Annotated in this window: 50 protein-coding genes and 1 pseudogene (1 of these 51 only partly in view); 19 read left to right on the forward strand and 32 right to left on the reverse strand. The window is 56.9% G+C overall.

Going from position 1 to position 57,671, the window contains the following annotated elements:
* The first annotated feature begins 33 nt into the window (after window positions 1-33).
* The 5 genes from pepN to FN806_RS05955 all read left to right on the forward strand — a co-directional run bounded on the left by pepN (window position 34) and on the right by FN806_RS05955 (window position 6,653).
* Window positions 34-2,643, forward strand: coding sequence for an aminopeptidase N (gene pepN / locus FN806_RS05935; RefSeq protein WP_142634962.1), 2,610 nt, complete (start codon window positions 34-36; stop codon window positions 2,641-2,643).
* On the forward strand, window positions 2,640-3,068 hold the full coding sequence (locus FN806_RS05940; RefSeq protein ID WP_142634964.1) for a hypothetical protein: 429 nt from the start codon (window positions 2,640-2,642) through the stop codon (window positions 3,066-3,068). Before pepN ends, FN806_RS05940 begins: the two co-directional genes overlap by 4 nt.
* A 177-nt stretch (window positions 3,069-3,245) precedes the next feature.
* Window positions 3,246-4,457, forward strand: coding sequence for a hypothetical protein (locus FN806_RS05945; protein WP_246097153.1), 1,212 nt, complete (start codon window positions 3,246-3,248; stop codon window positions 4,455-4,457).
* 70 nt (window positions 4,458-4,527) lie between these two features.
* Window positions 4,528-6,039 carry an Asp-tRNA(Asn)/Glu-tRNA(Gln) amidotransferase subunit GatB gene (gatB, locus tag FN806_RS05950; RefSeq protein WP_142634969.1) on the forward strand — a complete coding sequence of 504 codons (1,512 nt, stop codon included), beginning with the start codon at window positions 4,528-4,530 and terminating at the stop codon, window positions 6,037-6,039.
* Window positions 6,040-6,221: 182 nt separating this feature from the next.
* Entirely contained in the window at window positions 6,222-6,653 is a 432-nt protein-coding gene (locus tag FN806_RS05955; protein WP_142634971.1) for a DUF4177 domain-containing protein, read from the forward strand.
* Between the two features lie 55 nt (window positions 6,654-6,708).
* Here the strand turns inward: FN806_RS05955 and FN806_RS05960 are convergent, their stop codons facing one another.
* Complete coding sequence (locus FN806_RS05960) at window positions 6,709-7,842, reverse strand: glycosyltransferase family 4 protein (RefSeq protein WP_142634973.1); 1,134 nt, start codon at window positions 7,840-7,842, stop codon at window positions 6,709-6,711.
* 211 nt (window positions 7,843-8,053) lie between these two features.
* Window positions 8,054-8,308: a BolA family protein gene (locus FN806_RS05965; protein ID WP_142634975.1), complete on the reverse strand. Its 255-nt coding sequence runs from the start codon at window positions 8,306-8,308 to the stop codon at window positions 8,054-8,056.
* A gap of 107 nt (window positions 8,309-8,415) precedes the next feature.
* Between FN806_RS05965 and FN806_RS05970 the strand changes: the two genes are divergently transcribed.
* Window positions 8,416-9,042 (forward strand): J domain-containing protein, encoded by a 627-nt coding sequence (locus FN806_RS05970; protein ID WP_142634977.1) that lies wholly within the window; start codon window positions 8,416-8,418, stop codon window positions 9,040-9,042.
* Between the two features lie 5 nt (window positions 9,043-9,047).
* Here FN806_RS05970 and FN806_RS05975 read toward each other — a convergent pair whose 3' ends face one another.
* On the reverse strand, window positions 9,048-9,950 hold the full coding sequence (locus FN806_RS05975) for a Hint domain-containing protein (RefSeq protein ID WP_142634979.1): 903 nt from the start codon (window positions 9,948-9,950) through the stop codon (window positions 9,048-9,050).
* A gap of 618 nt (window positions 9,951-10,568) precedes the next feature.
* Here FN806_RS05975 and cobS point away from each other — a divergent pair.
* Window positions 10,569-11,552, forward strand: coding sequence for a cobaltochelatase subunit CobS (cobS, locus tag FN806_RS05980; RefSeq protein WP_142634981.1), 984 nt, complete (start codon window positions 10,569-10,571; stop codon window positions 11,550-11,552).
* A 93-nt stretch (window positions 11,553-11,645) separates the two neighbouring features.
* Here the strand turns inward: cobS and FN806_RS05985 are convergent, their stop codons facing one another.
* A complete protein-coding gene (locus FN806_RS05985) occupies window positions 11,646-12,650 on the reverse strand; it encodes a hypothetical protein (RefSeq protein ID WP_142634983.1) in 1,005 nt (334 codons plus the stop codon).
* Window positions 12,651-12,928: 278 nt separating this feature from the next.
* Between FN806_RS05985 and cobT the strand changes: the two genes are divergently transcribed.
* The 3 genes from cobT to FN806_RS06000 all read left to right on the forward strand — a co-directional run bounded on the left by cobT (window position 12,929) and on the right by FN806_RS06000 (window position 17,048).
* Complete coding sequence (cobT, locus tag FN806_RS05990; protein ID WP_142634986.1) at window positions 12,929-14,806, forward strand: cobaltochelatase subunit CobT; 1,878 nt, start codon at window positions 12,929-12,931, stop codon at window positions 14,804-14,806.
* A 53-nt stretch (window positions 14,807-14,859) separates the two neighbouring features.
* On the forward strand, window positions 14,860-16,641 hold the full coding sequence (locus FN806_RS05995) for an aminopeptidase P family protein (RefSeq protein WP_142634988.1): 1,782 nt from the start codon (window positions 14,860-14,862) through the stop codon (window positions 16,639-16,641).
* Window positions 16,642-16,706: 65 nt separating this feature from the next.
* Window positions 16,707-17,048: a DUF427 domain-containing protein gene (locus tag FN806_RS06000; protein ID WP_142634990.1), complete on the forward strand. Its 342-nt coding sequence runs from the start codon at window positions 16,707-16,709 to the stop codon at window positions 17,046-17,048.
* A 340-nt stretch (window positions 17,049-17,388) separates the two neighbouring features.
* Here FN806_RS06000 and FN806_RS06005 read toward each other — a convergent pair whose 3' ends face one another.
* The 7 genes from FN806_RS06005 to FN806_RS06035 form a co-directional block, all read right to left on the reverse strand.
* Window positions 17,389-17,670 carry a hypothetical protein gene (locus FN806_RS06005; RefSeq protein ID WP_142634991.1) on the reverse strand — a complete coding sequence of 94 codons (282 nt, stop codon included), beginning with the start codon at window positions 17,668-17,670 and terminating at the stop codon, window positions 17,389-17,391.
* A gap of 119 nt (window positions 17,671-17,789) precedes the next feature.
* Window positions 17,790-18,002, reverse strand: a complete 213-nt coding sequence (locus tag FN806_RS06010) for a hypothetical protein (protein ID WP_142634993.1) — start codon at window positions 18,000-18,002, stop codon at window positions 17,790-17,792.
* Between the two features lie 48 nt (window positions 18,003-18,050).
* Window positions 18,051-19,172, reverse strand: coding sequence for an alanine/ornithine racemase family PLP-dependent enzyme (locus FN806_RS06015; RefSeq protein WP_142634995.1), 1,122 nt, complete (start codon window positions 19,170-19,172; stop codon window positions 18,051-18,053).
* A complete protein-coding gene (locus tag FN806_RS06020) occupies window positions 19,169-20,368 on the reverse strand; it encodes an N-acetyltransferase DgcN family protein (RefSeq protein ID WP_142634997.1) in 1,200 nt (399 codons plus the stop codon). Before FN806_RS06020 ends, FN806_RS06015 begins: the two co-directional genes overlap by 4 nt.
* Window positions 20,369-20,451: 83 nt before the next feature.
* Entirely contained in the window at window positions 20,452-21,165 is a 714-nt protein-coding gene (locus FN806_RS06025; RefSeq protein WP_142634999.1) for a hypothetical protein, read from the reverse strand.
* Window positions 21,166-21,280: 115 nt separating this feature from the next.
* A complete protein-coding gene (locus FN806_RS06030) occupies window positions 21,281-21,634 on the reverse strand; it encodes a hypothetical protein (RefSeq protein WP_142635000.1) in 354 nt (117 codons plus the stop codon).
* Between the two features lie 772 nt (window positions 21,635-22,406).
* Window positions 22,407-23,048 carry a cysteine hydrolase family protein gene (locus FN806_RS06035; protein WP_142635002.1) on the reverse strand — a complete coding sequence of 214 codons (642 nt, stop codon included), beginning with the start codon at window positions 23,046-23,048 and terminating at the stop codon, window positions 22,407-22,409.
* A 145-nt stretch (window positions 23,049-23,193) separates the two neighbouring features.
* On the opposite strand from FN806_RS06035, the gene FN806_RS06040 reads away from it, so the two are divergent.
* From FN806_RS06040 to FN806_RS06075, 8 genes and pseudogenes are all read left to right on the forward strand, one after another.
* A complete protein-coding gene (locus tag FN806_RS06040) occupies window positions 23,194-24,042 on the forward strand; it encodes a MurR/RpiR family transcriptional regulator (RefSeq protein WP_142635004.1) in 849 nt (282 codons plus the stop codon).
* Window positions 24,039-25,343, forward strand: a complete 1,305-nt coding sequence (locus FN806_RS06045) for a glutamine synthetase family protein (protein ID WP_142635006.1) — start codon at window positions 24,039-24,041, stop codon at window positions 25,341-25,343. Before FN806_RS06040 ends, FN806_RS06045 begins: the two co-directional genes overlap by 4 nt.
* A pseudogene (locus FN806_RS06050) lies at window positions 25,343-26,112 on the forward strand (Rossmann-fold NAD(P)-binding domain-containing protein). The gene FN806_RS06045 and the pseudogene FN806_RS06050 overlap by 1 nt, the downstream one beginning before the upstream one ends.
* Window positions 26,109-26,879, forward strand: coding sequence for an N-formylglutamate amidohydrolase (locus FN806_RS06055; protein WP_185956628.1), 771 nt, complete (start codon window positions 26,109-26,111; stop codon window positions 26,877-26,879). Before FN806_RS06050 ends, FN806_RS06055 begins: the two are co-directional and overlap by 4 nt.
* Window positions 26,876-28,756: a branched-chain amino acid ABC transporter ATP-binding protein/permease gene (locus tag FN806_RS06060; protein WP_142635011.1), complete on the forward strand. Its 1,881-nt coding sequence runs from the start codon at window positions 26,876-26,878 to the stop codon at window positions 28,754-28,756. The genes FN806_RS06055 and FN806_RS06060 overlap by 4 nt, the downstream gene beginning before the upstream one ends.
* Window positions 28,753-29,904 (forward strand): ABC transporter substrate-binding protein, encoded by a 1,152-nt coding sequence (locus FN806_RS06065; protein ID WP_142635012.1) that lies wholly within the window; start codon window positions 28,753-28,755, stop codon window positions 29,902-29,904. Before FN806_RS06060 ends, FN806_RS06065 begins: the two co-directional genes overlap by 4 nt.
* A gap of 12 nt (window positions 29,905-29,916) precedes the next feature.
* The gene (locus tag FN806_RS06070) at window positions 29,917-30,630 is read left to right on the forward strand and encodes an ABC transporter ATP-binding protein (RefSeq protein ID WP_142635014.1); all 714 of its coding nucleotides are present in this window, start codon (window positions 29,917-29,919) and stop codon (window positions 30,628-30,630) included.
* A gap of 3 nt (window positions 30,631-30,633) precedes the next feature.
* Window positions 30,634-31,521: a branched-chain amino acid ABC transporter permease gene (locus FN806_RS06075; RefSeq protein ID WP_142635016.1), complete on the forward strand. Its 888-nt coding sequence runs from the start codon at window positions 30,634-30,636 to the stop codon at window positions 31,519-31,521.
* Between the two features lie 524 nt (window positions 31,522-32,045).
* On the opposite strand, the gene FN806_RS06080 is transcribed toward FN806_RS06075, so the two are convergent.
* The 15 genes from FN806_RS06080 to ftsW all read right to left on the reverse strand — a co-directional run bounded on the left by FN806_RS06080 (window position 32,046) and on the right by ftsW (window position 48,521).
* Window positions 32,046-33,731 carry a chloride channel protein gene (locus tag FN806_RS06080; protein WP_142635018.1) on the reverse strand — a complete coding sequence of 562 codons (1,686 nt, stop codon included), beginning with the start codon at window positions 33,729-33,731 and terminating at the stop codon, window positions 32,046-32,048.
* 81 nt (window positions 33,732-33,812) lie between these two features.
* The gene (gene recN, locus FN806_RS06085; RefSeq protein ID WP_142635020.1) at window positions 33,813-35,462 is read right to left on the reverse strand and encodes a DNA repair protein RecN; all 1,650 of its coding nucleotides are present in this window, start codon (window positions 35,460-35,462) and stop codon (window positions 33,813-33,815) included.
* A 35-nt stretch (window positions 35,463-35,497) separates the two neighbouring features.
* On the reverse strand, window positions 35,498-36,340 hold the full coding sequence (locus tag FN806_RS06090; RefSeq protein WP_142635022.1) for an outer membrane protein assembly factor BamD: 843 nt from the start codon (window positions 36,338-36,340) through the stop codon (window positions 35,498-35,500).
* Window positions 36,341-36,466: 126 nt separating this feature from the next.
* Window positions 36,467-37,387, reverse strand: coding sequence for a UDP-3-O-acyl-N-acetylglucosamine deacetylase (gene lpxC / locus FN806_RS06095; protein WP_185956629.1), 921 nt, complete (start codon window positions 37,385-37,387; stop codon window positions 36,467-36,469).
* 212 nt (window positions 37,388-37,599) lie between these two features.
* Entirely contained in the window at window positions 37,600-39,207 is a 1,608-nt protein-coding gene (gene ftsZ / locus FN806_RS06100) for a cell division protein FtsZ (protein ID WP_142635025.1), read from the reverse strand.
* Between the two features lie 348 nt (window positions 39,208-39,555).
* A complete protein-coding gene (locus FN806_RS06105) occupies window positions 39,556-39,969 on the reverse strand; it encodes a hypothetical protein (protein WP_246097154.1) in 414 nt (137 codons plus the stop codon).
* Complete coding sequence (gene ftsA / locus FN806_RS06110; protein WP_142635187.1) at window positions 39,956-41,290, reverse strand: cell division protein FtsA; 1,335 nt, start codon at window positions 41,288-41,290, stop codon at window positions 39,956-39,958. The genes FN806_RS06105 and ftsA overlap by 14 nt, the downstream gene beginning before the upstream one ends.
* 8 nt (window positions 41,291-41,298) lie before the next feature.
* On the reverse strand, window positions 41,299-42,294 hold the full coding sequence (locus FN806_RS06115; protein WP_142635027.1) for a cell division protein FtsQ/DivIB: 996 nt from the start codon (window positions 42,292-42,294) through the stop codon (window positions 41,299-41,301).
* On the reverse strand, window positions 42,282-43,202 hold the full coding sequence (locus FN806_RS06120; protein ID WP_142635029.1) for a D-alanine--D-alanine ligase: 921 nt from the start codon (window positions 43,200-43,202) through the stop codon (window positions 42,282-42,284). Before FN806_RS06120 ends, FN806_RS06115 begins: the two co-directional genes overlap by 13 nt.
* A 104-nt stretch (window positions 43,203-43,306) precedes the next feature.
* Window positions 43,307-44,233, reverse strand: coding sequence for a UDP-N-acetylmuramate dehydrogenase (gene murB / locus FN806_RS06125; protein ID WP_142635030.1), 927 nt, complete (start codon window positions 44,231-44,233; stop codon window positions 43,307-43,309).
* A 45-nt stretch (window positions 44,234-44,278) separates the two neighbouring features.
* The gene (locus FN806_RS06130; protein WP_142635031.1) at window positions 44,279-44,533 is read right to left on the reverse strand and encodes a DUF2484 family protein; all 255 of its coding nucleotides are present in this window, start codon (window positions 44,531-44,533) and stop codon (window positions 44,279-44,281) included.
* Window positions 44,530-44,778 (reverse strand): DUF2484 family protein, encoded by a 249-nt coding sequence (locus tag FN806_RS06135; protein ID WP_142635033.1) that lies wholly within the window; start codon window positions 44,776-44,778, stop codon window positions 44,530-44,532. The genes FN806_RS06130 and FN806_RS06135 overlap by 4 nt, the downstream gene beginning before the upstream one ends.
* Before the next feature lie 88 nt (window positions 44,779-44,866).
* Window positions 44,867-46,264: a UDP-N-acetylmuramate--L-alanine ligase gene (gene murC / locus FN806_RS06140; protein WP_142635035.1), complete on the reverse strand. Its 1,398-nt coding sequence runs from the start codon at window positions 46,262-46,264 to the stop codon at window positions 44,867-44,869.
* The gene (locus FN806_RS06145) at window positions 46,261-47,358 is read right to left on the reverse strand and encodes a UDP-N-acetylglucosamine--N-acetylmuramyl-(pentapeptide) pyrophosphoryl-undecaprenol N-acetylglucosamine transferase (RefSeq protein ID WP_142635037.1); all 1,098 of its coding nucleotides are present in this window, start codon (window positions 47,356-47,358) and stop codon (window positions 46,261-46,263) included. The genes murC and FN806_RS06145 overlap by 4 nt, the downstream gene beginning before the upstream one ends.
* Window positions 47,358-48,521 (reverse strand): putative lipid II flippase FtsW, encoded by a 1,164-nt coding sequence (gene ftsW / locus FN806_RS06150; RefSeq protein WP_142635039.1) that lies wholly within the window; start codon window positions 48,519-48,521, stop codon window positions 47,358-47,360. Before ftsW ends, FN806_RS06145 begins: the two co-directional genes overlap by 1 nt.
* A gap of 483 nt (window positions 48,522-49,004) precedes the next feature.
* On the opposite strand from ftsW, the gene FN806_RS06155 reads away from it, so the two are divergent.
* Window positions 49,005-50,186, forward strand: coding sequence for a BaiN/RdsA family NAD(P)/FAD-dependent oxidoreductase (locus FN806_RS06155; protein WP_142635040.1), 1,182 nt, complete (start codon window positions 49,005-49,007; stop codon window positions 50,184-50,186).
* A 22-nt stretch (window positions 50,187-50,208) separates the two neighbouring features.
* On the opposite strand, the gene FN806_RS06160 is transcribed toward FN806_RS06155, so the two are convergent.
* The 6 genes from FN806_RS06160 to FN806_RS06185 form a co-directional block, all read right to left on the reverse strand.
* Window positions 50,209-50,583: a glycine zipper family protein gene (locus FN806_RS06160; protein WP_246097157.1), complete on the reverse strand. Its 375-nt coding sequence runs from the start codon at window positions 50,581-50,583 to the stop codon at window positions 50,209-50,211.
* A 111-nt stretch (window positions 50,584-50,694) separates the two neighbouring features.
* Entirely contained in the window at window positions 50,695-52,089 is a 1,395-nt protein-coding gene (gene murD, locus FN806_RS06165) for a UDP-N-acetylmuramoyl-L-alanine--D-glutamate ligase (protein WP_142635043.1), read from the reverse strand.
* A gap of 147 nt (window positions 52,090-52,236) precedes the next feature.
* Window positions 52,237-53,319: a phospho-N-acetylmuramoyl-pentapeptide-transferase gene (mraY, locus tag FN806_RS06170; protein ID WP_142635045.1), complete on the reverse strand. Its 1,083-nt coding sequence runs from the start codon at window positions 53,317-53,319 to the stop codon at window positions 52,237-52,239.
* Between the two features lie 24 nt (window positions 53,320-53,343).
* Window positions 53,344-54,738 carry a UDP-N-acetylmuramoyl-tripeptide--D-alanyl-D-alanine ligase gene (locus tag FN806_RS06175; RefSeq protein ID WP_142635047.1) on the reverse strand — a complete coding sequence of 465 codons (1,395 nt, stop codon included), beginning with the start codon at window positions 54,736-54,738 and terminating at the stop codon, window positions 53,344-53,346.
* Window positions 54,735-56,216 carry a UDP-N-acetylmuramoyl-L-alanyl-D-glutamate--2,6-diaminopimelate ligase gene (locus tag FN806_RS06180; RefSeq protein WP_142635049.1) on the reverse strand — a complete coding sequence of 494 codons (1,482 nt, stop codon included), beginning with the start codon at window positions 56,214-56,216 and terminating at the stop codon, window positions 54,735-54,737. The genes FN806_RS06175 and FN806_RS06180 overlap by 4 nt, the downstream gene beginning before the upstream one ends.
* A gap of 21 nt (window positions 56,217-56,237) precedes the next feature.
* A protein-coding gene (locus FN806_RS06185; protein ID WP_142635051.1) for a peptidoglycan D,D-transpeptidase FtsI family protein crosses the window boundary here: on the reverse strand, window positions 56,238-57,671 show its 3' portion. Its footprint extends 354 nt past the window's final position; only the last 1,434 of its 1,788 coding nucleotides appear in the window; its start codon lies off the right edge, out of view; the stop codon is at window positions 56,238-56,240.

The following is a 57,671-nucleotide window of genomic DNA, read 5'->3' on the forward strand; positions in this document are numbered from 1 at the left end:
TCGCGCCTGATACCAACCCATTCGAGGCCACCGATGCGCGACGCAGCCCCCACGACGATCTATCTGAAAGACTACACTCCGTTTGGTTATCTGGTGGACAGCGTACATCTGACCTTTGATCTGGCCCCAAATGCGACCCGAGTGACTTCGCGCATCGCCTTCCGGCCCAATCCTGATGCCTTAGACCGTCAGTTTTTCCTGCATGGTGAGCAACTGAAACTGATCCGTGCTACTGTTGACGGGGTTGAGATCACTCCAGACGTTACAGAGACCGGCCTGACAGCGGTTGTCCCCGACGCGGCATTTGTCTGGGAAGCCGAGGTCGAAATCGACCCAGGCAACAACACTGCACTTGAGGGGCTCTACATTTCGAACGGCATGTATTGCACCCAATGCGAGGCCGAGGGGTTTCGCAAGATCACCTTCTATCCCGACCGGCCCGACGTGATGTCGATCTTCACCGTACGCATTAATGGCGCGTTGCCGGTTCTGCTGTCGAACGGCAACCCGACCGGCAAGGGGGATGGCTGGGCCGAATGGAATGACCCCTGGCCCAAACCCGCCTATCTGTTCGCCCTTGTCGCAGGCGACCTGATTACACATCCCGGTCAGTTCACAACCAAATCGGGCCGCGAGGTTGAACTGAACCTGTGGGTGCGCCCGGGCGATGAGGGAAAATGCGCCTTCGGTATGGAGGCGCTGAAGAAGTCGATGAAATGGGACGAGGACGTCTATGGCCGCGAATACGACCTGGATGTCTTTAACATCGTCGCCGTCGATGATTTCAACATGGGGGCGATGGAAAACAAGGGTCTGAACATTTTCAACTCGTCCGCCGTGCTGGCCAGCCCTGAGACATCCACCGATATGAATTTCGAACGGATCGAGGCGATCATCGCGCATGAGTATTTCCACAACTGGACTGGCAACCGCATCACCTGCCGCGACTGGTTTCAGCTGTGCTTGAAAGAGGGTCTGACGGTGTACCGCGATGCGCAGTTCACCTCGGACATGCGCTCGGCCCCGGTCAAACGTATCCACGATGCCATCGACCTGCGGGCGCGCCAGTTCGCCGAGGATAACGGCCCGCTTTCACATCCGGTGAGGCCAGAGAGCTTTCAGGAGATCAACAACTTCTACACCGCGACGGTCTACGAAAAAGGCGCCGAGGTGATCGGCATGCTGAAACGTCTGGTAGGTGACGAGGCCTATGCGCAGGCGCTGGAGCTGTATTTTGATCGGCACGATGGTCAGGCCTGCACCATCGAGGACTGGATCAAGGTGTTTGAAGACACCACAGATCGCGACCTGACCCAGTTCAAACGCTGGTACAGCCAGTCTGGCACCCCGCGCGTATCGGTGACCGAAGATTGGACTGATGGCATCTACACCTTGACGCTGAAACAGCGCACCGACCCGACCCCCGGACAGTCAGATAAACTGCCGCAGGTTATCCCCGTTGCGGTCGGGCTGATCGGCGCGAACGGGGATGAAACCATGCCCACAACCATTCTGGAGTTCACGCAGGAAATCCAAAGCTTTGCTTTCGAATACACAGTAGAAGGCTGGCGCTTGCAGGGTTGCGAAGGACCGGAACGCGTGTCCGGTGCCAATCCGCCCAAACCCACGGCCTCAATCCTGCGCGATTTCTCGGCCCCCGTGATTCTGGAACATGACCAGAGCAGCGCTGAGCGAGCTTTTTTGCTGGCTCATGACAGCGACCCGTTCAACCGCTGGCAAGCAGGGCGATCTTTAGCCGAAGACACGCTGATCAAGATGATCTTGACGGATGCGGCACCGGAAACGGATTACCTCGATGGCATCCTCGCCGTATTGCGCGACAGCGATCTTGACCCGTCTTATCGTGCCTTGATGCTGGGGTTGCCGTCCCAATCTGAACTTGCTGCGATGATGCATGAACAGGGTGTCACGCCCGACCCGGTGGCCATTTGGACCGCTGTTGAAACGCTGCGGCAGGTAACGGCCCAGCACGTTCAGGATCTGCTGCCCCGCCTGCACAGCGAAACCAGCATCGAAGCCGCCTTTAGCCCGGACGCAGAACAAGCCGGCCAGCGGGCTCTGGGTGGGGCCGCACTGGCGTTGACCTCACGGCTGGACGGGGGTGCAAAAGCGGCCGAGGATTATCAGCGCGCCGATAACATGACCCTTCAGCTTTCGGCTTTGTCCTGCCTGTTGCGTGCGGGCAAAGGGGAACAGGAACTGAACGCGTTTTATGACCGGTGGCAAGATGACCGGCTGGTGATGGACAAATGGTTCGGCCTGCAGGTGGCGATGTCAGCCCCGGCAGAGACTGCAGATATCGTAAGCCACCTGACCGGGCATCCGGATTTCAACTGGAAGAACCCGAACCGTTTCCGGGCTGTTCTAGGGGCATTGGCGACGAATCACGCCGGTTTCCACCGTGCTGATGGAGCTGGTTATTCTCTGCTGGCGGACTGGCTGATCAAACTGGATCCGGTCAATCCGCAGACCACGGCGCGGATGTGTTCGGCATTCCAGACGTGGAAGCGGTATGACGCAGATCGCCAGGCCCTTATCCGCAACCAGCTGACCCGCATCGCCGAAACGCCAGACCTTTCACGGGACACGACCGAAATGGTGACGCGCATCCTGAACGCATGACCCCCTATTCCTATACACGGCATAACAGGTCACCGCAGGTCATCGCCATTCTGCTGTCGGTCTATTCCGCGCTGGCGGTGTTGTTCATCGCCTTTGATGCCGTCTGGTGGCTGATTGGCCTGCTGGCCCTGTTCACCCTGCCCGCATTATGGGACTTTGCACAAAACACCCGTTCGGGGCTCCGGCTGGATCAGGATGGGCTGCGGTGGTTCTCGGGGCGGCGCGAGGCTGGCGTAAGATTGAGCGAAATCGACCATGTGCGTCTGGATACACGCTGGGATTTCTCGGTGCGCATGTCGCTGGTGCTGACCTCGGAAAAGCGGATTCGCCTGCCCGATGAGTCGACCCCTCCGCATAAGGAACTCGAGTCCCGCCTGAAAGAGGCTGGTCTAAAGGTTGAACGGCATCATTTCGGCCCATTTTGAAACGATCCCGAGCCTCAGGGCGCATTGACCGGAACAAAGCGACAATAAGACGGTTGTAGCTTGAATTTGAGCCAAATAGAGGCCAGTCTTTAAAGCTAGGTTACGATTTTTTTTGTTTCGAGTGTAAGCATGTTCCGGTTTCTGATGGCCCAAAAGGCCCGCGTTCCACATCCATCCTTGAAAATTGCGTCAGATTTCGACGCCGCCGATGCAGTGCTGGCCGCTGCTCTGCCAGATCAGGGTTCGGTAAATATCCCCGTCGCAAATGTCTCGGCCGATGAACTGATCGGTCAGGACGTCATCGAACTTGGCCGCGATCTGGCCCGTCAGGATCGGTGGGCAGACCTTTCTGCAAAGATGCGTGCCGCCGATGACGCACGCGAAACTGCGCCCGATGGGATGCCAATCGCGGATTTGCTGGCATTCGGCGCTCGGTCCGATGTGGTGCTGGCGGTCGAACACGCTCTGTCCGATTATCGGGCATTGTCAGACTATGATCTTCTTGGCGGAATTTCTGAGCTAGAGGATGAAATGCGGGCGCATGAGGATGATCCGATGATCGCCCTTGTTGTGGCTATGGCGCATATTGACCTGGCCTGGGCGTGGCGTGGCACTGCGACAAACGCAGTTCTTCCCCCCTTACACCGGTCTCGCTGCACCGCCCATTTCGACCGCGCGGCCGATATCCTGCCAAAATGCCGCGAAGCCGCGCCCAACAATGCGCTGGTTGCGGCTGTTGGCTGTGCTCTGCTGGCAGGTCAGCGCAAGTCCAATCTGCGCGTGGCTGATCAGTATGAACAGTTGATTACGTTGGACCCGCATAACCAACGCCATATGCGTGCAATGGGCACTCATCTGCTGCCACGCTGGTTCGGCAGCTATGAAGAGCTTGAGGTTCAGGCCCTGCGCAATGCAGCCCGTACCCATGACCTTTGGGGCGCCGGTGGCTACACGTGGGTCCAGTTTGATGCCATCGCCCTGGACGACGAAGCCTGCGCACGGCTGGATATCGAATATTTCCTGCAGGGTTTGCACGATATTCTGCGCAACCGCCCCGATCAGCAGATGGTCAATATGCTGGCTGCCTATTGTGCGATAACCATCCAGAACGGCCTTGGGGGGAATGAAAAGGCCGACGCGGTGCGCGCTCAGATCCACGACGCGGCCAACTGGCTGATCCGTGATCACCTGACCGAACTGCATCCGCTGATCTGGGCCCATGCGGCACAAGGGTTCAATAACTCGGTCCGCATCAACTCGCCCGAACGGTTTGCAGCCCGCGGGCACCGCGATGCGTTGCGGGCAATCGGTGACCTGTTTCGCGAGGAACTGCGCAGCGGCATGGATGTGACCTTTACTCCGACAGGGTTGCACCTGTCCGGACACTGATTCCCCCTTGCCCCTTTGGCGCGCCGGGCCTAATACGCAGGCTTAGACTTCTGCGGAAATGAGGCGCGCCATGCTCGACCTGACATACGAAATGCCTAAGCCCAAAACCATTGCCGGGGCCAAGCACGATTGGGAACTGGTAATCGGGATGGAGGTGCATGCGCAGGTCTCGTCCAATGCCAAGCTGTTCTCTGGCGCGTCGACCCAATTCGGGGCCGAGCCGAACTCGAACGTGGCCTTTGTGGACGCGGCAATGCCGGGGATGCTGCCGGTGATCAACGAATATTGCGTCGAACAGGCCGTGCGCACTGGGTTGGGCCTGAAAGCCGATATCAACCTGAAATCGGCTTTTGACCGCAAGAATTATTTCTACCCCGACCTTCCGCAGGGTTATCAGATTTCCCAGCTTTATCAGCCTATTGTCGGCGAAGGTGAAGTTTTGGTCGAGATGGGCGACGGCACCGCGCGCATGGTGCGGATCGAACGCATCCACATGGAACAGGACGCGGGCAAGTCGATCCACGACATGGACCCGCATATGTCCTTCGTCGACCTGAACCGAACCGGTGTTTGCCTGATGGAGATCGTCAGCCGCCCCGACATTCGCGGCCCGGAAGAGGCCGCCGCCTATATCGCCAAGTTGCGTCAGATCCTGCGCTATCTGGGCACCTGTGATGGCAACATGCAGAACGGCAATTTGCGGGCAGACGTGAACGTCTCGATCTGTTTGCCGGGGGCCTATGAAAAGTATCAGGAAACACAGGATTTCTCGCATCTGGGCACCCGTTGTGAGATCAAGAACATGAACTCGATGCGCTTCATCCAGCAAGCCATTGAGGTCGAGGCCCGCCGCCAGATCGCCATCGTCGAAGGTGGTGGCAAGGTCGATCAGGAAACCCGCCTGTATGACCCGGACAAGGGCGAAACCCGCTCGATGCGGTCCAAGGAAGAAGCGCATGATTATCGCTATTTCCCTGACCCTGACCTGCTGCCGCTAGAGATCGAGCAGGCCTGGGTTGACGACATCGCCGCCAACCTGCCCGAGCTGCCTGACGATAAAAAAGCGCGTTTTATCAGCACGTTCGGACTGACGGACTATGACGCATCGGTGCTGACTGCTGATGTTGAATCGGCTGCCTATTTCGAAGAGGTCGCGCAGGGTCGCAATGGCAAACTGGCTGCAAACTGGGTCATTAACGAACTGTTTGGCCGCCTGAAAAAGGAAGATCACGAGATCACCGACTCGCCGGTTTCACCTGCACAGCTTGGCGGCATCATCGACCTGATTTCCTCGGACGCGATCTCGGGCAAGATCGCCAAGGACCTGTTCGAAATCGTCTATACCGAAGGCGGAGATCCGGCGCAGATCGTCGAAGACCGCGGCATGAAGCAGGTGACGGACACGGGCGCGATCGAGGCCGCTTTGGACGAGATCATAGACGCCAATCCGGCACAGGTCGAGAAGGCCAAGGTAAACCCGAAACTGGCCGGCTGGTTCGTTGGTCAGGTGATGAAGGCGACTGGTGGCAAGGCAAATCCCAAGGCCGTCAACGAGCTGATTGCCAAGAAACTGGGATCGTAGATCTTTCGGTTTTGCTGATTTCGGCGGCGGGACTTTAGCCTTTGCGCAAAGTCCCGCCGCTTGTCATTTGTGGCACCAGGCCCGCACCAGCAGATGTGCCGGAATTCGCCCGCCGCGCTATGATGACTTTCCCATTGTGATCAACCTGCTAGATTACTCGGAACTTACAGGTAGGAATTCCGATGCCCCGCTACGAATACAAAGTTGTCCCTTCCCCCCAAAAGTCTGCCAAGACCAAGGGTGAAAAGTCAGCCGAGGGACGTTTCGCTGCTTCTATTGAACAAGCGCTAAACCAGATGGGGCAGGATGGCTGGGAATATCAACGCGCCGAGTTGTTGCCCAGCGAGGAACGCTCCGGCCTGACTGGCAGCACCGTGAACTGGCGCAATGTGCTGATATTTCGCCGTGAAATTGATGTGCCTGTTGCCCCGACACCTAGCCCGACCGAAACGAAGGATGGCGTTGCTCTTGCTCAACCTGTTCCTGGACCCGATACCGTTCAGGCCCCGGCCCCCATTGCGGAACAGGCCAAAGAGCCGCCTTTGTCGCTGAAAGGTGCTGAAACAGAAAAATCGGAAGACGAAACTGCAGAGATTGAAGGTCAAAAAACCTGATTGCCCTAACCGGGTCTGTAAAAAAAAATGGCTGTCAGGAGTTGCGTTTTGAATCTCAGCTCGTGACGTCGCGAATTAGCGTGTCCCATTGGGCAAAGACCTGATCTGGGGACAGATCGGCCTTTAGCGTAGGTGACACCTTGGACATCTGCGCCCTGAGGTCGGGTTCATGGATCAGCTTCAGCACTGCCTGTTCCAAACCACTGACATCGTTGACGGGAACCAGATATCCGTTCCGTCCGTTTTGAATAAACTCTGACGGACCGTAATCGCAATCGAAAGACACGACCGGTATCCCGCTGACCGCCGCCTCAGCGACGACATTGTGAAACCCTTCGAACCGCGAGGTCGCTACCAGAATGTCCGCGCGCTGCGCCCATTCCCCGACCTCGATCGTATTGCCCGGCAGCCGAGCAACCGACTGTAGCCCCAGATCATCGCGCAGTTTCTGCAGATTTTCCCGCTCGCTGCCCTCACCATAGATAATCAGCCTGGTATCTGGAGCTTGGGAATGAATGCGCTGCATCGCCTGCAGCAGCATGTCGAACCCCTTTTGCCGAACGAGGCGGCCAACCGCGACCAATTGCACACCCCGCCTCGTGCCAGAGGATTCAACTCGCTCAAAGGGGAGGATCGGGTTCGGAATAACCATCCCCTTCTTACGCAAAGTGAAGGGAAGATCCGCCAATCCGCGATGTGTCAGCCCGACAACCTTTGCTGCCTTTATCCCCGCAATCCCCTGAAGCGGTGCCCAAAGGGGATGTGCGTCCTGTCGCAGCGGATTATTGCGTTCAGAAATGATAACGGGAATCCCGGTTCCAACGCTGGCCAGAAGAGTCTGAACATTCACCTTGGTCAGGAATGAGATTACAACGTCCGGTCGAAATTTCTTTATGACAGAGCGGATATGCGCAATACGTGACGCCTGTCCCGTCACCTTTTCTGCAACGCTGAGTTCAACATTGAGATGCATCGGGAAATAGGGACCATCGGTCGGCATCTGAAAACCGGTAACGTGAACAGCACAACCGCGCCGGGCAAAATGCCCTGAAAGCATGGCTATTACTTTCTCTGCCCCCCCAGGCCCAAATCCAGCCTGCACAAAAAGAACTCTCAAAACCAAATACCTGAAAAACATCCCGTCAATTGAGGGTAGATTAGGGCCCGCGTTCGAGCAACTGTTATGCATGGAATGTTTTCACATTCAGACTGAATTTCCTGATTTGTTGCCATCACTGCAAGAAACCGGTCGAAATCACCAAAACACCGAAAAATTACCGGCCGGCTTTCACCTATCCAACCCGCGACCCTGTGCCAATCTCTGAACGATCACGGCAAAACCCGCGAATTGTCTTCGCTGCAGGAGTGCGACCGTTCCGGGCCGCGTTACAAAAGCCTGCCTAAACACCGATATCCAATGCCAAAGCATGGATCCGCGGCACGATATCTCCAAGCGCTTTGTGCACTGCGCGGTGGCGGGCAACGCGAGATTGCCCCTCGAATGCAGCCGCGCGGATTCGGATGTTGAAATGGCTTTCACCACCTTCTTGGAATCCGGCATGCCCGCGGTGGCTTTCGCTGTCGTCAACGATTTCAAGCTCATGTGGATCAAACGCCGATTGCAGGCGGCTTCGCATTTCTTCGGTCACGGTCATTTTTACGCTCAGCGGCAAAAATATTACCGCCCCCCTCTTCTACTTTCGGCTGCTTAGACTAAACTGCTGCCTCCGAGTCGAGAAGATGCGTTCTTAAGGATCATAGCATGACGAAATCAGACCCATTTGGATTCGATATGTCCGTCTCCAGCGCGAAGAAAAAAAACCCGCGTGGACGGCGTGGTATGTCTGGCGCGTCTGAAACTTCGGTGCGAATCTGTGACCATGAGGGCTGTGAAGAGCCTGGTAAATTTCGGGCCCCGAAAGCACCGGATGTTTTGGATGATTTCTTCTGGTTCTGCCAGCAGCATGTGCGCGAGTATAACCAGAAATGGAATTTCTTCGACGGCACGACCGAGGCCGAAATGAATGCTCAACAGTCTAAGGACAAAGTCTGGGAGCGTGAAACCAAACCCATGGGCGATCCCGAGGCACGTGCCTGGGCCCGTTTGGGAATCGAAGACCCGCACCAGGTGCTGGGCGCGAACAGTACCCAGAACAAAGGGCGCACTACAGGCGGAGGCGGCCGCCGCCTGCCCCCAACCGAACGTCGCGCTATCGAGATTCTGGAAGCCAATGACAGCTGGTCCAAGGCCGAAATCCGAAAGACCTATAAAAAGCTGATCAAGGTGTTGCACCCCGATATGAACGGCGGCGACCGTTCTCAGGAAGAGCAGTTGCAAGAGGTTGTCTGGGCGTGGGATCAGATCAAGGACAGCCGGAATTTTAGGTAGTGGGTTCAGTGCGCGAACGTATCGCGTAACGCAGCAGCTTCGGGGCGTTTTAGGCAACGTACGCGCGTTTGCTCAAAAGCGGGTGCCGCGTTTCGCAGTTCGGGAAATAGCTCACGGAGTTCCTCGGCATCTTCCCGATCGAAGGACATCACCGCCATTTCACCTAAAAACAAACTTTCAGTTGGCAAACCATTCGACAACAGTATCGCGTGGCGACAGCAAGCAATATGGTAGTATGTAACGGGATCATAAGTATTTACTTGGCGAATTGTATGATCGTTAACGAGATGAACTGCCGCGGCGAAAACTTTTGGCTCTCCAAACAGCAACTCTGCGCGCCAACCCTCCACGACAATCCTATGTTGTGGAGAAACGTACAAATCTCGGTCAGGCAGTCCTTTTCCGAATGCACCTTTCTGAATGCAAACCGGACGTAACTGGGGGTTTCGCTTCAAAGCTTCTGCCTGCAGGGTCTTCTCTCCGATCCACTCGATGCGTAGCAGTTCACCACTGGAAGCACGCACTTTGTCACCAACAGCGAGTTCCTCAACAGCGCGACAGCCACTTTCAGTTTCAATCAATGTCCCTTTCACGAAACACGGCACCGTTCCAGCGGGCAACCTAACGGTTACCCCAATCGAGGCATTGTTGCCATTTCCAGGCCCGCTGGAGGCTCTGACGATCAAACTCAGAGTTGTATTTGGGGGAACAATAACCCCCGGCTGCAGGTCCACTGTTAGTAAACCAGCACTGGAAATCGTAACCGAGTAATCTGAAGGGGAAAGAAGTCCGTCATCTGTTACAGATACAAACCAAGACGCTGGCTTGCTGGAGTTGTAGTCCACAGAAAATGTGTCCGTGTTCGGAGGAAAGAAAATCCTCGTTGGACCGGTAATTACTAAAGCCATGGCAACCTTTTACTTATTACTTAAACTAAGTCCAAAATAGTGTACCACCTCCACAACACATTTCAATATCTGCACGTGACGAGCCGCAAGTTGTGACGATTTCTTGTGGCATTTGCCCGAGGTCACTTTCCCGTTCGCCGAAAGTGTTGCCCTGCCTAGTTTCTACACGTCCTTAGGATGACGCTGAATCCAGAAACTGCCATCTCGACGTCTGGTATTGCCAACTGACAGTTCTGGCTCGCGACTAGCAAAGAAATCTGCTGTGTACTTGAGCAACTTGCAAAAAGCCCCATGAGACCATTTTTCATATGTCTGATAAGGTCATTTTCAACATTTGGATTATTGAATACTTACCTGCATACAGCATTTCCGACACATGGATCGGCATGTGCGTCCGAACAGGCCGCAGTGCCTTTGTTGACAAACGCGGCTTGACCTGCACCTGGTACGCGTCGCGACCAAGGATCGCCCGCGCGTCAATAGGGCCAGTTTGAAAGAAAAACCTGCTCACCTTTCCAAGGGGGCCGCTTTCCCTTGCCCTTATCTGCAATATGTTGCACCACACACGGGTTCAGAAGCCCGCGCGGGGGCCGCGGTATCAGGATAAGGACGACAGGCATGGATTGGCCGATTGACGCAAACGCAAAACCAACAGAAGAGATTTCGGTCCGAGATGTGTTCGGCATCGATTCTGGCATGCAGGTCAAACGCTTTTACGAACAGACAGAACGGGTTCCCGAGATCGACCCGACATATAAGTTCGACCCAGATACGACGCTGGCAATCCTCGCAGGGTTTACCCATAACCGCCGCGTGATGATTCAGGGTTATCACGGCACCGGTAAATCGACCCATATCGAGCAGGTCGCTGCGCGACTGAACTGGCCGGCCGTGCGCGTCAATCTGGACAGCCATATCAGCCGGATCGACCTCATCGGCAAGGATGCGATCAAGCTGCGTGATGGCAAACAGGTCACGGATTTCCACGAAGGAATTCTGCCCTGGGCTCTGCGTAACCCTGTTGCTATCGTCTTTGACGAATACGATGCCGGGCGCGCAGACGTGATGTTTGTGATCCAGCGCGTTCTGGAAACCAATGGCAGCCTGACCCTGCTGGACCAGAACGAGATTCTGACCCCGCACAAGTATTTCCGCCTGTTTGCCACCGCCAATACTGTTGGCCTGGGTGACACAACCGGCCTGTATCACGGCACACAACAGATCAACCAAGCCCAGATGGACCGTTGGTCTCTGGTCGCGACGCTGAACTACCTTAGCCATGACGCAGAAACGATGATCGTTCTGTCCAAAGCGCCGCACTACAACACGGCCGAGGGCCGCAAGATCGTCGCTCAGATGGTCACCGTTGCCGATCTGACTCGGACTGCATTCATGAACGGTGATCTTTCGACCGTGATGAGCCCCCGAACGGTAATCAACTGGGCGCAAAACGCCGAGATTTTCCGCAATGTCGGCTATGCTTTCCGCCTATCCTTTCTGAACAAATGCGACGAGCTGGAGCGCCAGACAGTAGCCGAGTTCTATCAGCGGTGTTTTGACGAGGAACTCCCGGAAAGCGCTGCAAGCACCAGCTTGGGATAACAAAATATACGGAATTTCCGGGGGCTTGTGCGTGGCACAGGCTTTCGGAAGCTCTTGCAGGGCCACATCATCAAAAGCTACGAAAGTTAGCTTTTATGCATTATTGGCCAAATGTGCCTGTGCAACTTCTTGAGCCGCATCTGGAGCCAACAATCCATCGTCGTCAAGTTTCCAGATTCCAATGTGATTGTCACAGAATTCGCGAAGATGACCGCGTTTACTGACGTCTTCCGCCAATTTGGTTAAACTATCCGCCGCCTCTGTGAAGTTATGCATGGCATAATCATCAAAGTCCTGGGTTTTCCACGGCCGATCATCGCCGAAATGAAACGTCAGACTGACATTCTTGAGCATCAGCATTCGTTTCGAGTGCGCAGCGAGGTTGAATAGCATTGGTTGTATGACCCCAGACATCCCGAGGCAGGAATCTGTGCGGACAAATTGGTCGAAAACTTCTTTGGAAAAAACAAAGCAGTCGAAACCCGGATGCTGCATACCAACCTCGCCCATAGACAGGGGGTCATGGGAAAACCCATGCGCATCGCCAAATGTCCGACGATTGATCGTGATGGCATCGAAACCACCCGCAATAAGCTGACGTACCGCGCCATAAAAATAGGGCTGAAGACAAATATCTGCATTAGTGTAGATTACAAAATCTCCGGGTTTAGCAACGGATGCACCCTTTTCCAGAACATCAAACAAAAGTGGCAAAGGCCGAGGAATTCGAAACGTTCCGACATCCAGAACCGTGCGTTCCAGTTTTGTCGCAACTTGCATGCCGTAATGGGCCTGAATCAGATCTTCGTCCCCATGCACCGGAACCTGCACCAATGTTGTTTCACCTTCACCAGCCAACGGATCTGATTTGGCAGTCACCATGCTATCCAACGTAGCGCGCTGGACATCATTCATCGCTCCGTCGACAGAAAAGAAATTGACGATATGCACCAGGTTGATTGGGTCAGGATCTTTGTATTTGGGATCGAAAACGTGAACTATCTCACTCAGCGGCGTTGAGGGTGACTGACAGAAAACATTCTCGGCTAGCCAGCCCGAGGGCTGTAATTCTATGGTCTGTCTTTTGATCCCGAACAATTTTCGAAATTGTCTTCTGAGTCCCATTAAACCGTCCCAAACAAATAACTATATCACGCGTTCGTGTACCGTTCGTTTTGCATTGTACTGACGGAAAAGTCACCCCCAGTTAGAATCACAGGCCACGCAGAAGCCGGGCGTTGCCTCTTTTCTACAGGTCTGGCGTTTTTGCAATTCGGGCGTGCCGCTGATTACCCGGAAAACAAGGCCGACCCTATGGTCAAGACCTATGATTGGCTCTAGGTTGCCCGAGTAGAACAAGACCGGACCTGCCACCGATGAGCAAACCCAAAGACAACCCCGCTGATCCGTTCAAGAAAGCTCTGGCCGAAGCCACCAAAGTGATGGCCGACGATCCGGAACTTACGGTGAGCTATACGGTCGACCCGTCGGGCCTGTCGGGTGAGTCGATGCGGTTGCCTCAGGTCTCGCGGCGCATGACGCGGGAAGAGGTTCTGTTGGCGCGCGGGACCGCGGATGCTTTGGCTTTGCAGCGACGCTATCACGATGATGCTACTCATAATCGCTATGCGCCTCCAGGTGACATGGCCCGCGATCTGTACGAGGCGATGGAGGTTGCCCGGTGCGAAGCGATGGGTGCGCGGGACATGCCAGGCACTGCGTCCAACATCGACGTCAAGATCGGGCACGAAGCGATCCGGCGTGGGTATGATCAATGCAAACAGCCAGCTGACGCGCCTCTTTCGGTGGCCGCCGGCTATCTGATCCGGCATCTGGCCACTGGTCGCGACCTGCCGCCTGCGGCTGACAATGTCATGAACCTGTGGCGCGGGTTTATCGAAGATCAGGCAGGGGGCGTACTGGAGAACCTTGACGAGGTGCTTTCGGACCAGGCCGAATTCGCCAAGTTTGCACGCCAGATGATCAAGGATCTGGGCTATGGCGATCAGCTGGGCGATGACCCGGATGAGCTGGACGAAGATCAGGAAGATCAGGCCGAAGACGACGCCGAAGAACAACCCGACCCCGACAGCACTGGTCAGGATGATCAGGACGAACAGGACGCGGATGCGACCCCTGAGCAGTCACAGGAAGAACAGCAGGATCAGTCTCAGGCCCAAGTCTCCATGGATGAGATGGCCGAGGATGAAATGGGAGAAGAGGCCGAGATGCCCGAGGGCGAGGCCCCGCTGGAGCCGCCTGCCCCTCCGCCTGCATCCGATGCTGATCCCGACTATAAGGTCTACCTGAGCACCCATGACGAAGAGATCGCCGCCGAGGATCTGGCGGAGCCCGCTGAGCTGGAACGCCTTCGGGCCTATCTGGATCAACAGCTAGAACCGCTGAAAGGTGCCGTCAGCCGTTTGGCCAACAAATTGCAGCGCCGGTTGCAGGCGCAACAGAACCGCAGCTGGGAGTTCGACCGCGAAGAAGGCATTCTGGACGCGGGCCGTCTGGCGCGTGTTGTTGCAAGCCCAACCACACCGCTGAGCTTTAAGGTCGAGAAGGATACTGAGTTCCGCGATACGGTGGTGACGCTGCTGTTGGATAATTCGGGCTCGATGCGCGGGCGACCTATTTCGATCGCGGCGATCTGCGCGGATGTTCTGGCACGCACGCTGGAACGCTGCAACGTCAAGGTCGAGATTCTGGGCTTTACCACGCGAGCGTGGAAAGGCGGGCTGGCGCGCGAGGCCTGGCTGAACGATGGCCGCCCACAGCAGCCCGGTCGTCTGAACGATCTGCGCCATATCATCTACAAAGGCGCGGATGCCCCGTGGCGACGCGCCCGACCCAATCTGGGGCTGATGATGAAAGAAGGTCTGCTGAAGGAAAATATCGACGGCGAGGCGCTGGAATGGGCGCATCGCCGGATGACGGCACGGCGCGAGCAGCGCAAGATTTTGATGGTAATCTCGGACGGGGCGCCGGTCGATGATTCAACGCTCAGCGTGAACCCAGCAAACTATCTGGAAAAGCACCTGCGCGATGTGATCGGGATGGTCGAAAAGCGCAAGATGGTGGAATTGCTTGCCATCGGCATCGGCCATGACGTGACCCGGTATTACGACCGCGCCGTGACCATCACGGATGTCGAGCAACTGGCCGGAGCCATGACCGAGCAACTGGCCGCTCTGTTTGACAGTGATCCGCGCGCACGAGCGCGGGTGATGGGAATGAAGAGAGTAGGCTGAATCGCCTTTTCCATAACATGGCGTCGCGCGCTCCAAACTGATAGAGGTATGACATGTTTCAGTCCTTCGCCGTGACCGCACGGCCGGAACAGGGCCCGCCTCGGCTGGCCGATCTGCGGACCGAATTGGCACGCGACGGGTTGGACGGTTTCTTGGTCCCGCGCGCAGATGTGCATCAAGGCGAGTATGTGGCCCCGCGCGACGAACGGCTTGCCTGGCTGACCGGGTTCACAGGTTCGGCCGGGTTCTGCGTGGTTTTGGCAGATAAGGCCGGCGTCTTCATTGACGGACGTTATCGTACGCAGGTCAAAGCGCAGGTCGCCGCCGATTACACACCTGTTCCATGGCCCGAGGTCAGCCTTGCCGCGTGGCTAACGGAACAACTCCCGCAGGGTGGTCGGGTTGGCTTTGATCCGTGGCTACATTCGGCGGGTCAGATCGCGAAAACGCAGACCGACCTTGAAGGCCGAGATATTACACTGGTGCGCAGCGACAATCTGGTGGACCGGGTTTGGTGGGATCAACCCGATCCACCAATGAACCCGGTAAAGCTGCACCCGATCGAATTCGCGGGCGAAAGCGCAGACAGCAAAATCGCGCGTCTGGCGCAGTCCCTGCAGGACACGGGCTGTGGCGCAGCGGTGATTACCCTGCCCGACTCGATCATGTGGTTGTTGAACATTCGGGGCTCCGATATCGGGTACAACCCGGTGGCGCATGGGTTTGCTATACTGCATGCGGATGGCCGCGTGGATCTGTTCATGGCGCACCAAAAGCTGAACGTGGCGATGGCCGATTCAGTCACAGTTCATGCGCCGGACACGTTTTTGACGGCTGTCGCAGCGCTTGACGGTAAGGTTCAGGTTGATCTTGGTACGCTGCCACAGGCAGTGGCCGATGTGCTAGAAGGGCAGATGGTCGATGGCGGCGACCCTTGTGCGCTGCCCAAAGCCTGCAAGAACCCTGCCGAAATCGCAGGCAGTGCCGAGGCACATCTGCGCGATGCTGTCGCTGTGATCGAAACGCTGTGCTGGCTGGATGCGCAAGCCGCTGGCGATGTTACGGAAACGCAGGTGGTCACTCGGCTTGAGGAGAACCGGCGCAAGGATAATGCCCTGCAGGATATCTCGTTCGATACGATTGCAGGGACAGGACCCAATGGCGCGATCATGCATTACCGGGTGACCGAGGAAACCGACAGCCTGCTGCAAGACGGTCATATCCTGGTGCTGGACAGCGGCGGACAATATTTGGATGGCACGACTGATATTACCCGGACCATTGCTATCGGCAATGTGGGTGAAGAAGAAAAAGCCTGCTTTACTCGCGTGCTGAAAGGCATGATCGCCATGTCTATGCTGCGCTGGCCTGCCGGGTTGGCTGGACGTGATATCGAATCCGTGGCGCGTATTCCCCTATGGGCAGCGGGTCAGGACTTTAATCACGGTGTCGGGCACGGCGTCGGTGCCTATCTGAGTGTGCATGAGGGCCCTCAGCGTCTGTCCAAAGCCAGCCATGAGCCCTTGCTGCCGGGCATGATCTTGTCGAATGAGCCGGGTTACTACCGCGAAGGTGCGTTTGGAATCAGGATTGAAAACCTTTTGGTGGTGCAATCTGCCCCTACCCTGCCCAGTGGTGACGCGGAACGTCCCATGTTGGAATGGCGCACATTGACCTATGTCCCTATCGACCGACGCTTGGTTCTGACCGATATGCTGACGGCAGTCGAACGCGACTGGCTCAACGCATATCACCGCGAAGTTGCCGAAAAAGTTCGACCAAGGCTGGGAGATGACGCCCAACTGTGGTTGGATGCCGCAACCGCACCGATCTGACACCGCATCGTTACATATACCGGGCAGTGGACAAGCGGGAAACCGGACCAGAGGAAAGAGCAAAGATGACCGAGATCACCATTCGCAAGACACCAGGCAAATGGAGCGTCCGTTCAGGAGGCGCCATTCTGGGTGAAACCACAAATGCTCTGGAATTGCTCGAGGGCGATCTTGATCCGGTCATCTATTTCCCTCGTACCGATATCGCGATGGCATTTCTGGATGTTACCGACAAGGTCACGCAGTGCAAACACAAGGGCCAAGCCACGCATTTTTCGATCGTCAACAAATCCTCGGTCACTGAAAACGCTGCTTGGAGCTATGAAGACCCGATCCATTCTGCCTTAGACATCAAAGGCCATGTCGCCTTCTACCCGCTTGATTCCGTGAAGGTCGAACAAATCTGACGTATGTCCCAGATGCGCAATACCTCTACTCAATCGAGTTGTTGCACAATATGAAAGGCCAGATCGCTTTGGCCTTCACGTCAAAATCTGGCTCGAAGTAAGAGAACGATCCTTTACGCTGGATACCACGAAAGTATCAAACGAGCCCGACCTGCACCTTGGGATTTCTCGCTGCGCCTACACTAAAAACTGCTTTTTTCCGGTATTCATGGCGCAGTTTCTTGGCAAAACCCACGCCCAAAATGGTCTGTTTTTCTGGCACCAAATAGATTTGTTTTTGGTCGATCTAATGCCGCAAACAAGGTGAGTTTAGAGAGTTAAACTGAAGCCTGCTCAAGATCTAAAACTCATCAAATTCCGGAACATTTCCAAGCCTAATGATAAAGCTCGGCGCCCCGACCTCGCCACTGTTCGGGTCCTCACTGACCATGTAGGCATCGGCGCCAGCGCAATCGTCGGATAGCGCTTCCCTTTCTGCTCTGTTTTGTGCTTCCGCCGCCGTGGAGTATTCAAATTGCTTGCCAATTTTCAAGTTTCCTTGCCCTCCGCGACCGGGCTTATTTTCCACATATGTCTGGCAGATATAGTGAATTTTTTCTGAGCTCTCATCTGAGATTGTCATGGCAGTATCCGTAAAATGAGTATGGGTGCGATTGATGCATGGGAAAAACAATGTTCGCTAGCCGCTTTGTTCGTGGTTCGATCATTCCAGTCGCGCAAAAAGAAGGGGCGACAATCCTGTCACCGCTTTTTGACGGGCTTCGGCGGACAGGCTTCAGATAATATATTCGCATCCCTTTCGAGCCGAGTTTTGCGGAGCCGGGCATTCTTGATCTGTCTTTGCTCTGCTTCTTCGTTGACCATTTCTCTAACGATCCGCGTTGTTTTGTCCATCGGTGTTTCCGCCTTGGGAACGTGTGCATTGAAGACAGTTTTTTTTGTCAGCTTTGCCAATGGTTATTCTCCTAACCGTTTTCAACGGTGCATTTATCAGTTGAGTGATCAAATCGATGCTAGGTGGGTGCCTGATCCTTGAGAGACATGCGCGTGTCGTGAATGACTGCCACGGAGCAACTTTGTCTTAACGTCGGGAGCGGACATAGCATTCATCAACGCACTATAGTTCATTTGGAACTTCATTTCCGATCCTACGCTATGCGTCGAATGGTAAGTGCCAACGACAAGATGATCGCTTGTTGCACCAATAAGCCTGTATCCAGGGGGCATCGAAAGCCCCAAAATGTCCGTATCTTGCTGACCAACGGCCAGAATTATTTGTGTGCTCTGTCCGCTTTTCGGGACGAGGTGAAGTCTTTTGAATACCGGATCGCAGATGCTCTGAGGGTGAGATGCAGGTTTGGACCCTGTTTCAATTACCTCAGCGACAAGCGTGAAGGCATCCGTATACATCCCGCCTATCTGATCTCCGGAAACCGGATCAACGCCCAGAAGTATTGCTTCCCCCAGCCTTAGATCATTGATGCGACAAACTGGGTGTCCGCCGAGGGCCCAAGGAAGGTTGGCCGAGTTTCCGCCAGATACAGTGTGAAGGAAGGGACCACACTGCCCCTCTGTTTCATTCGCCAGGTCAGATAGGGCCTCCATATCTGCAGCATTCGGGGCAATCCCCCCCAGACATGCAAAGTTCGCTCCGATGCCTTTCAGCGTAACGCCGGGCATGTCCACCACTTGCTGTGCAACTGAGCCGAGGTCTTTTGGCATGATCCCTTCGCGCAGATCGCCCATCTCAACCATCAGGATAATGCCGTGAATGCAGTCTTTCCGGATCGCGGCGGCGGCCAGAGCGGTAATCACGAGGATTTCTGTATTGTAGCTCGCCTCACAGTATTGGATGACCTGATCGACCTGGCTCAGCGTTGGTGTACGGATCAATGTGATCGGGCATGTCATGCCCGCGTTGCGTAACCTTCGCACGTTACTAAGCCGCGCTTCCGCAAGCCCCACAGCGCCGCCGTCGAGCATAGCCTGAGCGATGGCTGGATGCCCGCACACTGCCTTGGTCACACCGGTGACACCGATGCCGCGTGTCTTGAGGCGCTCGACAACAGTCTTCGCATTGTGACGTATCTTGCTCAGATGCACCTCAATGCGAGGGGTACTCATATCGCAGCCACGGGTGTGGAGTGACGTAACCCAGGGTAAGCGGCAACAACCATTGCAAGCAAATGCGAAGCCGGCCGGCTGAGTACATCCGTTACAGGCAGCCCGAGTATTTGTGACTGTGCGGCGATCGTGTCGGTTACCTCGGCCTCGGACATCCCCTCATGATTGAGCGTGACACCAATGACCTTTGTGTCAGCAAATGCTTCGATTAGGGCAATCTCACTTGCAGGCTTGGGCATCGGCATATTGGGAAAGTCACAGCGATGCGCGCGCTTTGGAGCGTGCTGGAGGATTACGGCGTCCGGCTGGCTGCCCCGCAGGATAAAGGCGGATGTGCAGAATGCCGGATGGCTCAACGCCCCTTGACCTTCGATCAATATGACATCGGGTCGTTCAGACTCGGAAGCGTCGACGATCGCGCCTTCAAGTTCGCCGCAACAGAACTGCGGTGGTACGGCATCCATTGCCACCCCATATTTTGCACCCTGCATCAAACCTGTCTGGCCCGTACCAACAAGGACAGTCTTGATGCCTCTTGTGTTCAAGGCACGGGCTAAAACAGTCGCTGTTGTCCGCTTTCCGATGGCGCAGTCGGTCCCAAGAACCGCTATGCGCAGTGCTTTCACACCAGAAATACTTCCATCGAACAGGCGCATATCCTTGCTGGGTTTGGGTTTGCGAATATCTCGGATGGTGACTTTGCGTTCGACCGCAAAAGAAGCGATTTCTGGATCATCGCCCAGATATTCATGCAATCCACTGACGATGTTCATACCAAGTGATATCGCGTCGAGAACAACGTCACGATCTGTCGATGAGAGCCTGCCCGTAGATGGTGCCATCCCGTAAATGAGGGTATCCGGGATTACAGCTTCATGGACAACAGCAGCGTCCAGACTTCTGAAGACCGGAATGTGGTTTACAGTATCGTCAAGAACCAACCCGCTGTCTTTGCCGTCGTGATCGCTATCGATGACAGACAGGATCCTGTAGGCCTCTGAATGGCGAACGAGGCCATTTGCAGTTTTGCCATCCGCCTTGGCAAAGTTACCTTGGCAATAGACAATCGCAGTTGGCGGCAAGATGATCTGAGTGGCAGAAGTTGATCTTATGGGTTCGTCGCTGGTAAATGGCGGCGCCTGCGCCCCGCTAACAGGACGACGGATCGTGTTTGCCACGTTAAAGTCGGTTTTCATGATGTTTCCTTTGTGTGGTCGACACCCAAGGCAACACGGTCGTCACCATCGGATACCAAAGTCGAAATAGTCGCGCCGCGCGCTCAGTTATCGAGAACGCACAGACCTTTAGATGACTTGAAATTCTTGTTGCAGTTCCAACGGTTTCCGGACCTGTCAAGATGGGCATTCGCAGGAAGCTCTATTGTTTCGCAATTCACACCTGAGGTCGCGTATCCCCGCTCGCACTTCCATCCCGTGCCGTACGTTGCATCGTCCAAGTAGGCATGTTCAGGGATCATGACGGCCGCGCACGTGCCATCCTGTACAAAATATCCACGTTCACATGTCCAGGGTTGGCCGTATCCTGATGAATTCAAATACGCGTTGGCCGGGACCACAATGGCGACGCAACGGTCGTCCAATGCTTCGAACCCACGTTTGCATTCCCACGCGGGTCCATAGGTCGTATCAGCCAGATAAGCGTTTGCGGGTACGACAATTTCTTGGCACGTATCGTCGATTTTGAGAAAACCGCGCGAGCAATGCCAGCGTTCACCTGATGAATCAAGGAATCCGCCATCGGGTACAATCACCGCAACACAGGTCGCTTCATCGTTCTCGCGAAAACCATGAAGACATTCCCAACCTAAACCATAGGTACGGTTGGTCGGATAGGCATTTTCTGGCACTACGACAGCTGCGCAGACGTCGCCACTCAACCTATACCCGGCGTTGCATTTCCAACCGTCACCGTAACTTGTTGCAGTGGCATTTTCTGGCACCGATTGCGATGTAGATTGAGCGAATGCAGGCATCGAAAATAAAAGCAAAGCACAGAGTGTAAACCCAATCAGCACCGCACTCATCTGAATGCCTAGTGACAGATTTGCGCGCCAAGTCGTCCGAAAGAGTTGCGGCATTGCCTTTGCCTTATGATCCATCCAGCTCAAGCCCCGCGATACAGGCATCTGCGAGGTCGCGGCTTGGCGAATCTGACCCCGGCAGTGTTGCCCAACCTGTATCCATCATGGCCTTGCGGCGGTTAAAGCCAGAGGCCTCTTGCAGTGTTTCGATTATTTCTTCGCGCTTGGGGTCAGCGGTTGACCTGTTCAGGCAGACCGGCACCATCGCAAGCGTTACTTCTTCGCTTGCATGGTCTTTCGCCAATTCTTGAGCGCTGCCGCTGGTTGTCCATCCGCCCCACGTAAAGCCAAGGATTGAGACCGCAACCGCACCACACAAAGCACCGTAGATGCCTGGTTTCGTCCATTCTGGAAATGTCATTTTAGTTCCTCTGGCGGAGAAAGCGCCGCCTCGCTGTTTTATGTCTTTCTGCGCAATCTTAATCTTGCGCCCAGGCCATTCTCAGGACGCGATGGTCGATAGGCGCAGTTCTTGCCTATCGGAAGCTCATTTGATCAACGGTTGCGTTGTGGTTTATTGGCAAGCCATCGGTGCGTCTGATCACCACAAACGGATCAACTAACATCACAAGCGATGTGGTCGTGCGCGATAACATCGGCAACTTTCCCAAACATCAAATCCAAGTAGAGGACGTGACAGCTGAATTTTCATGATGGAAGAACTTAGTTCACTCTAGCAGGCGATACGCCTGGGCTGCAGAAAACCAGAACTTTAGTGTTCCCTATGTAACCACTTGGAGCCGCAATTACAACGCTCGTGGCCCTACCGCTGTTCCCAAGGCCCCGATACCGATCAAAAAAATGGTTTCAACCTGGCATTTACTTTGTGTATCGGCAAATCCGTGACCACTTATGTAGCCTTTTTACTATGTCACTCTGAAACTGGCATTCGCTGCATCAAGGAAAACATGTGGTGAGGGCAGATAATGCTTGGACGTTTTACCGAAAAGTGTGGGTTTGTCTCTGATCTCACATGCTGTTTTGAGTGTGCCTCGCCAATTATTTCTGAGCGATTTTTTGGATGATGACAGGTTGGACTGACGCGCAGGGAAAAATCGGAATTTGGCGAGAAAACGGGTGTGGGTAACGCCTGAGACGCGCCGTCAAACGGATCGGCTGGACGCCTCACCGACCTAGCCACGACCGATTTCGTCAAGCAATTCGGCTGTCGTCACCTGACGGCAGTAGCCTTTGATCGTTTTCAGGGAATTGTCGTGACGCTCTTGCGTGTAGGTCATGCAGGCATCCGTCACTTGGGTGACCAGATAGCCCAGATCACAGGCATCGCGAATTGCGCTTTCGACGCATTGATCGGTCACGATCCCTGCCAGCACCAATTGCTTAATGCCGAGATTGCGCAGCACGTAATCTATGTGGGTCGAGACAAAGACTGAAGACGAAGATTTTGGAAACACGATCTCATCATCGGCTGGTGCCAGTTCGTCGATCACCTTGCCGTCCCAGGATCCTTTGGGCACGTTGAAGCCCGTGATTTTGTAATCCAGAGATCTGTCGCGCCCGTCTTTGGTCAGACTTTCAATCGTTGTATAAAGAACCTCGATTCCCGCCGCGCGAAATCCCTTTTGCAAGGCTTGCATATTAGGTACGATACGGGATTTCAGCTGCTCAAAAAACCAGCCAAACTTTGCGTCAAAATCGGCATTTGTCAGCCCTTCGAATTCGGCACCATCCCTGTGGGCTGCAAAGTTCTGCACGTCAATAAACAGCAATCCCGATTGGTCATGTTCTAGTGGAAGATCGCGGGTCAATTCCATGTCTGTCTCTGCTTTCAAATGTTTGCCCAAGAGGTCTGATTTTATGAATGAGGGCGATCATGACGTCCACACTAAAAGAAAATAAAATTCCAAAGTCAATTCAATTTAGATTGACAGAAAATATTTTTCCACCACCATATAGCGCATGTTGATCAGAGACCGCATCGAAAACGCAGCCGATATGCTAACCAGCGGAGAGCGCAAACTTGCTGCAGCTATCCTGTCGGATTACCCATTTGCTGGCCTTTCCTCGATCCAGGAGCTGGCAAAACACGCCGAGGTGTCACCGCCTTCAATCTCACGGTTTGTTACCAAGATTGGACTTGATGGATATCAGGATTTCCAACGTGATCTTATCGCGGAATTGAAAGAAGGGCACCGCTCGCCGGTTCAACTCCACCAGGCGGAACGGCCCGTTCATGGGGGATATCTGAAGGACTTTATTTCCAAATCGGCCAGCCAGATGGCCATGGCGGCTGATGCGATCACCGAAGATCAGTTTAACCAGATCTGCGCCCTTCTGACCGACCCGAAACGCAGCGTTTACGTGCTGGGTGGCCGGATCAGCGATACGATCGCCAAGCATCTTTCGTTCCACCTGCGTCAGATCCGCAAGGATGTGTTTCATCTGCCTGATACGCCTGAAGGCTGGCCAGAATATCTGTTGCGGATGCGGCCCGGGGATATCCTTTATGCTGTTGATTTTCGCCGCTACCAACCGGCGCTGGAGCAGCTGTCGCTTGTTGCCTCACGCGATCGGAATGCCCGTGTGATCCTGATGACGGACAAATGGATTTCACCGATTGCCAAACACGCCCATGAGGTCATGCCGGTGCCAATTGATAGCGGCACCTTGTGGGATACTTACTCGGCGGCACTCTCGGTGACCGAGGCCATCGTGACGCGGATTGCCGAGGACAACTGGGAACAGACCCGAGACCGCATCAAGGCCTGGGATGCTTTGCGCTTTACTCAAGAGGAAAATGAAAAATGACCCTGCCGCTAATTTTTGCTGCCATATCCGATGTTGCCGGAAAGGTGCGCGGCAAAGCCTTTCCCGCTGATCAGTTGGAAAAACGGCTGGTGCGGGGGGTCGGCTGGACCCCTACCAATGTGCAGATCACCTGTTTCGACATAATCGCTGACAGCCCGTTCGGCGCACTAGGTGATTTGCTTTTGATTCCCGATGCAAACGCAGAGGCCCGGGCGACATTTGGAGATGTGACCGAGCATTTCCTGATGGGCGATGTCGTCACGCTTGACGGGGATCCTTGGGCCTTTTGTACGCGCGCTATCCTCAAATCCGCGCTGAAGCGCCTGCATGATGTGGCGGGCGTTCATCTGATCTCGGCGTTCGAGCACGAGTTTCAACTGAAAAGCCCACCGGCGGTGGAAAACCAGGGATACGGACGCGAAGGGTTCGAGATTCAGCGGAAGCTTTGCGAAGTGCTGATGGCGACACTCGCCGAAAACGGGCTCGAGCCAGACAGTATCATGAAGGAATTCGGCCCCAATCAATACGAGGTCGTTATCGGCCCTGCCAAAGGTGTGCGCTCGGCAGATGCGGCAGTAATCCTGCGCGAGCTTACTCGCTCGGCAGCGCGTCACCTGGGTGAGGCTGCAACCTTTACGCCAATCCGCGATGTGGCGAGCGTCGGCAATGGCGTTCATATCCACATGAGCTTTGTCGACGATGCCGGCGAGCCGGTCACATTTGATGCAAGCGGCCCCTGCGGGATGTCCAGACTTACTGATGGGTTCGCTGCTGGCGTGCTAAAATACCTGCCTAACATTTTAGCGCTGACGGCACCGTCTGTCGTGTCATACGAACGCCTTACTCCGCACCGGTGGTCGGCTGCGTATAACAATCTCGGGTTCCGAGACCGCGAGGCCTCGTTAAGGGTCTGCCCTGTGACGGCAAAGGACCCCGCTTCAATCGCCAGACAATTCAACATTGAATACCGCGCGGCGGATGCAGCGGCGTCGCCTTACCTGGCTTTGGCCGCTGTTGTACATGCTGGTGTTCAGGGGATCGAAGATGGGCTGAAAGCGCCTGCGCCGACCGAGGAAGACCTGTCACTTCTGTCAGCGGACGATCTCACGGCGCGTGGTTTTGTGCGCCTGCCCGAAACGCTTGAGGCCGCCCTTGAGGCGTTTCAGGCGGATACGACAGTCACCGGTTGGTTCGGACCAGATTTCGCGAGCGTCTACGCCGCCCATAAGGCTGCAGAAATCGACGCGGTAAAAGACATGGACACAGCACAAAAATGCGCCGCGTATGAAGGAACATACTGATGAGCGCGCCCTCTGACAGAGCATTGGTTCCATTTGTCAGCGTCGAAAACATGCGGGCCCTGGTCCATAAGCATGGCCTACGGGACTGCCTTGCAGGATTGGCCAATATGATCGAAGCCGATTTCAAACGCTGGCCGGTATTTGACAAAACACCGCGCGTTGCGTCCCATTCTAAGGCGGGTGTGATTGAACTGATGCCAACCTCTGATGGTGTGGATCACACCTTCAAGTCCGCGAACGGGCACCGATCGAACACCAAGGTCGGCCTGCAAACCCTAACCGCCGTTGGTGTGCTGGCCTCTGTTGATACCGTCTATCCACAGCCCTTTTCTGAAATGACCCTTCTGACGGCGCTTCGCACGGTGGCAACATCGGCGATGGTGACGCGTATACTGGCCCCCAAATCAGCTAAAACCGCTGCGAGTATCGGCAACGGGATATTCTGATGCGCAATGACATTTCTGTAGAGTACCCAAAACAGACGCGCATCAAGGGCGATATCCAGCAACTCGACCCGGATCACGCGGTCAACGAACTGTGGCAGGTTCTAACCGGTTCTAAAAAGGGACGAACCTCCGAAGATCAGATCACGGTTTTTGATGGTGTTGGCTTTGTGGTCGAGGATTTCTCGGCCACGCGCTGGCTGCACCAAAAAGCGACTGACGGCGCCCCAAGCGAAATGCTGGATCTGGTTGCCGACCCGCACGACCCCAAGGATCTGCTCGGTATGATAAGACGATGCACACACCGTGCGGTCCAAGCTGCATGAATTTGTGTACTCATACCTTATTGGGGCCGAACGATCCTGCGCCGATTGACGTCGTTAATGCAGATAGCACGTCGGAGATCGTGCTGCTGTGTGAGCATGCAGGCAATGCAGTCCCCGAGATGCTTGGAGATTTGGGAGTCTCCCGCGACGTCATTGAAAGCCACCGCGGCTGGGACATTGGTGCTCAGGATGTAGCGCGCCAGTTGGCTGAACAGTTGAACGCGCCTCTCGTCGTCCAAAATTACTCACGGCTGGTATTTGACTGTAACCGTCCCCCTGACAGCCCCTTGGCGGTCCCTGCGATCAGCGACCAGGTTGAGGTGCCGGGTAACAGCGCGATCACCGAATTGAGCCGGGCCATGCGTGTCGATGAAATCTTTCGACCTATGGATGCAGAGTTGAATCGGCTCTTTGCCAACCGTCCGCGTCGTGCCGCGTTTTCGATCCATTCCTTTACACCGCATCTCGATGGCAAGGACCGGCCTTGGCAGGCAGGCTTTTTAAGCCGCGGAACAGGCGGTGCTGCCAAAGCATTGATGGCACATATCGCGCAGCGCCGCCCTGACATGGCCTTTGCGTTGAACAAGCCCTATCAGATCGAAACTGAGGGCGATTGGTTTATTCCAGCGCATGCAGAACCCCGTGAGCTTGTGCATTGCCTGATTGAAATTCGAAACGATCAAATCCGCGAACAATCGCAAGTCGGGCTGTGGGCGGATCTGCTGGCAGACGCAATCCTTACAGCAGTAGGGGACATTCCCTCATGAGCATCGTCCCCCTTCATACACATCCCGGACGCTTGCGGGCGTCCAACTTGCTCCGGACGGCGGCGGCGGTTGCTGTGCTGCTGGCTGTGGTGCTTGGGCTGACGTTGATTTTTGGACGCACTGGCGAGCGGATTGCTGTACAGATGTGTGTCAATGTGGTCGCTGTAGTGGCCCTTGCGGTTTATTGCGGCAACACGGGCATTGTGTCTTTCGGGCATGGCGCGTTTTTGGCGCTAGGCGCTTATCTGTCAGGCATTCTCACCATGCCTGCTGCTCTTCAACGTTCTGCCCTGCCGGATCTTCCGTCATTTCTGGCAGGCCATGAAGTAACGATCTGGGTGTCGCTGCCGGTGGTCGCCCTTGCGGGACTTGCCTTTGCAGCCCTAACCGGAAGCGCCATCGCTCGGCTTGTGGGTGCGTCTGCCACGATTGCCACGCTTGGCCTGCTGATCATCGCCCATGGCGTGGCCATCGCCGCACGCGAGATCACACGCGGCAGCCAGACGTTTTACGGTGTGCCAAGGGTGACAGACCTGGTTCTGGCCCTCGGCGCGGCCACGAGTGCAATCCTGCTGGCCCGTTGGTATCGCGAAAGCCGTTTGGGTCTGTTTTCCCGCGCGGCCCGTGACGATGAGGATGCCGCAACAGCACTTGGCATCAATGCCCGACGCACAAGATTCATTGCTTGGTGTGCCTCTGGTACCATGGCGACAGTCGCGGGTGCACTTTATGGGCATATGCTGGGGGCATTTTCACCCGCATCCTTCTACCTTGGGCTCGTCTTTGCGCAAGTGGTCATGATGATTGTCGGTGGAATGTCATCGGTTGGCGGCGCAGTGGTCGGGGTGATCGCGGTGACGCTGCTGCAGGACACTGTGCGCCAGTTCGAAGGCGGCTCAACTGTGCTTGGCGTCACCTTGCCCGAGGTCTTTGGCCTGACGACGATTGTCCTGGGGCTTGCCATCCTGCTGGTGATCTGGGCGCGACCTCAGGGTCTGGTCGGAGGCTTTGAACTTGGCCCTGGCGCGGATGCAAATCTGCTCGGGCGCCTGAAGCCCCGAGTAACTCCTGCGCGCACGCCCGAGTCCGTCGTCCCAGCCACGCTGAAAGCATCAAACCTGTCAAAAAGTTTCGCAGGCGTCAAAGCCGTAAGAGACGTCAGTTTCGAAGCTCCGACTGGGCGCATCACTGGCCTGATTGGCCCCAACGGTGCTGGCAAGTCCACGCTTGTTAACTTGCTGACACGCGCCTATCAGGCGGACACCGGTTCTGCGCATATGGGCGAGGTTGATTTGACCCGTGTCTCGCATCACAAAGTGCCAGGCTTTGGTGTCTCGCGTAGCTTCCAAAACTTGCGCCTGTTCAGCGGTCTGACAGCCTACGAAAATGTTCTTGTTGCCGCTTTGGCCGCAGGTCACGACCGCAAGACTGCCGCGGCTATCACGCTGCGTGAACTGGATGCCTTTGATCTTGGGGAAGTCGCCGGGTATCGCGCCGACGGCCTGCCATATGGTGCCCGCAAGCGCCTGGAAATCGCCCGCGCTTTGGCACAAGACCCGAAGATTCTTTTACTGGATGAACCGGCCGCTGGCATGAATCCCAGCGAAACAGATGACCTGGCTGATCGGCTGATTAAGGTCGGCAAAACACGCGGCATCGGTGTCCTTCTGATCGATCATGACCTGAGGTTCGTGAACCGCCTGTCGGACTGGATCGTGGTGATGCACCAAGGTGGCGTCATCGCGCAAGGCACGCCTGAAGACGTGCGCGCAAATCCCAAAGTCATCGAGGCTTACATCGGCAAAGGGCGCACAGCCCAAAAAGCAGAAATTAGCGAAACCAACCGAAGTCAACCAACAGAGGTAGCAATAAAATGATACGTAATGCCCTTCTTCTTTCAACAGCAGTTATCACCGGCCTGGCTGGAACAGCGATGGCTGAGAGTTATAAAATCGGCGTAATGTCCGCGCAATCGGGCTATCTGGCCCCCTATGATGGACCCGCCTATGCCGGGTTCCAGTTCTGCATTGACGAAATGAACGCCAAGGGGGGCCTGAACGGCACAACACCGGTTGAGCTGATCGTGCGCGACACCCGGTCTGACATCGCCGAAGGCGTTAAAGTCGTACAGGAAATGATCGATGACGGCGCGCAGTTCATCGTGGCGTCAGCCGATGCCGATCCGACAATCGCCGCGGCCCAGATCACAGCGGCTGACAGCATCCCAACAATGACCTTTGCCGGAACAGCCCCGGTTCTGACGCAAGTCGGTGAACATGTCTTTGGCAGTTACCCTGCGGACAACCAACAGGCCGCCGTACTGGCAGGCCACGCACGCGAGCAAGGGTTCGAACGTGTCTGGCTCGTGAAATCCCCAGACAGTGCCTACACATTGGGTGGGCCCGAGTACTTTGGCGAGGCCTTCACATCGCTTGGTGGTGCCGTTGTCGGGGAAAGCAACTATTCGCTGAACCAGCCGGACTTTTCTGCCATCGTGACGACCATCAAGAATGCGGATACCACCCCGGATGTGATCGTCACATGGGCTTGGGAGCCTGATTTCCCGGCCTTCATCCGTGCGCTGCGCGGTGCCGGGGTTGATACCCAGGTGATGGGAGGTGACGTACTCGATTCACCAACCGTACGCGGCCTTGGTGATGTCGTCACAGGCGTAGCGCATACATCTGGTGGCTTCCCAGACGAAGGCTCTGCCTATGCCGATTTCATCGCTCGGTTCTCTGCTGCAAAGGGGATCACGCCTGACAACAATTACTACGTCAATGGCTGCGATATTGCGCATATGATCGAGGATGCTGTCGCAGCGGCTGGCACGACAGACCCTGCTGCCGTGACTGCCGCAATGGCCGGCATTGAGAATGGTGAGGGTATCATGTCCAACTTCACTTTCGCGGGGACCGACCGGATGCCTCTGCGTGATGTTGTGGTCGCGCGGATTACCGATGCAGGCGAAAAAGAGTTTGTCCTGCGCACCTCAGCTGATCCCGCAATCCTGCCACAGCCGTAAGGTCTGAACCCAATGGAAACAGCACTCGATATCCAAGGCTTGCACGTCCGCTATGGCCCAATCCGCGCGGTTCAGGGCATTGACCTGATCGTCCCCAAAGGCGGCATAACGGCGCTTTTAGGGGCCAATGGCGCAGGCAAGACAACGACGGTCATGGCCATCGCAGGTGCTTTGCCCGTGGTATCGGGCGCTGTTTCCCTTTTTGGCAAGGATATGACAGGGGCCAAACCCGACGCCATTGTGCGGGCGGGTGTGGCCATCTCACCGGAAGGACGCCGCGTGTTTGCGCAGCTGACGGTCGAAGAAAATCTTTTGCTGGCCGGATCAATTCTGGGCGACGAGAAGCTCAGCGCCAAACGTTTGGCCGAGATGAAAGAGCGTTTCCCGATCCTGGGCGAACGCCGCCGTCAGATGGCGGGGCTTTTGTCGGGGGGCGAACAACAGATGCTGGCGGTGGGACGTGCCTTGATGAGCGGACCGCGCTTGCTGTTGCTGGACGAACCGTCGCTTGGTCTTGCGCCGCAGGTCGTGGATCAGATTTTCGACATCGTAGAAGAATTGAAAGCCGACGGTATTTCAGTGCTTCTGGTCGAGCAAAACGCGGCTCTTGCCCTGGACATTGCCGATCATGCCGTGGTGCTGGCGAATGGCGCTGTTGCCGCTGCCGGTGCACCATCGGAACTAGCAAATGACGCGGTCTTGCAATCCGCATATCTGGCGGCTTGAGCGATGGAAGTTCTTCTTCAACAAATGATCAACGCGCTTAGCCTTGGGGGAATTTATGCGATGCTGGCCCTGGGGCTGGCGATTGTGTTCTCTATTGTGCGGTTGATCAATTTCGCGCATGGCGAAATCATGACTTTTGGGGGCTATGGCATCTTTCTGGCCATGAGCTTTGGCCTGCCGCCGATCGCCGCTCTTGTTGTCGGGCTTGGCGCTTCTGTGTTCATGGCCATGGCAATGGAGCGTACAGCGTTTCGCGCCATGCGCGGCGCGGATGTCGTTGCACTTTTGATCACATCTTTCGCGGTGTCCGAGATCCTCAAAGTTCTGTTCCAGAACGGAATTTCCGCCAGACCCGTCCCGATCTCTTTTCCAGCGTCATGGTCTGGCACTTATCATATCGGCCAGACGACATTTGGCATTATCCCGACCGTATCAATCATAGTAACATTTTCAGCCCTTGCAGGCCTGACATTCGTGTTGCGGCGCACAACGATTGGCATGGCCATGCGCGCCGCTGCCGAAGATATCGAGATGCTCAAACTGCTGGGTATCAAGGCCAACCGGGTCGTTGCTGTGGCTTTTGCCCTGTCAGGGCTACTTGCGGGTATTGCCGCTGTCATCTGGACGGCACAACGCGGGTCAGTGGATCCACTGATGGGATTTTTCCCCGTTCTCAAGGCCTTCATTGCGACCGTACTTGGGGGTTTGGGCAGCTTGGGCGGCGCTGTCCTTGGTGGGTTCATCGTCGGCGGGCTGGAGGTTCTGCTACAGGCTTTCCTGCCAGACAGTCTGGCCCCATACCGGGATGCAATGGTTCTGGCCTCAGTCATCTTGTTGTTGCTGTTACGCCCGGATGGCCTCCTTCCAGCGGCGAATGCCAACAGATCGTAAGGAGCGGTGTTGGCGCATAGTTCATCACTCGCTCGGATTGTTGCCCTCAGAGCGCGATGACAGACAAAGAGTGTGCAAATCGGATTCTGCGGAAATTGAATCTAACTTTCAAATTCAGACATTGGTGCAGCCGCAGCGGAACTGGGCTACGCCGCACAGCCGTTTTTTGGCCAGATACCGACAAGAATCCGCAATAGATCAGAATTCCTCGATGTTACGGCCAATATTGCATGACCCGCTAGCTCGAAAAGATTCTGGGAAGCTGTCGACGGCTCAAAGTTGCGCGTCGTTCCACAAATTCCAGAGCGTCAGTGAGGTAAAGTTAGTCCTTCACCAGCACTCCAAGGCCTGATGCTTTTCAGCCAGAAAGCTCAGTTCTGCACAGCTTGTCAGATCGAACACATGAGCCTCTGGATTTCGACTGGCCACGCCCGGTAGGTGCAGATCCAAAGATCGTATCGCTTCAATGCCTCGCCTGTTTCAAGGAACAAGATGGACAAAGACCAATGTTCCAGGGGCCTCTGTTATGAATGTTCTTCTGCAGCCGTGGCTGCCAACGCGCGGTTATAGGCCTTTAGCGCATCAATATGGTAGAGCGTACCGACTGGCGTCTCAGCTCCGTCATTACCGCTCACCACCACCGGTATGCAGAGGATTTCGTCTCGGTCGAAGAACGGCATCGCCGCCTCAAGCGTAGCGCTTGCTTGAACAAAAAGACCCTGATCAATCAAAACCTGTGCTTCTTCCCGGGTGATTGAACGTGCATCGCCAAGCGGTCGCATCACTGCGCCTGCGCGCAACATCGCCAGAAGATAGGCCTGTGGCCCCGCGGCCAGATGCACATTGCGCCGTTCCAGTTGGGTCAGGAAGAAGGATCGATCCACGAGGCGCGAAGCCAGCGCCGTGGACATTGAAACCGACACCATCACCGCCAGACCGATCTGCCAATCTCCGGTCAGTTCAAAGACAATCATCGTGGTCGAAATCGGGGCACCAAGCACGGCAGCGGCCACCGCGCCCATCCCGGCAAATGCGTAGAGGGTATGGGTACCCGATACATCGGGCAGCAAACCCGTTGCAATCAACCCGAATGCCAACCCGGTTAACGCACCTATCATCAGCGAGGGTGAAAACACACCGCCACCCATACGTCCCCCCATCGTGATCGCAACAGCCACAGTTTTGATGATTGCGAACAGGATGGCGGTTGTCAGAACCAAATCTCCGGCCAGAGCCCGGATCGTGGTTTCGTATCCAACGCCGATGATGTGGGGAAACCAGATCGCGATCAGTCCCAACATTGCGCCTGATACAGCAGGACGCAGCCATCCGGGCAAGGACAGCCGGCTTTGAATGTGATTGCCAATATCTTCTGCAAAAAAGATCGACCGCATCAGAAGCAAGGCCACCAACCCGCAGATCAACCCAAGGATCAGAAACGCGGGCAGCTCGACATAGAATTGCAGTGATCCGGGCGTATCCAGAGTGAATTCGGTCACGTCGCCGTATTCCAGCCGGTTAATCACCGTCCCGGCGACCGAAGCGATAACGATGGGCGCAAAAGCATGCACCGCGAAATGGCGCAGCACCACCTCAAGCGCGAACAGAGCACCGGCAATGGGTGAGTTGAAACTGGCCGAAACCGCCGCCGCCACTGCACATCCCAGCAAATCACGCCCGGTAATTCCGTCGGCATGGATACGATTACTGACCCAGGTCGAGATCACGCCTGCCATATGCACAACCGGCCCTTCTCGACCCGTAGATCCACCTGTGCTGAGCGTAATCAGCGAGGAGAAAAAAGACGCGATACCCGCCTTGCCTTCGACCCGACCATCGGTGAGGGCAGCGCCTTCGATTACATCCGCAACCGAACGCACGCGCCCGTCATCGGTATACCGGTGCAGGATGATGCCAACGATAAGACCGCCGATGATCGGTGTGATCAGGATCAGGAACCACGGCAGCTTTTCCACATGGCTGTGCAGCAACGAGATATCCCCGGTGTCGTAGACATAGGCCTGCAATGCCTGAATTGCCTTACGAAATCCCAATGCCATAAAGCCTGCGGCAATCCCGATCGCCAGCGCGATGAACCAGAACTGGATTTGGCTGGGCCCGCGCCTGCGCATCACCCGCCACGCGTCCTTCATCGCGGCCAGAGCCTGGTTGAGCTGGTTGCGCAGAACGGTGCGGGTTGACTGGGTCATTTGCCCTCGGGGGATCAGAATACACCCCTTACTAAGCCACGGAGGGCACGGTTAAAAGCCGGATCGCGCGTCTGTGAGGGCCTATGCGTCCAGAAGGGCACGGGCAGCGGCACGCGCTTCGTCCGTGATCGTGTCACCGGCGACCATCCTGGCAATTTCGTCCACCCGGTCGGCTTGGGCCAATGGAACCACGGTCGACAGGGTTTGCCCGTCGGTCACATGTTTCTGAACACGCCAATGATAGGCGGCACGGGCGGCGACCTGCGGCGAATGCGTCACAACCAACACCTGCCCCCCCTGCGCGAGCGCAGCCAGACGCCTGCCAACAGCATCCGCGGTCGCGCCGCCAACACCCCTGTCGATCTCATCAAAGATCATCGTGCGCGCGCTGTCATCGCCGGTCAGACAGACCTTGAGCGCCAGCAAGAAGCGGCTCAGTTCACCGCCCGAGGCGATTTTGTTTAACGGTCCAGACGGTGCACCGGGGTTGGTGGCAACGGTGAACGCCACAGCATCCGCACCTTCGGGGCCGGGATCGGACGGGGTGATCTCGGTCTGGAACACAGCGCGTTCCATTTTCAGCGGTGCAAGCTCGGCCATCACTGCGGTGTCGAGTTTCGACGCTGCCCGCTGACGCAAGGTGCTGAGCGCCTTGGCAGCTTTGTTGTAGGCGGCCTGTGCGGTTTCAACCGCAACGCGCCTGTCGGCCAGATCAGCGTCACCAGCATCCAAACGGTTCAGCCGCTCACGCAAGGTGTCCGCGAACCCGCCCAAGTCGTCCGGGGCAACGTCATGCTTTCGGGCCAACGCACGAATGGCGAAAAGCCGTTCCTCGACTGCCTCCAGTTCAACCGGATTGAAGTCCAGCGCCTGAAGACTGGCATTAACGCCATCTTGCGCCTCGCCCAATTCGACCAGTGCACGCCCCAGTGCGACAACAGGCTCTTCCAACTGCCCGCCTGCATTATCGGACACGCCTTCCAGCCAGCGCAGAGCATCAGACATCGCGCCCTCGGCCCCATCACTGCCAAGCAAGTCATAGGCACGGGCGACGTCATCGCGAATCCGCTCTGCCCCCTGCATCATGCGGCGCCTTGCATCCAGTTCGGCATCCTCGCCGGGCTGCGGATCAAGCTTATCAAGCTCAGTGACCGCATGGCGCAGAAATTCTTCCTCTGCCCGCATGGCAGCCAAGGCAGATTCGACCTCAGACAAAAGCTTGCGCGCGCGCGACATCTCGGACCATGCAGAGCGCACAGTGGCCAGTTGCCCCCCTGCCCCGGCAAAATCATCCAGCATCGCGCGGTGGCCACGTGGGTTCAGCAGGCCGCGATCATCGTGCTGGCCATGCAGTTCCACCAGGGTTTCCGACAAAGCCCGCAACACCTCGCCCGAGCAACGCCGGTCATTGACCCATGCGGTTTTCCGGCCCTCGGCTGTGTTCACGCGGCGCAGGATCAGCTCTTCGCCTCCGGGCAATCCGGCTTCGGCCAAAATCGGATGTGCGGGGTGGTTTTCGTGCAGCTCGAACTCGGCCACAACTTCACCCTGAGCGGCCCCCTGACGCACCAGCTCTGCCCGCCCGCGCCAGCCCAGAACGAACCCAAGCGAATCCAGTAGGATCGACTTGCCCGCGCCGGTCTCGCCGGTCAACGCGTTCAATCCCGGCTGGAACGTCAGTTCCAACCGGTCGATGATCAGCATATCGCGGATATCAAGGGCGCGCAGCATCGGGTCTCAGCGTCCCACGCCTTTAGCCATGGCGATTACAACCACTGACCTTTGACGGTCTGGCGATAAATCGTGCTGAGCCAGTTGTTGCCGCGGCTTTTGAGTTTCAGCCCGCGAGAGGTCAGCAGCTTATAGCCAGCGTCATACCATTCCGAGGATTGGTAGTTGTAACCCAGAATTGCACCGGCCGATTGCGCCTCATCCACCAGACCCAGCGAGAGATATGCCTCGATCAGGCGATAGAGCGCTTCGGCGGTGTGCGAAGTTGTCTGAAAATCCTCTACCACAACGCGGAACCGGTTGATCGCGGCAGTATAGTGATCCTGACGCAGATAATAACGTCCGATCTCCATTTCTTTGCCAGCCAGATGGTCAAAGGCCAGATCGAATTTCAGCACGGCGGAGGTGGCATATTCGCTGTCCGGATAGACCTCGATCACCGTGCGCAATGACTGAAGCGCCTGGAACGTCAGGCCCTGATCGCGGCCCACCTCGTCAATCTGGTCATAATAGCTGAGTGCCAACAGGTATTGGGCATAGGCCGCATCTTCGTCAGTTGGATAGAAATCTATATAGCGCTGTGCCGCTGCACGGCTTTCTTCGTAATTCTCATCTGCATGGTACGAAAACGCCTGCATGATCAGCGCGCGCTTTGCCCAGTCAGAGTAAGGGTAAAGACGTTCAACCTCTGAGAAGTACCACGCCGCATCGTCGGAACGATTCTCCGACAGCTCAAATTCCCCACGCGTGAAAATCTGTTCGGGGGTGAACCCTTCTAGGTTCTGATTGCGGTCAGCGCCCCCGCTGTTGCACGCTGTCAAAACTGCTGTCAGAAGTACCGCCCCTGCGAATCTGACCGCCGCTTTGGTGCCTATCATTCCGCCAATCCTTGTCGTCTTGCTTAATGGGAATACCCCGGTTTGGGCCTTGGTCTAGCACATAAAATTCCAGTGCAAAACGCCTTAGTAGGCCCTTTGGCGGATTTGTCAGCAGAGTGGAACCAATCAGGCGACTTCGGGGATTTCGTCCCAGACCAGACCCTGTCCGGGCAGACGCGCGGCCTGTTCGGGGGTACACAGGATCGGACGCACAGCACCGGGTGTTTCAAACAGCTTGCGCAGCAGCGTGTTTGTCATTGCATGACCAGACTTGTCGCCGGTGAAATGACCCAGAATCGGTCCACCCGCCAAATACAAATCACCCAGAGCATCTAGCATCTTGTGACGCACCGCCTCGTCCGCGTGGCGAAGGCCACCCGGGGTCAGAACTTCGTCGCCCTGAACGACCACAGCATTTTCAAGCGTGCCGCCAAGAGCCAAGCCGTTCTCGCGCATCGCTTCGACGTCGGTACGACGGCAGAATGTCCGGCAATCACTAAGCTCGCGTGCAAAAGAGCCATTGCACATATCCAGCGTCTTAGTCTGTCGACCAATGGCGCTGTCTTCAAAATCGATATGAAAATCGATAATCAAACCGTCCGCAGGCGCAATCGAAGCACTGGCACCCTCTCGGGTTGCGGTCACAGGTTTAAGAACCTCATAGGCCAGGACCGGGCTTGCCTGACGACGCACGCCTTTCAACATGATGCCACGAACGAATTCAATCGAAGACCCGTCCATGATCGGCACCTCGGGGCCATCAATCTCGATCAGCGCATTGTGGACACCGCATCCAGCCAAAGCTGCCATGATATGCTCGACGGTGGAAACCGTAACGCCCGCTTCATTGACCAGTCGGGTACAAAGCGGGGTACGATCGACCACATCGTAGATTGCAGGGATCAACGCATTGCCCAGCTCGATATCCGTCCGTTTGAACCAGATGCCGTGGCCAGCAGCAGCCGGCTTCAGGATCATCGTCGCAGGCTTACCGCTGTGCAGCCCGAGGCCTGTAAACGTGATCGGAGATTTGAGCGTATGTTGCAAGTGTGACCTCGGTGAGTGGCGTCCGACCTGTGATGGCCGTGTTGGCATTCAACTAAGGAAGCAGGTCAAAAGGCTCAACTCACTCTTTGCAACCGAATGAAACATGAATGTGACAGGTCGGCAAAACCCTGCTCACATAGGGATAATGCACTGTTTTAAAATAAGAAAGGGCCGCCAAATGGCAGCCCCTCTTTAGTATATTGTTACCGCGATCAGTTGGCTTGACGGCGAAGGAAGGCCGGTATTTCAATCCGATCCTGCTCCGGGTCGTCCTCGACATGTGCAGGTGCCGTCGCGTCAGATTGGCGCAATACCGGCTGCTGGCGGGCCGGTTGCTGCGCTGGAGTATCGGCTGCGTGGCCGGTCATGCGATCAATCAGGCGGTTAAAACCAAACCGCGGGCGGTCGGCATCGCCATGACTATCTGAGACCTCCTGCGGCCGAGGCGCAGGATGACCTCTTTCAGCCGGAGGTACATTCTGGACGGCTGCCTGCAAGCGCCTCAGAGCTTCGGGTGATGGCGATCCTGCGGGTGCTTGCGGCTGAGGTGCGACAAAGCTTTCTGGGGCGTATTCGACCGGCTCGGGAGTCGGCTCGAATTCGGCCACGCGCGGCTGATAGGCCGGGGGTGGCAGGCCGTCATCATCCTGTTCTGCGCGCGGTTGGAACTGCGGTTCCATCGGCTCTTCAGTTGCCTCAAACAGCGAAGGTTCACGCGTTGGTTCGGGCTGAGGTTCAGGTTCGGCGCTTGCCGCCACTGACATTTCTTCCAGGGCCGCTTCCTCTGCAGAAACCGAACGGGTCAGCGGTGCCGACATCGAACGACGCGCGACAGGCACATCATCCTGCTTTTCGCTGGCGTCGATACCTGTTGCCACAACCGAAACGCGCATGCCGCCTTCCATTGCGGTATCCAGCGTGGAGCCGACGATGATATTCGCCTCTGGGTCCACTTCCTCACGGATACGGTTTGCGGCTTCGTCCAGTTCGAACAGGGTCAGGTCGTGGCTGCCGGTGATGTTGATCAGAACGCCCTTGGCGCCCTTGAGGCTGATTTCGTCCAACAGCGGGTTGGCGATGGCCTTCTCGGCGGCCTGTACGGCGCGATCTTCGCCGGTGGCTTCGCCCGTGCCCATCATCGCCTTGCCCATCTCGTCCATAACGGCGCGAACATCCGCGAAGTCGAGGTTGATCAGGCCCGGACGCACCATCAGGTCGGTCACGCCTTTGACACCCTGATACAGAACGTCATCCGCCATCGAAAACGCCTCGGTAAACGTGGTCTTTTCGTTGGCCAGACGGAACAGGTTCTGGTTTGGAATGATGATCAGCGTGTCGACTACGCGCTGCAAGGCTTCAACACCGTCTTCGGCCTGACGCATCCGCTTGGCGCCTTCGAACTGGAAAGGCTTGGTCACAACACCGACGGTCAAAACACCCAATTCACGCGCTGCCTGCGCGATGATCGGTGCGGCACCCGTGCCGGTGCCACCGCCCATACCGGCCGTGATGAAGCACATATGCGCGCCTGCCAGATGGTCTACAATCTGCTCGATGCTTTCTTCGGCTGCTGCCGCACCCACTGTCGGACGCGCGCCCGCACCCAGACCTTCGGTGACTTTCACGCCTAGTTGAACTCGTGACGAAGACTGGCTTTGCTGCAGCGCCTGGGCATCGGTGTTGGCAACGACAAAATCGACACCGTCCAACTGTTTTTCAATCATGTTGTTGACGGCGTTACCGCCCGCTCCGCCAACGCCAAAAACTGTAATCCGAGGCTTCAGCTCGTCGTGCCCGGGCATCGAAAGATTCAATGTCATGCTTCTGTCCGCCTGTTTATATAACCCGCCAACGCGGTGTTTTTCTTACCTATCCACTAACAATCCTACCGATCCAAACGGCAAACGTCACGCCAAAAATCGCGAAAATCCACAAAATATGGAGGAAATAAGGCACCTGGAAACAGTATTTGGCAGAGATTGCCAGATGTTGCGGAATTATCTCAAAGCACCACAAAACATGCGACGCTCGCGCCAATGTTGACGGGCGCGTCACTTGCAATTCATTCACATTCTGTCTGCGGAAAACTGCTCAAGCCCTCTCGCAAGGCCTCTGACGGGCCCTGTGGATATCTTGCGGGATTTTGACAGCCCCTGCAAGATATTTCTTTAGCTAATTGGGGCACTTGGGCAGTTAAGACCTTTCTCAGAAATGTCCCTGACCTCTTGAATTTCTGTCCTGGAGAAACCGACCATTCGCACCATCAACTGGTCTTCATACAAAAACGGCCACCAGCAAACTGGCAGACCATCCTCGTCATCGTCGTACAGAAAGCAAATCTGCCCATTAGGAGTTGTAATTTTCCCGTACACACAACCCTTGCCCTCCATACGCCAGACCGAGAGAGTCGGGCTCAGGAACTCTTCGGTGCCGACCAGCATACCGCTGTTATAGACGTGAAACTTTACGGTCTTTCCTTGAACGGCCCCCAGGAAGGCTTCGGGTGTGATACGGGTCTGAGCCTCTATCGCTGACGGCACAGCTATGACTAGCGCCGCGATCGCGGCCTTACCAGTTGTCACGGAACCACCGCACAGCGCGCTTGAACGGGCGTGCGGAATAGGTGTCTACGGGGATTTCAAAATCCCACCATTCATCCTGTGGGTTGGCTGCAAACAGGCTTAACCCCACAACCGAAGAGAACCCCGGCCCTGTGGCCGATTGCGGCAACCCATGGACCCGCAGCGGGCGACCAAGGCGAACACGCTGCCCCAGAATACGAGAGGCCAACCCGTCCAGCCCCATGATTTGGCTGCCGCCTCCGGTCAGGACGATCTGCTGACTGGGCATGTGCTCAAAGCCAGCCGCATCCAGCCGTACACGCACTTCTTCCAGGATTTCTTCGACACGTGGACGCATGATACCTATCAACTCTGCCCGGCTGACAGTACGGCGGTCATGTTCCCAATCGCCGGTATCACCGCCAATGTCGATCAAGTCGCGGTCATCCGCGCCGGTCGCGTGAACGCCGCCATTGAATGTCTTGATCCGTTCGGCAACAGACGCCGGAACGCCCAGCCCCATTGAGATGTCACTGGTCACATGATCCCCACCCATGCGCACGCAATCGGCATAGATCATGTGTTTCTTCATAAATATTGACACGCTCGTGGTGCCACCGCCCATGTCGATACAGGCGGCACCCAGTTCCTGTTCATCCTCAACCAGCGCCGAAATACCCGAGACATAGGCCGAATTCGCGATACCGGCCAATTCGAGATCGCAACGCTTGATACAGCGCACGATATTCTGGATTGCAACCGCGTCCACGGTCAGCATGTGCATATCGACGGCCAGCGATTGCCCCATCTGACCCCTTGGGTCGATCAGGCCCGATCGGTTATCCAGCGCAAAATTCACCGGCTGAGCATGTAGGACTTCGCGACCCACACCATAGTCGGGCACGTCACAGGCATTCAGAACCCGGCCGACTTCGGCCTCGGTTACCAGCTGACCTTCCAGATCCACCTGGGCATCCAAACCATAGGACCGCGGGTTTGCCCCTGAGAAACAGGCGATCACATGGTCGACACGGATATCCGCCATTTTCTGCGCGGCTTGAAGCGCGGTTCGAATGGCGCGCTCAGTCTCCTGCATCGCAGTGACTTCGCCAAATTGCACACCACGGGAACGCGTGGTCGCGGCACCGATCACCCGAAACCCGGATTGTCCGGCCAGAGACCCGATGCCACTGTCCTCGTGCAAACGTCCGGCGCCGTCGAACCGCAGCACAAGGCAGGAAATCTTAGAGCTCCCGACATCTAGAATAGCGACAACGCCGCGTTGCATCGCCTGCCTGCGCATTTGCCGCATGGCCCGTTGGGACTGATAAAGATCGGTCATCATTGTCGTTACTGCCCGCTACTCACATCTACTTTTGTATTCCACCAGTCTTCGCTGGCGGCTTTGGTCATTCGGATTGTCGGTCGCTGACCCAGGCGCATATCCACCACGGCCACATCGCGTTCCAGAAGATCCTGAACCTCGTTCACGGCCAACACGCGTTCCAATGCGCGCACTGGCCGTTCCGTCGGCAACATGATGCGCTGACCGCGATCCAGAACTAGATCCCAGCGACGTTCGCCAATTCGCACCAGACCGCGCACCCGATTGCCCAGACTGCTGGCTGTGGCCGTCAGTTGCAGCGCTTCGGGTACATAGGAATCCGCGCCCTCACCCGCGATCAGTGGCAAATTGGAGTGATCCTGCCGCGATGCGATGATTTCAACATGCGCGCCGGTTTCATCCAGCAATTCGACCCCTCGGCGGGTACGCCAGACAATGGCGGGCTGCCGTTCGACAACATCCACCTGCAGGATACCTCCTGGACGGATGCGCACAGAGGCTGATTTAACCGGATCCAATCCTGTGATCGTTTCGCGCATCTGTTCGACATCCAGGTCCCAGGAACTGATTGGGAAGTCCAGCGGCACCACTTCACGAATGTCTTCCGAAAGGTTGGTTCCCGCCCCATCAATCGCCATCAGGTTGACCATGAATTCTGGTCGCTGCTGGATCGAGATTTTCACATCATGGACATGAGCCACAATCGCTTCGCGCCGGTCCTGAGAGCTGAAATACCCGCCAAGCGCTGCACACACAGCGAAGACCGGCAGCCCGTATTTCAGGCCACGGCGAACACCAGGCGTCAACATCCAGCGCTGTAACCGATAGCTTAGGCGGGACGGCGCCGGATCAAACGCCGATGACTTACGCCCCCAAAGTCGCCGCAGGCGGAACTTGGGTTCTACATTGTTGCGGTCCCCCGAAGCGAAATCGGCATCCGGACCAGCAAGTGGCTTTGAGCGATGGATAACCGGCGCACGGGTGGCTGTCAGCGGTCGCATGATGCGTCCTCCACCATCCATGCGCAAAGCTGGCCGAAGGTTATCCCGCAATGCGCGCCCTGTTCCGGAGCCAGTGACGTCGGCGTCATTCCCGGCTGGGTGTTGGTTTCCAGAAGGAACAAGCCCTCTGCGCCCTTGCTGTCATCCCACCGAAAATCTGTGCGGCTGACGCCTTTGCAACCCAACAGATCATGCGCCTGTTTGGCAAAGCCCATACAAAGGTCAAAAATGTCCTGCGGGATTTCAGCAGGCAGCACATGCCACGACCCACCCGGCTTGTACTTGGCATCGTAATCGTACCAGCCATCCGTCATGATTTCTGTCACGGTCAAAGCGCGGTCGCCCATGACTGTGACGGTCAACTCGCGGCCAGCCACATATTGTTCGACCATTACCAGTTCGGGCATGTCGTCTGCCAGTTTCGGTGGAGTGTTGGCGCCTTCATGCACCAGATAAATGCCGACGCTGGAACCCTCGTTGTTGGGCTTGACCACATAGGGCGGTTCCATCGTGTGACGCGCGGCAACTTCGGATTTGGCCTCGATCACACTTTCGGCGACTGGCAGACCCGCGATATGGAACGCCGCTTTGCTGCGCTGCTTGTCCATGGCCAACGCCGAAGCCAGCACACCGGAATGAGTATAGGGAATACGCAACCACTCCAGCAGACCCTGCACGCAGCCATCCTCGCCCCAGCGACCATGCAGAGCGTTGAAGACCACATCCGGCTTGATATCCAAAAGGCGCACATAGAGGTCCGGACCCGCGTCCAGTTCGACCACTTCAAAGCCTTCTCCCCTTAGGGCGGCCGCGCATTCGCGCCCAGAGCTGAGAGACACCTCACGTTCCGCCGAGGGTCCACCCATCAATACCGCCACTTTGGGGTTTGTCCTGCTCGAACTACCCACGTCGTGCGCCTCAAATCCTGCGGACCTTATGTGGTGGTCCGTCCTGCTTTATGCCTTTGATCCGTCGCCCTATTTTGCCTGTTTTGGGTCTGACGGTCGGAGCTTTAATCTGTCAGCGGATCACCGACCCGCATGATTTCCCACTCTAGCGTGATGCCGCTTGTTTCGTAAACCTTTTTTCGCACATCTTCGCCCAACCCTTCGAGGTCGGCAGCGGTGGCAGAGCCGGTGTTGATCAGAAAATTGGAATGCTTGGGGCTCATCTGCGCCCCGCCCCGCATCACGCCCCGCATTCCCGCGTCGTCGATCACCTTCCAGGCCTTGAGGTCATGCACATCATCCGCGCGACCGGTTGAGGAAAATCCCGCCGGATTGCGAAAGGTCGAGCCCGCGCTGCGATCTTTGGTCGGCTGGGTCTCATCCCGCTTTTTCAACTGCGAGTCCATGCGGGCATGCAGTTCATCAGGATCATCTAGGGGGCCTTCGAACGTGGCCGAGATCAGCACCGCACCCTCAGGCAGATCCGACTGACGATAGCGAAAATTCAGTTCTTCGGGCGTCAGATCGACGACCTGCCCTTGCCGCGTAATGATCGTCGCCTTGCATAGAACATCCGCCGTATAGCTGCCATAACATCCCGCATTCATCCGCACAGCGCCGCCAATCGACCCCGGAATGGTTCGCAAAAACGTCAGGTCCACGCCCGCATCAGCTGCCTTGCGCGCCACATGCGCATCCAGCGCTGCCGCGCCTGCGGTGACAATGTTGCCCTCAATCGAGATGCCATTAAATCCCCGGCCCAACCGGATCACTACGGCGCGCAGCCCACCGTCCCGGACGATCAGGTTTGAGCCGACGCCCATCGGGAAAACCGTGATATCGTCAGGCAAGTCGCGCAGAAACTGCTGCAGGTCTTCCTGGTCGGCGGGTTGAAAGAGGTAATCCGCCGGTCCTCCGACCCGCAACCAGGTCAGATCATTCAGCGGGCGGTTCTGGGTGAGCTTGCCGCGTGGCGAGGGAACAGAAGTCATGGCCGCTAATTCGCGGATTCGAACCGCCAAAGCAAGCTGTATCCGCTATTGCGCGGCACCCAGGATCCGACGCAACCACCGTCCCAGATAAATCACGGGCCAACGCAGTACCGAGATCCCAGCAACCAGAACAATCAACCCGATCCACGGACCGTTCTGCAGCGTGACATAGCCAACGATAGGAATACCCGCAGCAATCAAGAAATAGGCGCGGGTCCAGTGATTATCCTTGCTGGGGATCATCGCCAGGACATTCGCAACAACTCCCCACAGGGCGGCAAGGGCAATGGACCAATTCATTCGTCGTCCCCTCGGCCTGTCCAACGTTGCCAATAGTGGCGAATTGGGTTTCGGAACATGGATGCAAAAGCCGCAAAGCCCAGGACCGAAAAGAACCAGCCGAAATCGTAACCCAGCCAGACAATCAGCGCCGGCGCAACGATAACCAACACAATCCCCGGTGGAAATTGCAGGCGCATCGGTAGCATGGCCACGATAGTCGATGCTATGACCCACAACCCTGCAAATAATACCGAATACGCCAAATCTTGCCTCCGAGACCGCTTTTTCTGCGGTTGCACGATCACTCTTTAGGGTTGCACCACAAAAGAGTCCATTACGTCACATCGCCTGTTATTTCTGCAAGCGCGAAGGCAGGCCATTGGCCCAGGCGCTGATCGTACCGGCACCAAGGCAGACAACCATGTCTCCGGGGCGGGCCTGTTCACGAACCAGGCGTTCAAGATCGGATTCGTCCATCAAAGCGCGGGCATGTCGATGCCCATGCCGGATCAGCCCCTGAACCAGGTCATCGCGGGACGCCCCTTCGATCGGGTCCTCTCCGGCAGCGAAAATATCGGCGATGGCAACAACGTCGGCGTCATTGAAACAGGTACAGAAATCATCGAACAGATTAGACAAACGCGAATACCTGTGGGGTTGATGGACCGCTATCACTCGGCCTTCGGTGGCCTGGCGTGCGGCTTTCAGAACCGCTGCGATTTCAACCGGGTGGTGACCGTAATCGTCGATGATCGTGACGCCATCGACCTCACCCACTTTGGTAAAGCGACGATTGACGCCACCGAAATGAGCCAACGCTTCGCGGATTTCGGCGGCTTTCATGCCCAGGTGGCGGGCAACAGCGACGGCCGACAATGCGTTCGAGACGTTGTGGTCGCCGGGCATCGGCAGGGTGCAGCCCTCGATCCTCTTGTCTTCGTATTGCAGGTGAATGTCGAAATGTGCGACGCCGCCCTTATAGGTCAGGTTCTCGGCCCGCACATCCGCCTGCGCGTTGAAACCATAAGTCCGCACGCGCCGGTCTGTGATGCGACCCACCAGTGTTTGCACTTCGGCGTGGTCGGTGCAGCAGACGGCAAGCCCGTAAAACGGCAGGTTCGAGACAAATTCGTAGAACCCGTCGCGCAGCTGGTCGAAATCGCCCCAATGCTCCATATGCTCGGGGTCGATATTGGTGACAATGGCAATGGTCGCAGGCAGACGGTTGAACGAGCCGTCGGATTCGTCCGCCTCGACCACCATCCATTCGCCCTGCCCCATTCGCGCATTCGAGCCATAAGCGTGAATGATACCGCCATTGATCACGGTCGGGTCAAATTCCCCTGCCACCATCAGTTCAGCCATCATCGTGGTGGTGGTGGTCTTGCCGTGGGTTCCGGCAATGGCAATGTTGGATTTCAAGCGCATCAACTCGGCCAGCATATCGGCCCGACGCACCACTGGCAGGCCCCGCGCACGGGCACCGTCCAGCTCCGGGTTGCCCGGTTTGATCGCGGTCGACACCACAACCACGGCGGCGTTCTCAAGGTTTTCAGCGCTTTGACCGACAAAGATCTCGGCGCCCAGACCAGCAAGGCGGTCGGTGATTTTCGACGCTTTCAGGTCCGAGCCCTGCACCCGGTAGCCCAGATTCAAAAGCACCTCGGCAATGCCCGACATCCCGATCCCGCCGATACCCACGAAATGGATCGGCCCGACATCCTGCGGCAGTTTGGTTGCTGGGGTCATGCGGTCTCCTTCTGGGCCAACTGTTCGACCTGGGCGACCAAACGCTCGGTCGCGTCCGGTGCGCCGGTCGATAAGGCGGCATGGGCCATCTTTTGCGCGGCTTCGGGGTTTGTCAGAACTGCGGTGATTTGCTGTGTCAGCGAAGGAACGTCAAGCAGGTTCTCTGGGATCATGATTGCCCCTCCGGCCTGAACCAGCCCGCGTGCATTGGCGGTCTGATGATCGCCCGCTGCGGCGGCATACGGGATCAGGATCGAGGGCCGTCCGATGACGGAAATATCCGCAACACTTGACGCACCTGAGCGTGATATCACCAGCTGCGCATCGGACATACGACGGGGCACATCCTGAAAGAACGGTTTCACTTCGGCACGGATACCGTGGTCGTCATAAAACGCGGAAACACGGGCGCCGTCTTCGTCACGGGCCTGATGTGCGACACGAATATGGCGGCGCATCTCATCAGGCAGCGCGGCAATCGCTTCGGGCACAATCTGACTAAGGATGCGCGCACCTTGCGAGCCACCCATCACCAGGATCGACATCGGGTAATCGCCCGGTGGGATATAGCCCGCCGCAGCCCGGTCCAGCACGGCGGCCCGAACCGGGTTGCCGGTATGTATGCCCTTTGCACCGTCCGGCAGATCAGTCGGCCAGACACCACAAGCCACCTGCGCCACGCGGGTCGCAAACAGCTGATTCACGCGGCCCAAAACGCCGTTCTGTTCATGGATCATGCGCGGGATCTTCAACATCGTCGCAGCACCCAGCGCTGGGATCGAGGGGTAACCGCCAAAGCCGACCACGACGTCCGGTCGGTCGCGCAGCATCTGAAACGCCATACCGGCGACACCACCTGCGATCTTGGGACCGACCATCAGTTTGGCGGGCAGTCCGCCACGAGCGAAGGTTGCCGAGGACGCCTCGACAATTTCAGTCGAATGCGGAAAGCCACCCGTATATCGTGCGCCGCGCGTATCGGTGGACAAGCGCACACGCCAGCCCCTGTGCAGCATCGCCTCGGCCAGCGCCTGAGCCGGGAACATGTGGCCCCCGGTCCCGCCAGCCGCAATCAGAAGGTAGGGTTTGCCCATCAGCCTCGTCCGCGTAGAATATCACCAAGTTCGCCCTGAGGGCGGGTGCGGGTAAACGCCAGAAGCATGCCGATTGCAATACCACCTGCAATCAGGGACGAGCCGCCATAGCTGACGAACGGCAAAGTCATGCCTTTGGCAGGCAAAAGACGCACGGCGACGCCCATATTGATCATCGCCTGAACCCCGAACATGCAGGCCAGACCGGTGCCCGCCAGACGGATGAACATGTCGCGCTCGCGCATCAGCCGCAGCAATGACCGCACGACGATCAGGGAATACAGTGCGATGATAATCAGCACCAGGATCAGGCCATATTCCTCGGCCGCGACAGCGATGATGAAATCCGTATGGGCATCGGGCAGCGACCATTTCACCTGCCCTTCACCCACGCCGACACCGAAAAGCCCGCCCTCGCGGATCGCATTGGTGGCATAGCCCAGCTGAGTGGTCGGATCGACCTCTTGGTTCAGGAACCCGTCAATGCGTCGGGCGAAATGTTCCGAGTTGGAATAGGCGAACATACCGCCAAGCACGACAAACCCCGCCATACCAACCAGCAACAACATCGGCGCACCGGCAACGAAATACATCACGCCCCAGCCAAACAGGATCAGGCAGGCCTGACCAAAATCGGGCTGCATAACCAACATGGCGACAATCGCCATGCACAGCGCAAAAGACCATAGCCGACCGGGCGGGCCGTTGATCTGTTGTGACGCGGCCAGCAACCAGGCCGCCACAACGATAAACCCGGGTTTCAGAAATTCAGACGGCTGCAGCGAGGCAAAGCCAAGCGAATACCAGCGCACCGCACCTTTGCCAAAATCTGTGCCAAAGACGGGAAGGAAGACCAGCGCGACAAAAGCAGCAAGAAACCCCAACACCGCCAGACGTCGAACCAGTGTGGGCGACATCATCGAGGTCAGCAGCATCGCAACAAGCGCCAATCCGCCGAACAGCGCCTGGCGTTCGACGTAATGGAACGGGTCGAACCCGTTGCGACCAGCCAGCGGCGGCGATGAGGCCAGCCCCAGCAACAGCCCGATGACAAACAGGATCAGTACGCAGGACATCGTCCAACGATCAATCGTCCGCCACCACTTTGGTAGAATCGGTTCTCCGCGCTGGTCCTGAACCGCGCCATACACCATCTCAGTCATGAGATACCGCCACTATCTGCCTCGTCAACGCCCCGTTTTCGGGGTCTACGAGCGAGTCTACAGGGGTTTTAGTGTTTGGGCTAGTGGAATGACGCCGCAACAGAGGGAAATTGGCGCCTTCAAGCCAGTGATCCGCTTCAGGGCTTCCCGTCCCGGGCGTTCGGAACACCTAGGGAACAAGATCGTAGTGCTTTATCCTCCTGGATTCGACCAATTCAGCCTTTTTTCCCAGTTGAACTGTGACTTGGGAAATGCGCGTGATCACTGAACCTGCCTCCTGTGCAGTGCGTCAAATTGAGCTTCCTTGTCAGGCGTATTCTGGCACATGGTATTCCGGCCAATATCACAAATGTTCCAACTGCCAATTTCATTCCATTTTCCCAAACCAATCAGAGGACGGAGCCACAGTCACGGACGGACGTTTGCAGCGCGTTTTCACGTCTCCCCCTTGCCATCCCAGCCATTCCACGCCATCCCCCGCGCATGACTTATGATACGATCATCCTGGGCGCCGGTGCTGCTGGTTTGATGTGTGCCGCCCATTGCGTTGGGCGCGTTCTGGTGATCGATCACGCGAAGGCGCCGGGTGAGAAAATCCGCATATCGGGCGGCGGGCGGTGCAATTTCACCAATATGTATGCAGGGTCAGGCAACTTCCTGTCTCAGAACCCGCATTTCTGTAAGTCCGCATTGGCGCGCTACACGCAGTGGGATTTCATTGAAATGGTCGGGCGTCATGACATCGCTTGGCACGAGAAAACACTGGGACAGCTGTTCTGCGACGGTTCCTCGAAACAGATCATCCAAATGTTGCTGGATGAAATAGAGCGCGCCGGGGCCGAGCTGTGGGTAAGGACCGAGATGAAGGACCTGCGCAAAACCGACACTGGTTTCGCGCTGACGGTTGAGCGCGAGGGGCAGCGTCATGCCCTGACCTGCACCAATCTGGTACTGGCCACAGGCGGCAAGTCGATCCCTAAAATGGGGGCGACGGGTCTGGCTTATGACATCGCGCACCAGTTTGGATTGCGGATGACCGAGACACGCGCGGCTCTGGTGCCGTTCACCTTTTCCGATGGCAGGTTCAAGGACCTGTCCGGTGTCTCGCTGCCGACGCGGCTGTCGAACGACCGGACCAGCTTTGACGAGGCTTTGCTTTTCACCCATCGCGGCCTCAGCGGACCAGCTGCGCTGCAACTATCCTCATACTGGCGCGAGGGTGAGGCGATCCGGGTCAACCTCATCCAGGATATGCCACTGTTCGACCTGCTGCGAGATCAGCGCCAAAACAGCGGACGCAAAGCCCTGACTACTGAACTTTCCCGGCAGTTACCCGCGCGATTGGTCGATTTCCTGAGCCAACACATTCCCATGCAGGGCAATCTGGCCGACCAATCGGACACTGCCCTTTCGGACCTGGTCGAGGCCCTGTCGAACTGGCATCTGACCCCTTCCGGGACCGAAGGCTATCGCACCGCCGAGGTCACGCTGGGCGGCATCGACACCGATGATCTGTCGTCAAAAACGATGGAGGCCAGGGATGTCCCCGGCCTCTATGCGATAGGTGAAGCGGTGGATGTCACCGGTTGGCTGGGCGGGTACAATTTCCAATGGGCATGGTCCTCAGGCCATGCCGCTGGAACTGCAATCGCCAGCCGTGGTTAGCCGACACGGTATTTGCGCGGCACTAGCCGACGACGTTGTACCCACGGCCACGCATGCAGTTACGCACCAACACTTCTTTGTTCTGGTTCTTGTTGATCACGTCCGCACCGGCGCCAACCAACGCACCTGCAACCGCTGCACGGCCCAGATTATCGCTGCTGTCCTGTACGATCCCGGTCACTGCGGCTGCGCCAACGGCGCCGATGGCTGCATTCCCGGCCGTGGTGCCATCAACAGATGCCTGCGATGCCGCAAGCTGTTGGCACTGCTGCAGATCAACGTTGTAATTAGGGCCAACCGGACCATCGATGATCGGCTGGTAGTTTGCGCCAGTGTTGGTGCAGGCACCCGCAATCAGAATGGCAGGCAGGATCAGGGAAAACTTACGATATGGCATAGTCATAACCTCGTGTTGAATTTGACGGGTAGCAAAACCAAAAAATATGGCGCGTCAAGCTGATAGCATCTCAGCTTGGCCCAACCGGCGATCTATTGCAAATGGCGTGTCCTAAAGCCGTTTGCGAACCTGTTCAGCAAAATCCTCACCGCGCTGTTCGAAATTGTCATATTGATCAAAACTGGCTGCGGCAGGGGCCAGCAGAATCGTCTCACCCGACTGCGCGTCGTTCATTGCCTGTTCAACGGCTTCTGCCATTGTTGTGCAAACCAGGGTATCTGCCTGTAACTGCATTGCAAATCCGGCAGCTTCGCGCCCGATCACATAAGCCTTGAGCACATGTTCACTGGCTGAGTTGAGTGCAGACAACCCGCCCTCTTTCTCAAGCCCGCCACAGATCCAGCGGACCTTCTTGAACGCGTTCAACGCCTTTACTGCGCTGTCGACATTGGTCGCCTTTGAATCGTTCACATAGGTGACCCCATCCGCTTCGGCGATGATCTGACTGCGATGCGGCAGGCCCGGATAGCTGTGCAACGCATCCTGAATGATCCGAGGGGCCAACCCCAACGCGCGGCACGTGGCGTAGGCGGCACAGGCATTCTGGTGATTATGTGCACCGGGCAGACCTTTGATCTCGCGCAGGTCAATCGATCCCGCCTGTCGCCCCTTGCGATACTCCGACAGGAACCCTTTGCGCGCAAATACCTGCCATCCGGGTCCGGTCAACTTGCGGGCAACCGAAATACGGATCACCCGGTCATCCGTTGGCGCTTCGGCCAGTTGACCAGCCAGAAAGGCGCCTTCGTCCTCATCCACTCCGATCACGGCACGGTCAGGGCCACCTTCGGCAAACAGACGGCGCTTGGCGGCAAAATAGCCCCCCAAGCCACCGTGACGATCCAGATGATCCGGTGACAGATTGGTGAAAACGGCCACATCAGGTGTCAGCGACCGCGCAAGCTCTGTCTGATAGCTCGACAACTCCAACACCACGACCGAGCCATTGCCCCCTGGATCAATGTCCAAAACGCCTCGGCCGATATTCCCCGCCAGCTGTGCCTCACGGCCAGCTTCGGTCAGGATATGATGGATAAGTGCGGCGGTGGTTGATTTCCCGTTCGACCCGGTCACCGAGACCACGCGGGGCGGAGTATCGAGATTGTCCCATTCTGGCCCGGCGAACGAGCGGAAAAACAAACCGATATCGTTATCCACCGGTACCCCGGCCTCAAGCGCGGCCGCCACAACCGGGTTAGGCTCTGGGTACAGATGGGGGATCCCCGGCGACACGATCAGAGTGGCGACATCATCAAACGCCCCGTGACGGCCTAGATCGCAGCATGTAAACCCTTCGGCTTCGGCCGCCGCGCGTGCAGCCGGATTATCATCCCAGCAGACGGGTTCGGCATTACCGGCCCGCAAGGCGCGCGCCGTGGTCAGGCCAGACCGACCCAGCCCCAGAACCGCAACTTTCTGTCCTGAAAACCCTTTGACCGGGATCATATTTCCCACCTTCTTTCGACTTCAAATGCGCCGACACACTGCACAGATGAACCTGCCATTGGCAAGATCGACAGCAGGTTCGTGCGCAGCGCGAGCCCGGCCCAACAGGAGGCGGCGGGCCGGCTGTCCTCCGAACCTGGCGGGAGCCTACCGGACCTTCAGCGTCGCAAGCCCAATCATCGCCAGGATTAAAGAAATGATCCAGAACCGGATAACGATGGTGGGTTCTGCCCACCCCTTTTTCTCATAGTGATGATGGATCGGGGCCATCAGGAACACGCGACGACCAGTGCGCTTGAAATACAGCACTTGGATGATCACGCTCAGCGCTTCGACCACGAACAGACCTCCGACGACAGCCAACACCAATTCGTGTTTGGTGGCCACCGCAATCGCTCCCAAAGCGCCGCCCAAGGCAAGCGATCCAGTATCGCCCATGAACACGGCAGCAGGCGGCGCGTTGTACCATAGAAACCCAAGGCCAGCGCCGAACAGGGCCGAGGTGAAAATAAAGATCTCGCCGGTTCCGGGCACGTAATGCACATCCAGATACTCGGTAAAGTCGACCCGGCCCACTGCATAGGCGATAATCCCCAGGGTCGATGCGGCGATCATTGCGGGCATGATCGCCAGCCCGTCCAGCCCGTCAGTCAGGTTCACCGCATTTGCGGACCCAACGATCACGACAATCGCGAAGGGAATGTAGAATATCCCCAGATTGAGCAGCGTGTCTTTGAATACCGGCACCGCAAGCTGATTCTGCAGCGCCTCAGGGTGGTGCATCGTGGCCCAAATAGACGCCAGAACCGCGATAATCACACCAAGTCCTAACCGCATTTTTCCAGAAACACCTTTGGTGTTTTGCTTGGAGACCTTGGCATAGTCATCTGCAAACCCAATGGCGGCATAGGCCAACGTTACGAATAAGACCATCCAGACATAGGGGTTGTCCCACCGTGCCCAAACCAGTGTCGATGTGACAAGCGCGCCCACGATCAGCAAGCCGCCCATGGTCGGCGTACCCGCCTTGGAAAAGTGCCCCTCGGGGCCATCATCCCGGATCGGTTGCCCTTTGCCCTGCTTGCGGCGCAGAACATTGATCAGCGGTTTGCCAAAGATAAACCCGAAAATCAGCGCTGTCATAAAGGCACCGCCCGCCCGGAACGTGATGTACCGGAAGAGATTGAAAAAATCCCCTCCGTCCGACAGGCCGGTCAACCAATAGAGCATATCAATACCTTTCCCGTGCGGCGATCATGGCTCAAGCGCGTCCCCTTGCCCCATTTCCCGCAAACCGTCAACAATTCGCGCCAGCGCCATGCTGAGTGATCCTTTGGCAAGAACAGTGTCGCCTGTGCAGATCAGCTCTGGCAGCCGTTCAGCCATCTCAACGCTGGTCTCAAACCAAAGTCCGCGCTTTTCCGCTGGCAACGCATCGTAAAGCGCTTTCATAAGCGGGCCAATGCAGTGAACCTGATCCATCTGCGTCATAGCCGCGACATTCGCCATCGCTGCATGCATGGGGATCTCTTGCGCGCCCAGCTCTTTCATATCACCCAGAAACGCGATCCGGCGCATGCCCTGTGAGGCGGCCAAAACTTCCAAGGCAGCCTCCATCGAAGTTGGATTGGCGTTATAGCTGTCGTCCAGCAATTCGATCTGACCACCACCGGCCAGCGAAATCTGCTCGCGAACGCCGCGACCTTTTACCGGCGACCAGTTGCGCAGGCCGGTGATGGCGTCGTTCAGGTCAACACCAAGTTCAACGCAGGCGGCCAATGCCCCAAGCGCATTCATGGCGAAATGAGTGCCTGCTGATTGCACATCAAAAGAAATGTCTTTTCCGTCGACGCCGGCCGTTGCATGGACCGAGTCAGGTTTTTGCACAACTCCGGTCAGCACGTAATCTGACGCAGCGCGCCCAAAATCGACGATCCCTGCTCCGGCCTCATCTGCGTATTGGCGCAGGATGTCGGCGTGTTCGATATCCGCATTCACGATGGCCGCACCGCCCGGGACCAACCCTTCGAATATCGCGGCTTTCTCTTTCGCTATACCTGCAACCGACTCGAATGCTTCCAAATGGACTGCCGCAACTGTGGTGACCAATCCCACGTGTGGACGGGCCTGACGCGCCAGCGGAGCAATCTCTCCGGGATGATTCATCCCGATCTCGATCACAGCGAATTCGGTATCGCGCGGCATCCGCGCCAGCGTCAGCGGCACCCCCCAATGGTTGTTGTAGCTGGCAACGCTGGCATGTGTTTTCCCATGAATTTCCAAGATATTGACCAGCATTTCTTTGGTCGATGTCTTGCCGACGCTGCCGGTTACACCGACCACGCGCGCCTCTGTCCGGGCACGAGCCGCCTGTCCCAGCGCCTCAAGCCCGGTCTGCACGTCCTCGACGATCAGTAACGGCGCGTCCGGGGAAACGCCCTCGGGTATCTGCGAGACCAGCGCTGCGCCTGCGCCCTTCTCAAGCGCTTGCGCCACAAAATCGTGGCCATCGCGCGCCGCCTTCAGCGCAACAAACAGATCTCCGGGCTGCAATGTGCGGGTGTCGATGGATACGCCATTGACCTGCCAATCGGCGGTGGCACGCCCACCCGTGGCCGCAGCGGCCTCGGCCGCAGTCCAGAGCGTCATGCCACCCTCCCGTCCAGGGCGGCCACGCTAATGCTGGCTTGCTCAACGTCATCGAATGGCAATACCTGATCGCCCACGATCTGTCCTGTCTCGTGCCCTTTTCCGGCGATCAGCAAGGCATCACCCGGTTGCAGGGCATCTATGCCGCGCAGGATGGCTTCGGCACGATCACCCACTTCGGTTGCCTCGGGCGCGCCCAGCATCACAGCGGTACGAATGGTAGCTGGGTCTTCGGTGCGAGGATTGTCGTCGGTGACAAATACCACATCAGCGTTATTGGCCGCAGCCTTGCCCATCAGCGGGCGCTTGGTCGCATCACGATCTCCGCCGGCACCGATGACGGCGATAAGCCGGCCCATAACATGAGGGCGCAAAGCCTTGAGTGCCGTGGCCACAGCATCTGGCGTATGGGCGTAATCGACAAACACAGCAGCCCCGTTTTCACGCGTCGCAGCCAGTTGCATCCGTCCCCGGACCGTCGTCAGATGCGGCAGGGTCTCGAAAACACGCCTGGGATCTTCGCCACCAGCGATCACCAGCCCACATGCCAGCAGGATGTTTTCAGCCTGGAACCCACCGATCAGGTTCAATCGGGTCTGATATACCTTACCCTGCCACGAAAACCGCAGATCCTGCCCGGTTGCATCAAAGCGCTGATTGAGCAGACACAGATCTGCATCACCCAATCCAACGGTCAGCACATTTTGCCCACGGGTTTCAGCGATACGACGAACCTGCCCACCCTTTGGATCGCTCATGTTGACCACAACCGTGCCGTCCTGAGGCAACACGCGGTCGAAAAGTCCTGCTTTGGCGGCAAAATACGCCTCGAAGGTTTCGTGATAATCCAGATGATCCTGGGTGAAATTCGAGAAACCCGCTGCCGCCAACTGTACCCCGTCCAGGCGGCGCTGCTCGAGACCATGCGAGGATGCTTCCATCGCGGCATGTGTCACACCGTTCTCAGCCGCGTCGGCCAAACACCGATGCAGGGTGATCGGTTCGGGCGTTGTATGCGCCAAAGGGGTAGTCCATGCGCCCTCGACCCCGGTTGTCCCCAGGTTGACGGCCGCATGACCCAGTTCCATCCAGATTTGGCGGACAAAGGTCGCGACAGAGGTTTTACCATTGGTCCCCGTCACAGCCACGATGGTCTGAGGCTGCTTTCCGAACCACAGTGCTGCGCATCCTGCCAGCGCCTGCCTTGGGTCTTCAACCACCACCAGCGCGGCATCCGACCCCGCAAGCACGCCCGCTGCGACCTCGGCCCCTTCGGCATCGGTGAGGATTGCGGCGGCCCCCATGCGCAGAGCATATTGAATGAACTCTGCGCCATGGACGCGCGTTCCCGGAAGTGCCGCAAACAGATAACCGTCTTTGACCTCGCGGCTATCAACGGCCAACCCGGTAATCTCAGGGTTTGCACCCGCACGTGCGGTCAGGGCCAGTTGGCTGAGTTTCTTAGTCCTAGTGCCCATGACCCACCTTTCGCCGGACGCCTAATTCGAGGTCAGCGTTATAGCAGCGCGCGCCTCAGGCTCAAGCCGGGGGCGCAATCCCAACAAGGGCGCGACACGCCCGATCAGCTCCGCAGCCACAGGTACGGCTGTCCACCCTGCTGTACGGCGTTTTTCGCCATAGGCCACGATGGAAGGTTCATCCAGAGTGACGATAAGTACGTACTTCGGATCATAGGCCGGGAAGATCGTCGCAAAAGTGGCGATGACTTTGTCATCATAGTACCCACCGCGCGGCTTCGGTTTGTCTGCCGTACCGGTTTTACCTGCCACGTCATAGCCGGCGACATCGCCAAAGCTCGCTGTGCCGTCGGTGACAACCTTGCGCAGCATCTTCTGCGCCTGCGTCGCAGCGCCCAGAGACATCACGCGCGGGCCATATTGTGACCCGCTCCTGCGCAGAATCGTTGGGCTGACATAATACCCGCCATTGGCAATCGCCGCATATCCCGCCGCCAGATGCATCGGGCTGGTCGACAAGCCATGGCCATAAGAAATGGTCACTGTGCTCAGCTCACCCCATTTCTTGGGCTTGAGCGGCTCGCCACCTTTTGCTTCGACAATCTCGAACGGGGTCGGTTCGAACATGCCCAGCGAACGCAGGAATTCCTGTTGCCGCTGCGCGCCAATTTGCAGCGCCAGACGCCCAGTACCCCGGTTCGAGCTGTGGACGATCACATCCGCCACGCTGATCTTGCCGTAATTCTTGCCGTTGAACTCACCAATCGGAAAACGACCGATTTTCATCGGACCCGAGGTGTCGATGATCGTTTCAGAATTCACCAGACCAAGCTGAATTGCCTGCGCAGCGGTGAATATCTTGAACACCGATCCCAACTCGTACACGCCCTGCACATAGCGGTTGAACAAGGGGCTGTCCGATGGATCGAACCCCGACGTCGGGGGGCGCGGGCGATCATTGGGATCAAAGGATGGCAGCGACGCCGCCGAGATGACCTCGCCCGTATGCGCATCCATCAAAACGGCTGAGGCGCCTTTGGCGTTCATGATCTTCATGCCACCAAAAAGCACCTGTTCGACAGCGGCCTGTACAGTCAGATCCAGCGAGAGTTGCAGCGGCTTGTTTCCGTTGGCAGGGTCCCGCAGATAATCGTCGAATTGCTTTTCAATCCCGGCCACGCCGATCACCTCGGCAGCACTGACGCCTTCACGCCCAAAACCTGACCCGCCAAGGATATGTGCTGCCAGCTTGCCATTCGGGTAAAGGCGCATTTCGCGCGGGCCGAACAGAATACCTGGATCACCGATGTCATGCACGGCTTGCTTCTGCTCGGGCGAGATGCGCTTTTTGATCCACAGGAACTTGCGGTTGCCGGTGAAATCCTTGATCAGACGGTCTTTTTCCAAATCCGGGAAGATTGCCACCAGTTGATCCGCGGCGGCAATCGGATCGAT

Origin of the sequence: Ruegeria faecimaris (assembly GCF_900182615.1) — a bacterium.
Classification (GTDB): Bacteria; Pseudomonadota; Alphaproteobacteria; order Rhodobacterales; family Rhodobacteraceae; genus Ruegeria; species Ruegeria faecimaris.

Excerpts from the sequence above, each read along its gene's own strand:
- pepN (WP_142634962.1), top strand. The coding sequence starts at position 34 with ATGCGCGACGCAGCCCCCACGACGATCTATCTGAAAGACTACACTCCG.
- FN806_RS05940 (WP_142634964.1), top strand. The coding sequence starts at position 2,640 with ATGACCCCCTATTCCTATACACGGCATAACAGGTCACCGCAGGTCATC.
- gatB (WP_142634969.1), top strand. The coding sequence starts at position 4,528 with ATGCTCGACCTGACATACGAAATGCCTAAGCCCAAAACCATTGCCGGG.
- FN806_RS05955 (WP_142634971.1), top strand. The coding sequence starts at position 6,222 with ATGCCCCGCTACGAATACAAAGTTGTCCCTTCCCCCCAAAAGTCTGCC.
- FN806_RS05960 (WP_142634973.1), bottom strand. The coding sequence starts at position 7,842 with ATGCATAACAGTTGCTCGAACGCGGGCCCTAATCTACCCTCAATTGAC.
- FN806_RS05965 (WP_142634975.1), bottom strand. The coding sequence starts at position 8,308 with ATGACCGTGACCGAAGAAATGCGAAGCCGCCTGCAATCGGCGTTTGAT.
- FN806_RS05970 (WP_142634977.1), top strand. The coding sequence starts at position 8,416 with ATGACGAAATCAGACCCATTTGGATTCGATATGTCCGTCTCCAGCGCG.
- FN806_RS05975 (WP_142634979.1), bottom strand. The coding sequence starts at position 9,950 with ATGGCTTTAGTAATTACCGGTCCAACGAGGATTTTCTTTCCTCCGAAC.
- cobS (WP_142634981.1), top strand. The coding sequence starts at position 10,569 with ATGGATTGGCCGATTGACGCAAACGCAAAACCAACAGAAGAGATTTCG.
- cobT (WP_142634986.1), top strand. The coding sequence starts at position 12,929 with ATGAGCAAACCCAAAGACAACCCCGCTGATCCGTTCAAGAAAGCTCTG.
- FN806_RS05995 (WP_142634988.1), top strand. The coding sequence starts at position 14,860 with ATGTTTCAGTCCTTCGCCGTGACCGCACGGCCGGAACAGGGCCCGCCT.
- FN806_RS06000 (WP_142634990.1), top strand. The coding sequence starts at position 16,707 with ATGACCGAGATCACCATTCGCAAGACACCAGGCAAATGGAGCGTCCGT.
- FN806_RS06005 (WP_142634991.1), bottom strand. The coding sequence starts at position 17,670 with ATGACAATCTCAGATGAGAGCTCAGAAAAAATTCACTATATCTGCCAG.
- FN806_RS06015 (WP_142634995.1), bottom strand. The coding sequence starts at position 19,172 with ATGAGTACCCCTCGCATTGAGGTGCATCTGAGCAAGATACGTCACAAT.
- FN806_RS06020 (WP_142634997.1), bottom strand. The coding sequence starts at position 20,368 with ATGAAAACCGACTTTAACGTGGCAAACACGATCCGTCGTCCTGTTAGC.
- FN806_RS06025 (WP_142634999.1), bottom strand. The coding sequence starts at position 21,165 with ATGCCTGCATTCGCTCAATCTACATCGCAATCGGTGCCAGAAAATGCC.
- FN806_RS06030 (WP_142635000.1), bottom strand. The coding sequence starts at position 21,634 with ATGACATTTCCAGAATGGACGAAACCAGGCATCTACGGTGCTTTGTGT.
- FN806_RS06035 (WP_142635002.1), bottom strand. The coding sequence starts at position 23,048 with ATGGAATTGACCCGCGATCTTCCACTAGAACATGACCAATCGGGATTG.
- FN806_RS06040 (WP_142635004.1), top strand. The coding sequence starts at position 23,194 with ATGTTGATCAGAGACCGCATCGAAAACGCAGCCGATATGCTAACCAGC.
- FN806_RS06045 (WP_142635006.1), top strand. The coding sequence starts at position 24,039 with ATGACCCTGCCGCTAATTTTTGCTGCCATATCCGATGTTGCCGGAAAG.
- FN806_RS06055 (WP_185956628.1), top strand. The coding sequence starts at position 26,109 with ATGAATTTGTGTACTCATACCTTATTGGGGCCGAACGATCCTGCGCCG.
- FN806_RS06060 (WP_142635011.1), top strand. The coding sequence starts at position 26,876 with ATGAGCATCGTCCCCCTTCATACACATCCCGGACGCTTGCGGGCGTCC.
- FN806_RS06065 (WP_142635012.1), top strand. The coding sequence starts at position 28,753 with ATGATACGTAATGCCCTTCTTCTTTCAACAGCAGTTATCACCGGCCTG.
- FN806_RS06070 (WP_142635014.1), top strand. The coding sequence starts at position 29,917 with ATGGAAACAGCACTCGATATCCAAGGCTTGCACGTCCGCTATGGCCCA.
- FN806_RS06075 (WP_142635016.1), top strand. The coding sequence starts at position 30,634 with ATGGAAGTTCTTCTTCAACAAATGATCAACGCGCTTAGCCTTGGGGGA.
- FN806_RS06080 (WP_142635018.1), bottom strand. The coding sequence starts at position 33,731 with ATGACCCAGTCAACCCGCACCGTTCTGCGCAACCAGCTCAACCAGGCT.
- recN (WP_142635020.1), bottom strand. The coding sequence starts at position 35,462 with ATGCTGCGCGCCCTTGATATCCGCGATATGCTGATCATCGACCGGTTG.
- FN806_RS06090 (WP_142635022.1), bottom strand. The coding sequence starts at position 36,340 with ATGATAGGCACCAAAGCGGCGGTCAGATTCGCAGGGGCGGTACTTCTG.
- ftsZ (WP_142635025.1), bottom strand. The coding sequence starts at position 39,207 with ATGACATTGAATCTTTCGATGCCCGGGCACGACGAGCTGAAGCCTCGG.
- ftsA (WP_142635187.1), bottom strand. The coding sequence starts at position 41,290 with ATGACCGATCTTTATCAGTCCCAACGGGCCATGCGGCAAATGCGCAGG.
- FN806_RS06115 (WP_142635027.1), bottom strand. The coding sequence starts at position 42,294 with ATGCGACCGCTGACAGCCACCCGTGCGCCGGTTATCCATCGCTCAAAG.
- murB (WP_142635030.1), bottom strand. The coding sequence starts at position 44,233 with ATGACTTCTGTTCCCTCGCCACGCGGCAAGCTCACCCAGAACCGCCCG.
- FN806_RS06130 (WP_142635031.1), bottom strand. The coding sequence starts at position 44,533 with ATGAATTGGTCCATTGCCCTTGCCGCCCTGTGGGGAGTTGTTGCGAAT.
- murC (WP_142635035.1), bottom strand. The coding sequence starts at position 46,264 with ATGACCCCAGCAACCAAACTGCCGCAGGATGTCGGGCCGATCCATTTC.
- FN806_RS06145 (WP_142635037.1), bottom strand. The coding sequence starts at position 47,358 with ATGGGCAAACCCTACCTTCTGATTGCGGCTGGCGGGACCGGGGGCCAC.
- ftsW (WP_142635039.1), bottom strand. The coding sequence starts at position 48,521 with ATGACTGAGATGGTGTATGGCGCGGTTCAGGACCAGCGCGGAGAACCG.
- FN806_RS06155 (WP_142635040.1), top strand. The coding sequence starts at position 49,005 with ATGACTTATGATACGATCATCCTGGGCGCCGGTGCTGCTGGTTTGATG.
- FN806_RS06160 (WP_246097157.1), bottom strand. The coding sequence starts at position 50,583 with ATGCCATATCGTAAGTTTTCCCTGATCCTGCCTGCCATTCTGATTGCG.
- murD (WP_142635043.1), bottom strand. The coding sequence starts at position 52,089 with ATGATCCCGGTCAAAGGGTTTTCAGGACAGAAAGTTGCGGTTCTGGGG.
- mraY (WP_142635045.1), bottom strand. The coding sequence starts at position 53,319 with ATGCTCTATTGGTTGACCGGCCTGTCGGACGGAGGGGATTTTTTCAAT.
- FN806_RS06175 (WP_142635047.1), bottom strand. The coding sequence starts at position 54,738 with ATGACGCTCTGGACTGCGGCCGAGGCCGCTGCGGCCACGGGTGGGCGT.
- FN806_RS06180 (WP_142635049.1), bottom strand. The coding sequence starts at position 56,216 with ATGGGCACTAGGACTAAGAAACTCAGCCAACTGGCCCTGACCGCACGT.